This window comes from Microbacterium bandirmense (assembly GCF_037204185.1).
GTDB classification, from domain to species: Bacteria; Actinomycetota; Actinomycetes; order Actinomycetales; family Microbacteriaceae; genus Microbacterium; species Microbacterium bandirmense.
In genome coordinates, this window is sequence record NZ_JBBDGM010000019.1 from 1 (window position 1) to 56,719 (window position 56,719).

Annotated in this window: 52 protein-coding genes; 34 read left to right on the forward strand and 18 right to left on the reverse strand. The window is 69.9% G+C overall.

Going from position 1 to position 56,719, the window contains the following annotated elements; genetic code table 11:
• Positions 1-101 precede the first annotated feature (101 nt).
• Both WDU99_RS16040 and WDU99_RS16045 read right to left on the reverse strand, forming a co-directional pair.
• Positions 102-701 (reverse strand): TetR/AcrR family transcriptional regulator, encoded by a 600-nt coding sequence (locus WDU99_RS16040; RefSeq protein WP_337333473.1) that lies wholly within the window; start codon positions 699-701, stop codon positions 102-104.
• A gap of 14 nt (positions 702-715) precedes the next feature.
• The gene (locus WDU99_RS16045; protein WP_337333474.1) at positions 716-1,639 is read right to left on the reverse strand and encodes an SDR family NAD(P)-dependent oxidoreductase; all 924 of its coding nucleotides are present in this window, start codon (positions 1,637-1,639) and stop codon (positions 716-718) included.
• A gap of 84 nt (positions 1,640-1,723) precedes the next feature.
• Between WDU99_RS16045 and WDU99_RS16050 the strand changes: the two genes are divergently transcribed.
• Together WDU99_RS16050 and WDU99_RS16055 are read left to right on the forward strand one after the other, a co-directional pair.
• Entirely contained in the window at positions 1,724-2,134 is a 411-nt protein-coding gene (locus WDU99_RS16050; RefSeq protein WP_337333475.1) for an acyl-CoA thioesterase, read from the forward strand.
• Positions 2,131-3,183 carry an MBL fold metallo-hydrolase gene (locus WDU99_RS16055; RefSeq protein WP_337333476.1) on the forward strand — a complete coding sequence of 351 codons (1,053 nt, stop codon included), beginning with the start codon at positions 2,131-2,133 and terminating at the stop codon, positions 3,181-3,183. Before WDU99_RS16050 ends, WDU99_RS16055 begins: the two co-directional genes overlap by 4 nt.
• A gap of 4 nt (positions 3,184-3,187) precedes the next feature.
• Here the strand turns inward: WDU99_RS16055 and WDU99_RS16060 are convergent, their stop codons facing one another.
• Positions 3,188-4,234 (reverse strand): phosphotransferase family protein, encoded by a 1,047-nt coding sequence (locus WDU99_RS16060; RefSeq protein WP_337333477.1) that lies wholly within the window; start codon positions 4,232-4,234, stop codon positions 3,188-3,190.
• Positions 4,231-4,842, reverse strand: a complete 612-nt coding sequence (locus WDU99_RS16065) for a TetR/AcrR family transcriptional regulator (protein WP_337333478.1) — start codon at positions 4,840-4,842, stop codon at positions 4,231-4,233. Before WDU99_RS16065 ends, WDU99_RS16060 begins: the two co-directional genes overlap by 4 nt.
• Positions 4,843-4,982: 140 nt before the next feature.
• Between WDU99_RS16065 and WDU99_RS16070 the strand changes: the two genes are divergently transcribed.
• From WDU99_RS16070 to WDU99_RS16110, 9 genes are read left to right on the forward strand one after another with little or no spacing between them, the layout of a single operon-like run.
• Positions 4,983-5,822 (forward strand): CoA transferase subunit A, encoded by an 840-nt coding sequence (locus WDU99_RS16070; RefSeq protein WP_337333479.1) that lies wholly within the window; start codon positions 4,983-4,985, stop codon positions 5,820-5,822.
• Positions 5,819-6,577 carry a CoA-transferase subunit beta gene (locus WDU99_RS16075; RefSeq protein WP_337333480.1) on the forward strand — a complete coding sequence of 253 codons (759 nt, stop codon included), beginning with the start codon at positions 5,819-5,821 and terminating at the stop codon, positions 6,575-6,577. Before WDU99_RS16070 ends, WDU99_RS16075 begins: the two co-directional genes overlap by 4 nt.
• Positions 6,574-7,659 carry an NAD(P)H-dependent flavin oxidoreductase gene (locus tag WDU99_RS16080; RefSeq protein WP_337333481.1) on the forward strand — a complete coding sequence of 362 codons (1,086 nt, stop codon included), beginning with the start codon at positions 6,574-6,576 and terminating at the stop codon, positions 7,657-7,659. The genes WDU99_RS16075 and WDU99_RS16080 overlap by 4 nt, the downstream gene beginning before the upstream one ends.
• Before the next feature lie 37 nt (positions 7,660-7,696).
• Positions 7,697-8,575: an SDR family oxidoreductase gene (locus WDU99_RS16085; protein WP_337333482.1), complete on the forward strand. Its 879-nt coding sequence runs from the start codon at positions 7,697-7,699 to the stop codon at positions 8,573-8,575.
• Positions 8,568-9,353: an SDR family oxidoreductase gene (locus tag WDU99_RS16090; RefSeq protein ID WP_337333483.1), complete on the forward strand. Its 786-nt coding sequence runs from the start codon at positions 8,568-8,570 to the stop codon at positions 9,351-9,353. Before WDU99_RS16085 ends, WDU99_RS16090 begins: the two co-directional genes overlap by 8 nt.
• Positions 9,354-9,367: 14 nt before the next feature.
• Positions 9,368-9,817 (forward strand): FAS1-like dehydratase domain-containing protein, encoded by a 450-nt coding sequence (locus WDU99_RS16095; protein WP_337333484.1) that lies wholly within the window; start codon positions 9,368-9,370, stop codon positions 9,815-9,817.
• Positions 9,814-10,218 carry a MaoC/PaaZ C-terminal domain-containing protein gene (locus WDU99_RS16100; RefSeq protein ID WP_337333485.1) on the forward strand — a complete coding sequence of 135 codons (405 nt, stop codon included), beginning with the start codon at positions 9,814-9,816 and terminating at the stop codon, positions 10,216-10,218. The genes WDU99_RS16095 and WDU99_RS16100 overlap by 4 nt, the downstream gene beginning before the upstream one ends.
• A gap of 1 nt (position 10,219) precedes the next feature.
• Positions 10,220-11,230 carry an NADPH:quinone oxidoreductase family protein gene (locus WDU99_RS16105; protein WP_337333486.1) on the forward strand — a complete coding sequence of 337 codons (1,011 nt, stop codon included), beginning with the start codon at positions 10,220-10,222 and terminating at the stop codon, positions 11,228-11,230.
• Entirely contained in the window at positions 11,230-12,429 is a 1,200-nt protein-coding gene (locus WDU99_RS16110) for an acyl-CoA dehydrogenase family protein (protein ID WP_337333487.1), read from the forward strand. The genes WDU99_RS16105 and WDU99_RS16110 overlap by 1 nt, the downstream gene beginning before the upstream one ends.
• 49 nt (positions 12,430-12,478) lie before the next feature.
• On the opposite strand, the gene coaE is transcribed toward WDU99_RS16110, so the two are convergent.
• Positions 12,479-13,087, reverse strand: a complete 609-nt coding sequence (gene coaE, locus WDU99_RS16115) for a dephospho-CoA kinase (RefSeq protein WP_337333488.1) — start codon at positions 13,085-13,087, stop codon at positions 12,479-12,481.
• Between the two features lie 165 nt (positions 13,088-13,252).
• Here coaE and WDU99_RS16120 point away from each other — a divergent pair, with 165 nt between their 5' ends.
• Together WDU99_RS16120 and pntB are read left to right on the forward strand one after the other, a co-directional pair.
• Positions 13,253-14,794: a Re/Si-specific NAD(P)(+) transhydrogenase subunit alpha gene (locus WDU99_RS16120; RefSeq protein ID WP_337333489.1), complete on the forward strand. Its 1,542-nt coding sequence runs from the start codon at positions 13,253-13,255 to the stop codon at positions 14,792-14,794.
• Entirely contained in the window at positions 14,791-16,191 is a 1,401-nt protein-coding gene (gene pntB / locus WDU99_RS16125) for a Re/Si-specific NAD(P)(+) transhydrogenase subunit beta (protein ID WP_337333490.1), read from the forward strand. Before WDU99_RS16120 ends, pntB begins: the two co-directional genes overlap by 4 nt.
• A 73-nt stretch (positions 16,192-16,264) precedes the next feature.
• Here pntB and WDU99_RS16130 read toward each other — a convergent pair whose 3' ends face one another.
• On the reverse strand, positions 16,265-16,771 hold the full coding sequence (locus tag WDU99_RS16130; RefSeq protein WP_337333491.1) for a GNAT family N-acetyltransferase: 507 nt from the start codon (positions 16,769-16,771) through the stop codon (positions 16,265-16,267).
• A 119-nt stretch (positions 16,772-16,890) separates the two neighbouring features.
• On the opposite strand from WDU99_RS16130, the gene WDU99_RS16135 reads away from it, so the two are divergent.
• From WDU99_RS16135 to rocD, 7 genes are all read left to right on the forward strand, one after another.
• Complete coding sequence (locus WDU99_RS16135) at positions 16,891-17,451, forward strand: acyl-CoA thioesterase (protein WP_337333492.1); 561 nt, start codon at positions 16,891-16,893, stop codon at positions 17,449-17,451.
• Between the two features lie 53 nt (positions 17,452-17,504).
• Positions 17,505-21,191, forward strand: coding sequence for a proline dehydrogenase family protein (locus WDU99_RS16140; protein ID WP_337333493.1), 3,687 nt, complete (start codon positions 17,505-17,507; stop codon positions 21,189-21,191).
• Positions 21,192-21,369: 178 nt separating this feature from the next.
• The gene (locus tag WDU99_RS16145; protein ID WP_337333494.1) at positions 21,370-21,804 is read left to right on the forward strand and encodes a hypothetical protein; all 435 of its coding nucleotides are present in this window, start codon (positions 21,370-21,372) and stop codon (positions 21,802-21,804) included.
• Complete coding sequence (locus WDU99_RS16150) at positions 21,804-22,019, forward strand: helix-turn-helix transcriptional regulator (protein ID WP_337333495.1); 216 nt, start codon at positions 21,804-21,806, stop codon at positions 22,017-22,019. The genes WDU99_RS16145 and WDU99_RS16150 overlap by 1 nt, the downstream gene beginning before the upstream one ends.
• 1 nt (position 22,020) lies before the next feature.
• On the forward strand, positions 22,021-23,016 hold the full coding sequence (locus WDU99_RS16155) for an NAD(P)-dependent alcohol dehydrogenase (RefSeq protein WP_337333496.1): 996 nt from the start codon (positions 22,021-22,023) through the stop codon (positions 23,014-23,016).
• 185 nt (positions 23,017-23,201) lie between these two features.
• Positions 23,202-24,119 carry a dimethylargininase gene (gene ddaH / locus WDU99_RS16160; RefSeq protein ID WP_337333497.1) on the forward strand — a complete coding sequence of 306 codons (918 nt, stop codon included), beginning with the start codon at positions 23,202-23,204 and terminating at the stop codon, positions 24,117-24,119.
• Entirely contained in the window at positions 24,119-25,300 is a 1,182-nt protein-coding gene (gene rocD / locus WDU99_RS16165; protein WP_420064022.1) for an ornithine--oxo-acid transaminase, read from the forward strand. The genes ddaH and rocD overlap by 1 nt, the downstream gene beginning before the upstream one ends.
• A 29-nt stretch (positions 25,301-25,329) precedes the next feature.
• Here the strand turns inward: rocD and WDU99_RS16170 are convergent, their stop codons facing one another.
• From WDU99_RS16170 to WDU99_RS16210, 9 genes are all read right to left on the reverse strand, one after another.
• Positions 25,330-27,183: a BCCT family transporter gene (locus tag WDU99_RS16170; RefSeq protein ID WP_337333498.1), complete on the reverse strand. Its 1,854-nt coding sequence runs from the start codon at positions 27,181-27,183 to the stop codon at positions 25,330-25,332.
• Positions 27,184-27,278: 95 nt separating this feature from the next.
• Positions 27,279-27,596 (reverse strand): hypothetical protein, encoded by a 318-nt coding sequence (locus tag WDU99_RS16175; RefSeq protein ID WP_337333499.1) that lies wholly within the window; start codon positions 27,594-27,596, stop codon positions 27,279-27,281.
• Positions 27,597-27,660: 64 nt separating this feature from the next.
• Positions 27,661-28,185, reverse strand: a complete 525-nt coding sequence (locus tag WDU99_RS16180) for a GbsR/MarR family transcriptional regulator (protein ID WP_337333500.1) — start codon at positions 28,183-28,185, stop codon at positions 27,661-27,663.
• Positions 28,186-28,197: 12 nt separating this feature from the next.
• Positions 28,198-29,847 (reverse strand): ABC transporter permease, encoded by a 1,650-nt coding sequence (locus tag WDU99_RS16185; RefSeq protein ID WP_337333501.1) that lies wholly within the window; start codon positions 29,845-29,847, stop codon positions 28,198-28,200.
• Complete coding sequence (locus WDU99_RS16190; RefSeq protein ID WP_337333502.1) at positions 29,844-30,836, reverse strand: ABC transporter ATP-binding protein; 993 nt, start codon at positions 30,834-30,836, stop codon at positions 29,844-29,846. Before WDU99_RS16190 ends, WDU99_RS16185 begins: the two co-directional genes overlap by 4 nt.
• 50 nt (positions 30,837-30,886) lie before the next feature.
• Positions 30,887-32,458: a molybdopterin-dependent oxidoreductase gene (locus WDU99_RS16195; RefSeq protein WP_337333503.1), complete on the reverse strand. Its 1,572-nt coding sequence runs from the start codon at positions 32,456-32,458 to the stop codon at positions 30,887-30,889.
• 9 nt (positions 32,459-32,467) lie between these two features.
• A complete protein-coding gene (locus WDU99_RS16200) occupies positions 32,468-33,694 on the reverse strand; it encodes a multidrug effflux MFS transporter (RefSeq protein WP_337333504.1) in 1,227 nt (408 codons plus the stop codon).
• A gap of 3 nt (positions 33,695-33,697) precedes the next feature.
• Entirely contained in the window at positions 33,698-35,035 is a 1,338-nt protein-coding gene (locus tag WDU99_RS16205) for an MFS transporter (protein WP_337333524.1), read from the reverse strand.
• 97 nt (positions 35,036-35,132) lie between these two features.
• The gene (locus tag WDU99_RS16210; RefSeq protein ID WP_337333505.1) at positions 35,133-35,564 is read right to left on the reverse strand and encodes a MarR family winged helix-turn-helix transcriptional regulator; all 432 of its coding nucleotides are present in this window, start codon (positions 35,562-35,564) and stop codon (positions 35,133-35,135) included.
• Positions 35,565-35,666: 102 nt separating this feature from the next.
• Here WDU99_RS16210 and WDU99_RS16215 point away from each other — a divergent pair, with 102 nt between their 5' ends.
• The 8 genes from WDU99_RS16215 to fgd all read left to right on the forward strand — a co-directional run bounded on the left by WDU99_RS16215 (position 35,667) and on the right by fgd (position 43,388).
• Positions 35,667-36,407: a copper homeostasis protein CutC gene (locus WDU99_RS16215; protein ID WP_337333506.1), complete on the forward strand. Its 741-nt coding sequence runs from the start codon at positions 35,667-35,669 to the stop codon at positions 36,405-36,407.
• Positions 36,408-36,451: 44 nt separating this feature from the next.
• Positions 36,452-37,318 (forward strand): alpha/beta fold hydrolase, encoded by an 867-nt coding sequence (locus WDU99_RS16220; protein WP_420064023.1) that lies wholly within the window; start codon positions 36,452-36,454, stop codon positions 37,316-37,318.
• A gap of 142 nt (positions 37,319-37,460) precedes the next feature.
• The gene (locus tag WDU99_RS16225) at positions 37,461-38,510 is read left to right on the forward strand and encodes a lipoate-protein ligase LplAB (protein ID WP_337333508.1); all 1,050 of its coding nucleotides are present in this window, start codon (positions 37,461-37,463) and stop codon (positions 38,508-38,510) included.
• The gene (locus WDU99_RS16230) at positions 38,489-39,484 is read left to right on the forward strand and encodes a DNA-methyltransferase (RefSeq protein WP_337333509.1); all 996 of its coding nucleotides are present in this window, start codon (positions 38,489-38,491) and stop codon (positions 39,482-39,484) included. Before WDU99_RS16225 ends, WDU99_RS16230 begins: the two co-directional genes overlap by 22 nt.
• A gap of 138 nt (positions 39,485-39,622) precedes the next feature.
• Positions 39,623-40,516, forward strand: a complete 894-nt coding sequence (locus WDU99_RS16235) for a LysR family transcriptional regulator (protein WP_337333510.1) — start codon at positions 39,623-39,625, stop codon at positions 40,514-40,516.
• A 69-nt stretch (positions 40,517-40,585) separates the two neighbouring features.
• Positions 40,586-41,584, forward strand: a complete 999-nt coding sequence (locus tag WDU99_RS16240; protein WP_337333511.1) for an LLM class flavin-dependent oxidoreductase — start codon at positions 40,586-40,588, stop codon at positions 41,582-41,584.
• Positions 41,581-42,360, forward strand: coding sequence for a coenzyme F420-0:L-glutamate ligase (gene cofE, locus WDU99_RS16245; protein ID WP_337333512.1), 780 nt, complete (start codon positions 41,581-41,583; stop codon positions 42,358-42,360). The genes WDU99_RS16240 and cofE overlap by 4 nt, the downstream gene beginning before the upstream one ends.
• Complete coding sequence (gene fgd / locus WDU99_RS16250) at positions 42,360-43,388, forward strand: glucose-6-phosphate dehydrogenase (coenzyme-F420) (protein ID WP_337333513.1); 1,029 nt, start codon at positions 42,360-42,362, stop codon at positions 43,386-43,388. Before cofE ends, fgd begins: the two co-directional genes overlap by 1 nt.
• 107 nt (positions 43,389-43,495) lie before the next feature.
• On the opposite strand, the gene WDU99_RS16255 is transcribed toward fgd, so the two are convergent.
• Entirely contained in the window at positions 43,496-44,395 is a 900-nt protein-coding gene (locus tag WDU99_RS16255) for an LLM class flavin-dependent oxidoreductase (RefSeq protein WP_337333514.1), read from the reverse strand.
• 122 nt (positions 44,396-44,517) lie between these two features.
• Between WDU99_RS16255 and WDU99_RS16260 the strand changes: the two genes are divergently transcribed.
• From WDU99_RS16260 to WDU99_RS16275, 4 genes are all read left to right on the forward strand, one after another.
• Positions 44,518-47,958: a bifunctional proline dehydrogenase/L-glutamate gamma-semialdehyde dehydrogenase gene (locus tag WDU99_RS16260; protein WP_337333515.1), complete on the forward strand. Its 3,441-nt coding sequence runs from the start codon at positions 44,518-44,520 to the stop codon at positions 47,956-47,958.
• 189 nt (positions 47,959-48,147) lie between these two features.
• The gene (locus tag WDU99_RS16265; protein ID WP_337333516.1) at positions 48,148-49,269 is read left to right on the forward strand and encodes an ROK family protein; all 1,122 of its coding nucleotides are present in this window, start codon (positions 48,148-48,150) and stop codon (positions 49,267-49,269) included.
• A 1-nt stretch (position 49,270) separates the two neighbouring features.
• Positions 49,271-50,236, forward strand: a complete 966-nt coding sequence (locus WDU99_RS16270) for a polysaccharide deacetylase family protein (RefSeq protein ID WP_337333517.1) — start codon at positions 49,271-49,273, stop codon at positions 50,234-50,236.
• Entirely contained in the window at positions 50,233-51,549 is a 1,317-nt protein-coding gene (locus tag WDU99_RS16275) for an MFS transporter (protein ID WP_337333518.1), read from the forward strand. Before WDU99_RS16270 ends, WDU99_RS16275 begins: the two co-directional genes overlap by 4 nt.
• 113 nt (positions 51,550-51,662) lie before the next feature.
• Here WDU99_RS16275 and WDU99_RS16280 read toward each other — a convergent pair whose 3' ends face one another.
• Together WDU99_RS16280 and WDU99_RS16285 are read right to left on the reverse strand one after the other, a co-directional pair.
• On the reverse strand, positions 51,663-53,048 hold the full coding sequence (locus WDU99_RS16280) for an aspartate aminotransferase family protein (RefSeq protein ID WP_337333519.1): 1,386 nt from the start codon (positions 53,046-53,048) through the stop codon (positions 51,663-51,665).
• Between the two features lie 25 nt (positions 53,049-53,073).
• Positions 53,074-54,558: a CoA-acylating methylmalonate-semialdehyde dehydrogenase gene (locus WDU99_RS16285; RefSeq protein ID WP_337333520.1), complete on the reverse strand. Its 1,485-nt coding sequence runs from the start codon at positions 54,556-54,558 to the stop codon at positions 53,074-53,076.
• An 88-nt stretch (positions 54,559-54,646) separates the two neighbouring features.
• Between WDU99_RS16285 and WDU99_RS16290 the strand changes: the two genes are divergently transcribed.
• Together WDU99_RS16290 and WDU99_RS16295 are read left to right on the forward strand one after the other, a co-directional pair.
• Positions 54,647-56,212 carry a PucR family transcriptional regulator gene (locus tag WDU99_RS16290; protein WP_337333521.1) on the forward strand — a complete coding sequence of 522 codons (1,566 nt, stop codon included), beginning with the start codon at positions 54,647-54,649 and terminating at the stop codon, positions 56,210-56,212.
• A gap of 237 nt (positions 56,213-56,449) precedes the next feature.
• The coding region (locus WDU99_RS16295; protein WP_337333522.1) for a hypothetical protein at positions 56,450-56,719 on the forward strand (270 nt) is incomplete at its 3' end.

A 56,719-nucleotide genomic window follows, 5' to 3' on the forward strand; every position in this document is an offset into this window, starting at 1 on the left:
GTTTGGGGGGGGGGGGGGGGGGCCCCCCCCCCCCCGCCCCCCCCCCCGGGGGGGGGCGCCGCCCCCCCCCCCCCCCCCCCCCCCTCTCTGCGTCTGCGTCGTCAGTCCGCGTCGAGCCCGCTGTGGACAAGCGCGAGGAACTGCGTGGACATGCTCTCGACCGTGTGGCGGCCACCGGGACGGTACCATCGCACCGTCGACCAGACAGCGTCGCGGATGAAGCGATAGGTCACCGCCGGATCACCCTCGGGACGGAAGACTCCGGCCGACTGACCTGCACGCAGCTGCCCGATCCAGATCGTCTCGATGCGTTCGCTCTCGGCCACCAGGAACTCGAAGCCCGGCTGGGTCGCGAGGAACGCCGCCTCGTTCTGGTAGAGCCCGACGGCTGACGGCTCGCGTCCGATCGTCTCGAAAGCGCATTCGATGAGTGCGTCGATGCCCGCGCGCGGGTCGGTCGCATTGGCGGCGATCTCGTCGTACCGAGTGAGCAGGCGGTCCATGAAGCCGTGCAGGATCTCCTGGATCATCGCCTCCTTCGAGGCGAAATGGTGGTAGAGGCTGCCGGAGAGGATCCCCGCCTCTTCGGCGATGTCGCGCACGGTGGTCGCGGAGTAGCCCCGCTGTGCGATGAGCCTTGCCGCGATCCCGAGGATCTCCTCGCGTCTTTCGGAGCTCTGCTCCTGTTTTGTCTTCGTCACCGTGGACATCCCGGTCAACCACTCCACTCTGCGCCCAAGCGTTTGCTTGAGTCTGCGGTTCTCAGGTGTAGCACATCCGTGGCGTCTGCACCACCTCGGCGCGTCGCTCCCGGGAGCGACGAGCCGATTTCATCCCTGAGAGGGCCAGCCATCGCGGCGGCGATGGCGGTGGCATCCCAGTCCGGAGCGCTGACCTCCTGCGCGATGCGCGGCGGACGGAACACGGCGAGGTGCTCGCCGTCGAAGCGCAGCACGTGGCCCTGCAGTGCTCGGGAGTCGTCGGCCAGCAGATAGACCACTGCGGGTGCCACGCGTTCGGCGGGGCCGCCCTTGTCCTCGCCGGCTGCGCCCATCTGCTCGGACATCCCGGTGCGCGCGCGTGGTGCGAGTCCGTTGATGCGTACCCCCGTGTCAGCCAGTTCGAGTGCGAGTCCGTAGACCAGGCCGAGCGCTGCCGCCTTGGTGGTGCCGTAGAGCGCGAGCCCATCGGCGCCGAGCATCGAGCCCGACACGATGACGACGATACTGCCGCCGTCGTCCATCGCGCGCGCCGCAGCGGTCACCGTGGAGATCGTCCCCTCGACATTCACGCCGATCGTCCGGTGCACGGTCTCCGGTGACTGATCGAGCAGCGGGCCGGGGCTGAGGATGCCGGCATTCGCGACCAGTCCGTCGAGTCGGCCGAAGTGGGTACGCGCGGCACTCACGATGAGCTCGCCGGCTCCGGGTCTGGAGATGTCGACCTCGACTGCCGCGGCTCCGCGGCCTCGCGCGATGATCTGGTCGGCGACGGACTGTGCAGACGGCAGGTCGACGTCGGCCACGATGACGCTCGCGCCGGCGGCAGCGGCGGCGTGGGCATACGCGCGCCCCAAGCCGTTGCCGGCTCCGGTGATCGCGACCACGCGGTCGGAGAGGGGCCCTGTGCTCGGTTCCATCGGCACGCTCCTTGTGTCGTCAGCCCGCTGTACACTCTTTACCATACAAGCGTTTGCTTGGCAGTCAACGTCGACAGGAGCACGATGCTGCACTCCGATACTCGCCGTCTGAGCTACAACGACACGGACCCGGCCGGCATCCTCTACTACGCCAGCTGGTTCCCCAAGATGGAGGCGCTGCTGAGCGACTTCATGTATCGCAACGGCTACCGGCAGGATCAGTCGCTGGATGCTCGCGGATGGACGACCGTGACGCGCGCGACGGAGTGCGAATACCTCGCCGCGGCGCGTCTGTTCGACGAGATCCGCCTCGAACTCGCGATCGGCGCCATCGGCGCCACGTCGTTCCAGTTCGCCTATCGCATGGTGCGGACCGACGACGACGTGCTCGTGTCGCGGGCGAAGACCACGATCGTCATCGTCGACAGCGAGCAGCGAGCGATCCGCATCCCCGCCGACTTCCGCCGCCAGCTCGAAGACTGGGCTGCGGCATGACGGGCGGTGGACGCCTCACCCCGTTGAGCGAGGCGCAGCTCGCCGCGTGGGATGCCCGAATCCAGCCCGCGCCCGAGCAGATTGCGCCCGATGTCTGGGCGCTGCCCGTCCCGATCCCGGCCGGCACCATCCCGCACACGCTCTGCTACGCGCTGATCGGAGGCGACGGCGTGCATCTCATCGACCCGGGGTGGGACGCCGCAGAGAGCAGGGCGGCGCTCGAATCGGGGCTCGAAGCCATCGGCCGCACCACTGCTGACGTCCGAAGCGTCATCGCGACGCACTTCCACCCGGACCACCTCGGCGCCGCGCAGGCGCTGCGCGAAGAGGTCGGTGCCCAGGTCGTCTTCTCCGATGTCGAGGACTCGGTGCTGCAGCAGGAGACGGCACCCGCGGCATCCGACCTGGCCTCGTATCGGGAGCAGCTGCGGACCTGGGGCGTTCCGAAAGCGCGATGGGATGAGCTGCTCGGTTCGTTCGATCGGGCGGCTCACACCTCCACGGGCACGCCCGACGTGGCGGTCGTCGACGGAAGCGTGCTCGTGCTCGGGGGCCACCGGCTGCAGGTCATCGCCACACCTGGCCACACCGACGGACACATCTGCCTCGTCGACGACGAGCGTCGGCTCGTGTACACGGGCGACCACGTGCTGCCGCGGATCTACCCGGGAATCGGCATCGGCGCACTTCCCGGCTCAGACCCCCTCGCCGACTACTTCGACTCGCTGGACCGCCTCTCGCCCTATGACGAGTACGCGGTGCTGCCGGGCCACGAATACGCCTTCCATGGCCTCGGTGCGAGGTGCGCGCAGCTCGTGAAGCACCACCTGCGGCGCACGACCGAGCTCGTCGGACTGCTCGGCGAGAACCCTGACCGCACCATCTGGGAGTACGCCCGCCGGCTGACCTGGACCGCCGGATGGGAGGGGATGACCGGATTCTGGCTGCACTCCGCACTGCGACAGACCGCACTGCACCTCGACTACGCGACGAGCCCGCGTTCGCGTGATCGGCTCGCCGCCCACCGCGCAGAGCCCGCGCGGCACTGACGGCTCAGAGCTCTCGCGCGAACCGCCACGCCTGCGCGGCGATCCGCTCCGCCTGCGCGGCGAACGACTCGGGCGTGCGATCGCTCGCGCCCATCGCCCCCCGTGCCATGCGCGTGTAGACGTTCTCCACGATGCACGCGACCTTCCACCAGTTGTAGGCGATCGCGAACTGCAGGTTCGACACGTCGGCATCCGGCGAGGCCTGCACGTACATCTCGACCAACTCGTCGCGGGTGGGGAAGCCCGGCGCCAGTGTGGGCGGGTTCTCGAGGGCGCGGACGTCGTCGCCGGGCTCCGTCCAGTACGTGAGCAGCTGGCCGAGGTCGGCCAGCGGGTCGCCGACGGTGGTCAGCTCCCAGTCGAGCACAGCGCGGATGCTGTCATCCGGACCGTACACGCAGTTGTCGATCCGGTAGTCGCCGTGGACGACTCCCGGTGCGCCCTGCCGTGGCATCCGCTCGCGCAGGCGGTCGCCCGCGCGCCCGATGTCGTCGAGAACCCGCACCCGGTCGGCGGCCCAGTTCGTCGACCAGCGGTTGAGCTGTCGGGAGAAGTAGTCATCGCGCTCGGCGAGTGCGGCCCAGCCGACGTCGCGAGGGTCGACCGAGTGCAGCTCGGCGAGCGTGGTCATCAGCGACCGCGCGAATGCCGGACGTTCGGCGACGGGAACAGATGCCTCGACGGCTGCGGGGTCACGCAGGATGATCCCGTCGACGAACTCCATGACGTAGAAGGGCGCGCCCGTGATGCGCGCGTCGTCGGTGCGGCCGAGTACCGCAGGCACGCGGACGCCCGTCGGGGCGAGGCGCGTCAGCACGTCGGCCTCCCGCAGCACGTCGTGCGAGCGGGACGTGCCCATGCCCAGCGGCGCACGACGCAGGACCCAGGTCGTGCCGCGCTCGTCGCGGCAGCGGTAGGTGAGGTTGGAGCGGCCACCCGCGATGCGCTCGAAGGCGACGGGACCGCTGACTCCGGGGATGTTGTCGGCGAACCAAGCCGAGACGGCGTGCTCGCGCATGCCGGGGTCGGCGGCGTTCTCGATCTCGGTCATCGGGTGTGCCTCTCGTCGGGGGTGGCGGGCCGTGCTGTGATGCCGTCGAGGAAGATCGAGACGATCGCTTCGGCGATGTCGTCGCCGCCGTCGTCCTGTGTGTGCATCACCGAGTGCGGAGTCAGCCAGACGGCGTCGCGGATCAGCACGTAAAGCAGCGGCACGGGGAGGTCGTCGCGGAACGCTCCGGTCGAGGCGCCGTTCGCGAGCACGCTCTCCCAGGTCTCGCGGATCGTGCGCGCGTCGGCGCGGATCGACTCGTGCGAGGGAAGCTGGCGCAGATACCCGGTCTCGCGCTGGTAGATCGCCGATGCGTGGGCGTGGGTCCGGCTCACCCGGATGGAGGCCCCGACGAGCAGCGAGAGCGCGGTGCGCGCGTCGTGGCGCTCGGCGAGTATCTCGCGGTAGCGCGTGATCAGCTCGTCGAGATAGCTCGTCACGATCGCGTCGGCGATCGCATCCTTCGACGGGAAGTAGTGGTACAGGCTGCCCGACAGCAGGCCTGCACGGCCGGCGATGTCGCGCACCGTCGTGCCCGCGATGCCCTTCTCCGCGAACAGGGCCGAGGCGTGCTCGAGGATGAGCTCGTTGCGATCATGCCGTTCCATTCGCACTGCCGTTCCGGGGTTTCGGGGCCATCCTGCGGCCGTGTCCTGATCCCGACTATACAACCAATCAAGCGTTTGCTACGCTCGCAATTAAACAAGCACTTGCTAGGCCTCTGGGCGAATGGATCGGTGAGGATCACGTGTCAGACAAGACAATGACGGAAGCAGAGGTGGTCAGCCGGCTGCGGTCGGGCATGACCATCGGAATCGGCGGGTGGGGTTCACGGCGCAAGCCGATGTCCCTCGTCAAGGAGATCGTGAAGTCGGACCTCCGCGATCTGACGATCGTGTCGTACGGCGGACCCGACGTGGGCCTGCTGTGCGCGGCGGGCAAGGTGAAGAAGGTCGTGTTCGGCTTCGTGTCGCTCGACTCGATCCCGCTCGACCCGCACTTCCGTGCTGCGCGCCAGAACGGCGAGATCGAGGTCGAGGAGTACGACGAGGGGATGCTGCAGTGGGGGCTTCAGGCCGCCGGCATCCGCCTGCCCTACCTGCCGACGCGAGCCGGTCTCGGCTCCGATGTGATGACGGTCAACCCGCACCTCAAGACGATCGTCGACCCGTACCAGGGTGAGACGCTGGTCGCGATGCCGGCGATCCCGCTCGATGCCGCGCTGGTGCACATGAACCGTGCCGACATCCACGGCAACGCGCAGTACCTGGGACCGGACCTCTACTTCGACGACCTCTTCTGCCTGGCAGCCGAGAACGCATACGTGTCGGCCGAGCGCATCGTGCCGACCTCCGAGCTCGCCGCGAACGCCCACCCCGCGACCATCCGCATCCCGCGGCTGCTCGTGTCGGGCGTCGTCGAGGCGCCGGGCGGCGCGCACTTCACGTCGTGCGTGCCCGACTACGACCGCGACGAGCAGTTCCAGCGCGAGTACGTCGCGGCAGCCAAGGATCCGCAGCAGTGGCAGGAGTTCCTGAACCGTTACCTGTCGGAGCCCGCCCCCACCGCGAACGGAGTCCAGTCATGACCGACATCACCCGTGCCGAGGTCTGCGCAGTCGCCTGCGCCGACGCCTACCGCGACAACGGCGAGGTCATCGCGAGCGCCTTCGGGATCGTCCCCGCGATCGGCGTGCGCCTCGCCCGCCACACGTTCTCGCCCGACCTGGTGATCTCCGACGGAGAGGCGACCGCCGTGCGCGGCACCTGGGCCGTCGGCGGACCCGCCGAGGGCGACGTCGAGGCGTGGCTGCCGTTCAACCAGATCTTCACGCTGGTGTGGAACGGCAAGCGCCACATCACGATGATCCCGACGCAGCTCGACCCGTTCGGCAACGCGAACATCTCGGCGATCGGCGACCACGCCAAGCCCAAGGTGCAGCTGCTGGGCGTGCGCGGCGCGCCGGGCAACTCGGTGTACCACCCGACGAGCTACTGGGTGCCCTCGCACAGCACCAGGGTGTTCGTGCCGAAGGTCGACATGGTCTCGGGCGTCGGCAATGACAACGCCCGCGCGGCCGGCCCGTCGGTCACGAAGCACCACGACCTGCGCTACGTCGTCACCGACCTCGCCGTGCTCGACTACGAGCCCGAGAGCGGCCGTCTGCGTCTGAAGTCGGTTCACCCTGGCGTCTCGGTCGATGACGTCGTCGCCGCCACCGGCTTCGAGCTCATCGTCCCCGACGAGGTGCCCGAGACCCGCACGCCGACCGCCGAGGAGCTCGAGCTCATCCGCACCGTCATCGACCCGCGCAACCTGCGCGACCACGAGGTGAAGGCATGACAGGATCCCCGGTGCTCCGCACCCGGGCCACCGAGCTCTTCGGTGTGGAGCACCCCATCGTGCAGACGGGCATGGGCTACGTGTCCGATGCCCGTCTCACGGCGGCGACGGCTCGCGCCGGCGGCCTCGGCATCATCGCCGGAGGGATGCTGTCGTACGAGGAGCTCGCTGCGGCGATCGACTACGTGCAGGACCACACCGACAAGAACTTCGGCGTGAACATCCGGGCCAATCAGGAGGACGTCGACAAGCGCGTCGACCTGCTGATCAGCGCCGGGGTCAAGGTCGCGTCGTTCGCCCTCGCTCCCAAGCGCGAGCTGATCGACAAGCTCAAGGATGCGGGTCTGGTGGTGATGCCGTCGATCGGCGCGCGTCGCCACGCGGAGAAGGTCGCGGCCTGGGGCGTGGACGCGGTCATCGTGCAGGGCGGTGAGGGCGGCGGGCACACCGGCGCCGTGCCGACCAGTCTGCTGCTGCCGCAGGTCGTCGACGCCGTCGACATCCCGGTGATCGCGGCGGGCGGCTACTTCGACGGACGGGGTCTCGTCTCAGCGCTGGCCTACGGCGCCGAGGGCATCGCGATGGGAACGCGGTTCATGATGACGACGGACTCGCCCGTCGCGCAGGCCGTGAAGGACGTGTATCTGTCGAAGACGGTCAACGACACGGTCGTGACGCTCGAGATCGACGGTGTGCCGCAGCGCGTGCTGCGCGCGGGCACGATCGACAAGCTCGAGAACACGCACGGACTCCAGCGCATGGTGCGCGCCGCGCGCAACGCCATCGCATTCCAGCGCATCTCGCGGACCCCGTGGAGCCACATGATCCGCGAGGGGCTCGCGATGCGCAAGGACGAGGGGCTCAAGTGGAGCCAGGTGATCATGGCGGCCAACGCGCCCATGCTCTACCGCTCGGCTCTGCTCGAGGGCAACGCCGACCTCGGCGTGATGGCCACCGGTCAGGTGGTCGGACTGATCGATGACGTTCCCAGCGTCGCTGAGCTGATCGACCGCATCGTCGCGGAGGCCGAGACGGTCCTCGCGCGACTCAACGCCCCGATGGGCACGAGAACACAGGCATAGCCGGAAGCTCCGGCGGAAACTCGACGAGGAGACCAAGATGACGAATCAACTGGACGGCCGCGTGGTCGTCGTGACGGGTGCAGGACGAGGGATCGGCCGCGAGCACGCGCTGCTGGCCGCGGCCGAAGGCGCGAAGGTCGTGGTGAACGACACGGGCGCCGCGGCCGACGGCAGCGGGCGCGATGACTCCATCGCCGCAGCCGTTGCGGCGGAGATCGTCGCCGCCGGCGGCACGGCGATCGCGAGCACCGACGATGTGACGACGATCGAGGGCGCCGAGCGACTGCTCGCCGCAGCCCTCGACGCCTACGGCGAGGTGCACGGTCTGGTGAACAACGCCGGGATCCTTCGCGACCGCATGTTCGTGAACATGAGCGAGGCCGAGTGGGATGACGTGATCACGGGTCAGCTGCGTGGGACCTTCGCCCCCTGCCGGGTCTTCGGGGCGCACTGGCGCGACCGCTCCAAGGCAGGCGAGGATGTCAAGGCCTCGATCGTGAACGTGTCGAGCACCTCCGGGCTCAACGGAGCCGTCGGCCAGAGCAACTACGGCGCCGCGAAGGCGGGGATCGCCTCGCTCACGCAGATCATCGCGCAGGAGCTGTCTCGGTACGGCGTGCGGGCCAACGCGATCACCCCGGTGGCGCGTACCCGCATGACCGAGAACGTCCCCGGCATCAAGGAGATGGTCGCCGTTCCCGAGGACCCCGAGGCGTTCGACGTGTACCACCCGGGCAACGTCTCGCCCGTCGTGGCATACCTGCTCACCGAGGCCTGCCCGGCGACCGGCAAGGTCTTCTACGCGAAGGGCGGCGAGATCCGTCAGTTCCAGCCGTGGAGCTACGGGAAGATCATCGACAAGGGCGCCCGCTGGACGGTCGAGGAGCTGCAGCAGGAGATGGCCGACCTTGTCTGAGCAGATCGCCCCCGTTCCCGGGCCTGGAAACGCCCTCACGCACGATCGCGCCGTCGTGATCACGGCGGCCGCCGGCACGGGCATCGGCTTCGCCGCTGCTCAGCGGTTCGCGATCAACGGCGCGAAGCTCACCATCAGCGACCGTCATGAGCGGCGCCTCGAAGAGGCAGCCGACCGTCTCGAGGCCGAGTTCGGCGTTCGTCCGCACACCGTCGCCTGCGACGTGACGGATCAGGCGCAGATCGACCACCTCATGGACAGCGCCGCCGAGCGGCACGGTCGCATCGACGTGCTGGTCAACAACGCGGGCCTCGGCGGCACGGCGAGCGTCATGGAGATGACCGATGACCAGTGGTCGTCGGTGCTCGATGTCACGCTGACGAGCACCTTCCGCGCAACGCGTTCGGTGCTCCGCCACATGATCCCGCAGGGCTCGGGGGCGATCGTCAACAACGCCTCGGTCGTCGGATGGCGCGCGCAGGCGGGGCAGGCGCACTACGCGGCCGCCAAGGCCGGTGTCATGGCGCTCACCCGTGCCTCCGCGATGGATGTCGCGCCGCACGGCATCCGCATCAATGCGGTCTCGCCGAGCATCGCGATGCACGCCCACCTCGCCAAGGTGACGAGCGATGACCTGCTCGCGCAGCTCAGCGCGCAGGAGGCATTCGGGCGCGCAGCCGAGCCGTGGGAGATCGCGAACGTCATGGTGTTCCTCGCCAGCGACTACGCCTCGTACATGACGGGCGAGGTCGTCTCGGTCAGCAGTCAGCACGCCTGAGATCGGAGCAGGAGATGGCCAATCTGAACGCAGTGGGCACGGTGGGCGAGACCTTCGTGCTCGACGTGGAGCGCGGCAAGGTCCGCGAGTTCGCACGCGCGACCCGGTCGGAGAACCCGGACTACCTCGAGCGAGAGGTGCCCGTCTCCCCGCCGACGTTCCTCACGGTGACGAACTTCTGGCAGCCGCCGGCGGGCAATCCGTGGCCGGCGGCGGAGCTCGACGGCAAGCGCGTGCTCCACGCCGAGCAGCAGTACGAGTTCTTCGGGCCGCCGCCTGCGGCCGGAACGCGCCTGAGCTGCACGTCGCGCATCGAGGACATGTACGTGAAGGAGGGGCGCCGAGGGGGTGCGCTCACCTTCGTCGTGATGGTGACGGACTTCGTCGACGAGAGCGGCGTGCTCGTCGCGCGCTCCACGATGACCGGAGTCGAGACGGCGCGAGCCGCGAAGGAGGACGCATGAGCGAGCGCACCGCACCGGCACCCTGGACGCTGCCGCCGCAGACGCGGACGGACTTCGTCCGCTACCAGGGCGCGTCGGGCGACATGAACCCGATCCACCACGATCAGACCTACGCCGAGGCCGCCGGATACCCGTCGCCCTTCTCGGTCGGGATGCTGCAGGCCGGCCTGCTCGGCACGTACGCGACCGACTGGCTGGGGGCCGACAACATCCGCTCGTTCCGCACCCGCTTCAAGGAGCAGGTCTGGCCGGACGATGTGCTCACCTGCACCGGTCGTGTCATCGAGGAGTACGAGAAGGACGGCCTGTCCATGATCGATGTCGAGATCGACTGCACCAGGCAGACCGGCGGCGTCGCCGCGACCGCGTGGGCGACCTTCGTCGTCCCAGAGGAGGTCTGAGATGCGGGCACACGTCGTACACGAGCTCGGTGGTCCCGAGATGCTCCGCTGGGACGAGGTCGATGACCTCATCCCAGGCCCCGGCCAGGTGCTGATCGAGACCCGGGCCGCGGGAGTGAACTTCCCCGACGGCCTCATCGTCGCGGGCACCTATCAGACCAAGCCCGCACTGCCCTTCACCCCCGGCTCCGAGATCGCGGGCGTCGTGGCGGCCGTCGGCGACGGTGTCGCCGACCTCGCGGTCGGGGACCGCGTGCTCGCGTTCACGGGCATGGGGGGCTACGCCGAACAGGTCGTGGTCGCCGCTGACATGGTCTTCGTCATCCCCGATGTGATGACCTTCACGGACGCGGCCGGCTTCCCCGTGACCTACGGCACATCGTTCCACGCCCTCGCGGATCGCGCCGAGCTGCAGTCGGGGGAGACGCTGCTCGTGCTGGGGGCGTCGGGAGGCGTGGGGCTTACTGCCGTCGAGATCGGCAAGGCGCTCGGCGCCCGCGTCATCGCGGCGGCCTCGAGCCCCGAGAAGCGTCAGCTCTGCCTCGACCGCGGCGCCGACGAGGTGATCGACTACTCGGAGGGCGACCTGCAGCAGACGCTGAAGGAGATCGCCCCTGGGGGCGTCGACGTCGTCTACGATCCCGTCGGCGGTGAGCACGCCCAGTCCGCGATCCGCGCGCTCGCGTGGGGCGGTCGCTACCTCACGATCGGCTACGCCTCGGGTGACATCCCGAAGGTGGGTATGAACCGACTCCTCGTCTGCGCCGGTTCGCTCATCGGCGTGCTCTGGGGAGCGTGGGCGCGCCGCAACCCGGCTCGCAACGCGCAGAACATGCAGCGGCTGTTCGGCTGGTACGCCGACGGACTGCTGCGCCCGCACGTCAACGAGACCCACCCCCTGTCCGAGGCGCCCACGGCGCTGGAGGTCGTCATGGGTCGTCGTGCGCTCGGCAAGGTCATCCTGACCGCCGATGCGCTGGACGACGCACGAATCGAGAGGAACGAGAACTGATGCAGCTGTCACCGAGCCCCCAGGCGCAAGAGGTCATCGAGCGTCTCAAGCGCTTCATGGACGAGCACGTCTACCCGGCTGAGCCCGTGTACCAGGCCCAGCTCGCGGCGAACGGCCCGCACAGCCACGTGGTGCCGCAGATCATCGAGGACCTCAAGGTCGAGGCGCGCGCCCAGGGGCTGTGGAACCTCTTCCTGCCCGACTGGTCGGGCCTGACGCACCTCGACTACGCCCACATCGCCGAGATCACCGGTCGCTCGCCGTACATCGCGCCGGAGGCACTGAACTGCTCGGCGCCGTCGACCGGGAACATGGAGATCCTGCACATGTTCGGCACGCCCGAGCAGCAGGAGCGCTGGCTCGAGCCGATGAAGGACGGGCGCATGCGCTCGGGCTTCTCGATGACGGAGCCGCAGGTCGCCTCCTCCGACGCGCGCAACATCTCGACCTCCATCGTCCGCGACGGAGACGAGTACGTCATCAACGGGCGCAAGTGGTGGACCACCGGTGCCGCCGACCCGCGCTGCGAGATCCTCATCCTGATGGGCAAGACCGACCCGGAGGCCGCTCCGCATGAGCAGCAGTCGATGATCCTCGTCCCGATCGACACCCCGGGTGTCGAGGTCATCCGCTCGCTGCCCATCTTCGGCTATCACGACCAGCAGGGGCACGCCGAGATCCTGTTCACCGACGTGCGTGTGCCGGTCGGCAACATGCTCGCGGGTGAGGGCAAGGGCTTCGCGATCGCTCAGGCGCGTCTGGGCCCCGGCCGCATCCACCACGCGATGCGCTGCATCGGCATGGCGGAGCGTGGGCTCGAGCTGATGGTGCGTCGCGTCGCCGAGCGGGAGGTCTTCGGCGGCAGGCTCTCGGATCAGGGCGTCGTGCAGAACTGGATCGCCGAGTCCCGTCTCGAGATCGAGCAGGCGCGCCTGCTCGTGCTCAAAGCGGCGTGGATGATCGACGAGGTCGGCGCGAAGGGCGCGGCGATCGAGATCGCCGCGGTCAAGATCGTGGGACCGCGCGCCGCGCGCTCGGTGCTCAACCGCGCCATCCAGGCGTTCGGCGGCATGGGGGTCACCGACGACACCCCCATCGCACGCATGTGGGCCAGCGCTCGCATCCTCGGCATCGCCGACGGTCCCGACGAGGTGCACCTGCGCTCCGTCGCGCGTCAGGAGATGCGCAAGTACCGCTGAATCCGATCGCGGCGGCGCTCCGCCGCCGCGAATCGGCCCGACTGACGGCTCACCCGCTCACCCGCCGCCACAGGTCTTCGACCTGGCGGTCGGTCTCAACGAGTGAGCCGTCAGTGCGTATGACGACGTCGGCGATCGCGACCCGCCGCTCCTCGTCGCCCTGGGCAGACACCCGTGCAGCGGCCTCCTCCGCGGAGTGCCCGCGGTGCTCCTGCAGTCGGCGTCGCCGTTCTTCCGGATCCGCCTCGACCGTGACGATCAGGTCGTAGGTCCAGGGCAGCGGTGGGGAGTCCGCCGTGAGCAGCGGTATCTCGTGCACCACGACGGCATCGTCACCGCGCAGCGCGTCGATCGCCTCCGCGGTCGCGGTCATGATCGCCGGGTGGATGATGGTGTTGTAGCGCCTGCGGAGTGCATCGTCCCCGAAGACCAGCGCCGCCACACGCGCTCGATCGAGCGTGCCGTCCGTGCGCAGTGCGGTGGGCCCCAGCAGTCCTGCGATCTCCGTGAGCACCCGTCGGCCCAGAGGGGAGGCTGGATCGACGACCTCGCGAGCGGTCTGATCTGCATCGATGATGCGTGCCCCGCGGTCGCGGAGTCCCCGGGAGACGGTGCTCTTGCCGGCGCCGATGCCGCCGGTCACTGCGATGAGCTTCACACCATCACCCTAACGCCCGCTCGGTTTACTGCATCGGTAAGAATCTGAACATTTCAGGCGTCACATCCCAAGAACCGCCCCGTTTCTTCACCACCGCTCAGTAGTCTGAGCGAAACTGTCAGAACAGAATTGAAGCCGACACAGCAGTCGGACAGGAGGATCGCAGTGACGCAGATCGGAATCGTGCGGGAAGGGCCGGAGGAGGCGCGGGTCGCCGCGACGCCGGCCACCGTGCAGTCCCTGAGGAAGCTCGGCTACGAGGTGGCCGTGGAGACCGGGGCGGGTGAGCGCTCGTCGTACCCCGACGACGAGTACCGGCAGGCCGGGGCGGAGATCGTCGGGCAGGCCGAGGCGTGGTCGCGCCCGGTGGTGCTCAAGATCAACCCGCCGTCGGATGCTGAGATCGCCGCCCTCGCAGACAACGCGACCCTCATCGCGCTGCTCTCGCCGGCGCTGAAGCCCGAGCTGGTCGAGAAGCTCGCGCAGCGCGGCATCACCGCCCTTGCGCTCGACGCCGTGCCGCGCATCTCGCGGGCGCAGTCGATGGACGTGCTCAGCTCGATGGCGAACATCTCGGGTTACCGGGCCGTCGTCGAGGCAGCACACGAGTTCGGCCGCTTCTTCACCGGACAGGTGACGGCAGCGGGCAAGGTCCCGCCGGCCAAGGTGCTCGTCGCCGGTGCCGGCGTCGCGGGCCTCGCGGCCATCGGCGCAGCATCCAGCCTCGGCGCCATCGTGCGCGCCACCGACCCGCGACCCGAGGTCGCCGACCAGGTCTCGTCGATCGGCGGCACCTACATCCCGGTCGACGTCGAGGTGGAGAAGTCCACCGACGGCTACGCCAAGGCCACCAGCGCGGACTACGACCGCCGCGCCGCCGAGATCTACACCGAGCAGGCCGCCGACGTCGACATCATCGTCACGACTGCACAGATCCCGGGGCGCGCAGCGCCCCGCCTGATCACAGCATCCGACGTCGCACTGATGAAGCCCGGCAGCGTCATCGTCGACATGGCCGCCGCGCAGGGCGGCAACGTCGAGGGCTCGGTCGCGGGGGAGCGCGTCGTCACCGACAACGGCGTGATCATCCTCGGCTACACCGACCTCGCGTCGCGCCTGTCGACCCAGGCATCCCAGCTGTACGGCACCAACGTCGCCAACCTCGTCGAGCTGCTCACGCCGAACAAGGACGGCGCGCTGACGATCGACTTTGACGACGTCGTGCAGCGCTCCGTCACCGTCGTGCGCGACGGCGAGGTCACCTGGCCGCCGCCGCCCGTGCAGGTCGCCGCAGCGCCCTCGCCGGCCGCTCCGGCGGCGGAGCCCGCCGTGGCCGCTGAGAAGAAGACGATGAGCGCGGGCAAGAAGGTCGGCCTGATCGTCGCCGGCATCGCCGCGCTGTTCCTGGTGAACCTCTTCGCCCCCGCCCCGCTGCCGCAGCACTTCACCGTGCTGATGCTGTCGGTCGTGATCGGTTTCTACGTGATCGGCAAGGTGCACCACGCGCTGCACACCCCGCTGATGTCGGTCACCAACGCCATCTCCGGTGTGATCATCGTCGGCGCCATGCTGCAGATCACCGACGGCAACCCGGTCGTGCAGGTCATCGCCGCTGTCGCGGTGCTGCTCGCCAGCATCAACATCTTCGGCGGTTTCGCCGTCACCCGCCGAATGCTCAGCATGTTCACGAAGGGCGGCCAGAAGTGACCGTCGACGCACTCGCCGGGGCGGCCTACATCGTCGCCGCCCTGCTGTTCATCCTGAGCCTGGCCGGGCTCAGCCGCCACGAATCCGCTCGTGCGGGCGTGGTCTACGGCATCGTGGGCATGGCCATCGCGCTGCTCGCGACCCTCGCCCTCACGATCGCCGACGCCTGGGGCGGCTCCGGCGCGATGCTCGGGCTCACTCTGCTCGGCGTCGGCGTGCTCGTGGGTGCCGCAATCGGCCTCTGGCGAGCCAAGGTCGTGAAGATGACCGAGATGCCCGAGCTGATCGCATTGCTGCACAGCTTCGTCGGTCTCGCGGCTGTGATGGTCGGCTGGAACGGCTATCTCGCCCACGCGCCGATCGCGCCGGAGCTGGTCGGCATCCACAACGCCGAGGTCTTCATCGGCATCTTCATCGGCGGTGTCACGTTCACCGGCTCGATCGTCGCCTACCTGAAGCTGTCGGCGAAGATGTCGTCGCGTCCGCTGATGCTGCCGGGCAAGAACGTGCTCAACGTCGGCGCACTGGTCGCCTTCGTCGCGCTGACGGCGTGGTTCGTCGTCGACCAGCAGCTCTGGCTGCTGATCGCCGTGACGCTGCTGTCGTTCGCGCTCGGCTGGCACCTGGTCGCCTCGATCGGCGGCGGCGATATGCCGGTGGTCGTGTCGATGCTGAACAGTTACTCGGGATGGGCGGCCGCCGCGGCCGGCTTCCTGCTGAACAACGACCTGCTGATCGTCACCGGCGCCCTGGTGGGATCGTCGGGTGCCTACCTGTCGTACATCATGTGCAAGGCGATGAACCGGTCGTTCATCTCGGTCATCGCCGGAGGCTTCGGCATCGTGGCATCCACATCCTCCGACGAGGACTACGGCGAGCACCGCGAGACGAACGCCGAGGGCGCGGCCGCGCTGCTCACCGCGGCGAAGTCGGTCGTGATCACGCCCGGCTACGGCATGGCCGTCGCCCAGGCGCAGTACCCGGTCGCCGACCTCGTCGCGCGGCTGCGCGAGCGCGGCGTGGAGGTGCGCTTCGGCATCCACCCGGTCGCCGGTCGCCTGCCCGGGCACATGAACGTGCTGCTGGCCGAGGCCAAGGTGCCGTACGACATCGTGCTGGGCATGGATGAGATCAACGACGACCTGGCGTCGACGAGCGTCGTGCTGGTCATCGGCGCGAACGACACGGTCAACCCCGCCGCCGCCGAGGACCCGGGCAGCCCCATCGCCGGGATGCCCGTGCTGCGGGTCTGGGAGGCCGAGAACGTCATCGTGTTCAAGCGCTCGATGGCCGCCGGCTACGCCGGCGTGCAGAACCCGCTGTTCTTCCGTGAGAACACGCAGATGCTCTTCGGTGACGCCAAGGAGCGCGTGGAGGACATCATCCGGGCTCTCTGAGTCGGCATCCCGCCCTTCACATGAGAACGGCCCTCCTGCGCGATGCGCGGGAGGGCCGTTCTGCGGTAGAGGATCAGCGGACGAAGCGCACCTCGGTGAGGGTCTCGCCGAGGAAGGGCTCGGTGTGCGTGGCGCCGTCGAGGGTGAAGCCGTTGCGCACGTAGAAGCGGTGCGCACGGGGGTTGTCGTCGGCGACCCACAGGTACAGCGGCTCGTCCTTCTCGACGGCGGCGTCGAACAGGGCCTGGCCGAGCCCGGTGCCGTGGTGCGCCTCGAGCAGGTAGATGAAGTACAGTTCCCGCATCGCGGGGGCGTCCTTGTCACGGGCGGGGCCCGATCCGACGAAGCCGACGATCTCGCCGTCGACGAGCGCTGCGCTCATCTTGAAGTCGTCGCCCTGGCGGGCCCAGTTGGTCCACAGCTCGGCCATGCGGCGCGGTGAGATCCGCTCCAGCGCAGCCTTGCTGATCAGGTGGTCGTATGTCTCGTGCCACGTCTGGGCGTGCACGCGACCGAGGGCTTCCGCATCCACATCGCGGACCGGACGGACGATGATCTCGGGCTGGGCTTCGGCGCTCATGCCGTGACTCTACGCGCGAGCGCGCAAGAGATGAAATCGATGGGTAACACCCCGGGGTGTCTGTAGCAACCGACCAATGAAGTTGGGGCAGCCGTCGTGGATCACTACCATCGCCCCTTGTGAATGTGATCTGGCGCACCCTGCTCGCGATCGCCCGGGCGCGACGGCGTGTCCGCCGTGGCGGCCGGCTGGGGCCGACGGACATCGGCACGATCCGCCTGACGACGCTGCCGACCGACCTCGACATCCTGCGGCACATGAACAACGGCCGCTACCTGTCGCTGTTCGACCTCGGCCGCTGGGACCTGCTGATCCGCACCGGGCTGTTCGACACGATGAAGGAGCGCGGCTGGTATGCGGTCGTCTCCAGTGAGACGGTCACCTTCCGCAAGTCGCTCGAACTGTGGCAGCGCTTCGACGTCGAGTCGCGCCTGATCGGACACGACGACAAGGCGGTGTTCCTCGAGCACCGCGCCGTCGTCGACGGCGAGGTGTACGCACGCGTCATCGTCAGAGCTCGGATGCTGCGCCGCAGCGGCGGCACGGTCAGCCACGATGAGCTGTTCGCCGCCGTGGGACGCCCCGAGGGCATCCCCGACATCGAGGACTGGATCCACGACTGGGCCGCGGCGACGGCGCTGCCCCCGACCAAGGCGCCCGCGCCCAGCACCTGGCACTGACCGCACCCGTGGATCACCCGCCCAGAGCCGCACCCCGCGCCTAGTGTGGAGGCATGGCAGAGCAGTCGTCGTCTCCCAACGGAACAGGCCTGGCGGAAGCGGCCGTGGAACTCGCCGGCCGGTGGGTGCTCGAAGCCGCCCGCGAAGACGTCGATCCCGCGGCCGAGCGGCTCGCCGGAGTGCTGCAGGACCCGAAGGGGCTTCCGTTCACGCTCGGCTTCGTCGACGGGGTCATGCGTCCTGAGAGCGCGGTGGCGGCAGCATCCAATCTGCATCGCGTCGCCCCGCTGGCACCCGACTTCCTGCCCTGGTACCTGCGCGGCGTCGTGCGTCTCGGCGGCGGCGTCGCGCCGCTGCTGCCGGTGCCCACCGTGCCCATCGCGCGCCGCGTGCTGCGCGAGATGGTCGGGCATCTCATCGTCGACGCACGGCCCGACAAGCTGGGACCCGCGCTCGAGAAGATCCGCGCGGGCGACACCCGGGTCCGGCTGAACCTCAACCTGCTCGGCGAGGCGGTGCTCGGCGAGACCGAGGCGAAGCGCCGGCTCGACGGCATCCACGATCTGATCCGCCGCGACGACGTCGACTACGTCTCGGTCAAGGTGTCGGCCATCATGAGCCGCATCTCGATGTGGGCCTTCGACGACGTCGTCGACGAGGTGGTCGAGCGGCTGACGCCGCTGTACGTCACCGCGGCCGCGAACGGCACGTTCCTCAACCTCGACATGGAGGAGTACCGCGACCTCGACCTGACCATCGCGGTGTTCACCCGCCTTCTCGAGGATCCGCGGCTGAAGAACTCGCGTGCCGGCATCGTGCTGCAGACCTACCTGCCCGATGCGCTGCCGGCGCTGCGTGAGCTCACCGCCTGGGCGCGCGACCGCGTCGAGCACCGCGGCGCGCCGATCAAGGTGCGGCTGGTGAAGGGCGCGAACCTCGCCATGGAGAAGGTGGATGCCGTCATGCACGGCTGGCCGCAGGCGCCCTACACGACCAAGCTCGACACCGACGCGAACTATCTGCGCTGCCTCGACGAGGCGTTCACCCCTCGCAACGCCGCCGCCGTGCACATCGGCGTCGCCGGACACAACCTGTTCGACATCGCCTACGCCTGGCTGCTCGCGGGAGAGCGCGAGGTGCGCGATCAGGTCGAGTTCGAGATGCTGCTCGGCATGGCCCAGGGGCAGATGGCCGCCGTCGCCCGCGAGGTCGGCGAGGTGCTGCTCTACGTGCCCGTCGTCAACCCCGCCGAGTTCGACGTGGCCATCAGCTACCTGGTGCGCCGGCTCGACGAGAACGCCTCGCAGGCGAACTTCCTCTCGGCGGCGTTCCACCTGGCCGACGATCCTTCGCTGTTCGAGCGCGAGCGGCTGCGGTTCGTCGACTCCCTCGCCCGCACGGACGATCACAGTCTGCACACCGGACCGCGACGCACCCAGAACCGCGCCGCACCGGCGCACGAGTCGGTGCGTCCTGTGCCTCCGCGCATGAGCGACGACGAGGATCTCACCGGTGTCGTGCTCGGCATAGCCCGCGGCGCGAACGGCGACGACGATGATGACGCGCGCGACGACCCGTTCCTGCAGACCGCGGTCTACGCCCGGCAGGAGCTCGACACCGATGCGGCCGGCGCACCCGGCTTCGAGAACACGCCCGACAGCGACCCGGCTCTGCCCGCCAACCGCGAGTGGGCCCGTGGCATCCTCGGTCGCATCGCCGAGCCCGACGCGTGCACCCTCGGACTCGAGACGGTGCGCGCGGGCAGGATCGACGACGAGCGGATGCTGCAGCAGACGATCCTGCGCGTGCAGGCCGCCGGAGTCGGATGGGGTGCACGCCCGGCATCCGAGCGCGCCGAGATCCTGCAGCGCGCGGCGGTCGCCCTGCAGGCCCGCCGTGCCGACCTGATCGAGATCGCCGCGGTCGAGACCGGGAAGGTGTTCTCGGAGGCCGACATCGAGGTCAGCGAGGCGGTCGACTTCGCGAAGTACTACGCCAGCCGCGCGCACGAACTCGACGCCGTCAGCGGCGCGGTGTTCGAGCCCGCCCAGGTGACGGTGGTCACCCCGCCGTGGAACTTCCCCCTCGCCATCCCCGCCGGCGGCGTGCTGGCCGCGCTCGCCGCGGGGTCGGGCGTGGTGTTCAAACCCGCGCATCAGGCCCGCCGCTGCGCGGCCGTGATCGCCGAGGCGCTCTGGCAGGCGGGCGTGCCGCGCGACGTGCTGACCCTGGTCGATCTCGGCGAGCGCGAACTGGGGCAGCAGCTGATCTCGCACCCCGCGGTCGATCGGGTGATCCTCACGGGCGCGTGGGACACCGCGGCGCTGTTCCGCTCGTGGCGTCCCGATCTGCCCCTGCTGGCCGAGACCAGTGGCAAGAACGCGATCATCATCACCCCGACGGCCGACCTCGACCTCGCCGTCGCCGATCTGGCCAAGAGCGCCTTCGGTCATGCCGGGCAGAAGTGCTCGGCCGCATCGCTGGTGATCGTCGTGGGTGCCGTCGGACGCTCCAAGCGCTTCGCCAGGCAGCTCGTCGACGCGGTGCGCTCGATGCATGTCGCGTGGCCGGGTGATGCCAGGGCAGAGATCGGGCCGGTGATCGAGAAGCCGCACGGCAAGCTCGCCTGGGCGCTGAGCGAGCTGGAGCGCGATGAGAAGTGGCTGATCCGGCCGCGGTCGCTGGATGACAGCGGACGGCTGTGGAGTCCCGGCGTGCGCGTGGGGGTGCAGCCGGGGTCGCGCACGCACCTGGAGGAGTTCTTCGGGCCGATGATGGGCGTGATGCACGCGGCGACGCTGTCGGATGCCATCACGCTGCAGAACGCGGTCGCCTACGGGCTGACGGCGGGACTGCACACGCAGGACCCTGCCGACCTCGAACTCTGGCTCGATCAGGTGCAGGCGGGCAACCTGTACGTCAACCGCGGCATCACCGGAGCGATCGTGCAGCGGCAGCCGTTCGGCGGATGGAAGCGGTCATCGGTCGGCCCCGGCGCCAAGGCCGGCGGTCCGAACTACCTGATCGGGCTCGGGCGCTGGCGGTCGCAGCCGCGCGGGAAGGTCTCGAGCACGCTGCATCTGCGGGGGCTCGACACGCGCATCTCGACGCTGATCGAGGCCGCGCAGCCGTCGCTGGGCTTCGAGGACTTCGAGTGGCTGCGCCAGTCGGCGCTGTCGGATGCCGTCGCCTGGGACCGCGAGTTCGGCCAGGTGCGCGACGTGTCGCAGCTCGAGGTGGAGCGCAACCTGTTCCGCTACCGGCCCGTGCCCGTCATCGTGCGTGCGGCGGCCGACGCCGGGCTGCACGAGGTGCTTCGGGTGGTGTTCGCGGGCATCCGTTCGGGGGCGCGGTTCGTGCTCTCGGTGCCGACCGGGCTGCCGGCCGGCGTGCGCGGACAGCTCAGCGACCTCGACGTGCTCGTGGCCGTCGAGACCGACGCCGAGTGGATCGACCGGATGGCGCGACGCGGCGAATCGCGAGCGGAGGGCGAGGACGACGCCGCATCGACGCTGTCGGATGCTGCACGCGTGCGCCTGGTCGGGTCGCGGGAATCCGTCGCGGCGCTGCACGGCGACCTCGCGCGCGCGGTCGGCGGCGATCCCGACCTCGCGGTCTACGACAACGAGGTGACCTCGGCCGGTCGCCTGGAGCTGCTGCCGTTCGTGCACGAGCAGGCGATCTCGATCACCGCGCACCGCTTCGGCGATCCCGACGACTGGAGCGCGGGGGTCATCTGAGGGGCCCGGCCGGTGGCATCCGCTGTTGCGGTCGCAATGGATGCCGCTTTCGCGGCGGAATAGCGGCATCGATTGCGACCTGGGTCAGTCGATGGAGCGGGTTGGTAAAAAATACTTGACATCGGATGCTGGTGAGTCGTAGCCTCCATGTAAATAATCCTTTACATGGAGGTGTGCGATGGTCTATCACGAGCGAGCCGCATGGGCCGGACTCATCGCAGCGATCGGGACGATCACGGCGTACGCGCTGATCATGCTGGGCCGGATCGACGGACGCGACCTCGACACCGTCGACTGGTTCCCGCCGATGCTGTGGGCGATCGGCGGCGGCATCGTGCTCAGCATCCTCATCACGATCGGCTGGGGCATCATCGCCGGCATGCGGGATCGTGACTCGGCCACGACCACCGACATCCGCGACCGCGACATCAGTCGCATGGGCGGGCGGGTCGAGCAGGCCTTCCTGGTGATCGCCGGGCTGGGGGTCATCGCGCTGTGCGCGATCGACGCCCACGTGTTCTGGATCGCCAACACGATGTTCCTCGGGTTCGCCGTCGCGGCCGTCGTCGGCGGGATCGCGCGGGTCATCGCCTACCGCCGGGGTCTCGTGTGATGGTCAAGCCGACCCTCGTCACCAATTCGATCCGCGCCCACCGCGAGAGCGCCGGCCTCACCCAGGCCGAGCTCGCCCGCACCGTCGGCGTCACCCGCCAGACGCTGATCGCCATCGAACAGGGCAAGTACTCGCCGACGCTCGAGCTCGCCTTCCAGCTCGCCCGCGCCTTCGGCGTCGGGCTCGACGATCTCTTCGACTATCCGGAGGAATGACATGACTCTCACCGCCATGACGATGCCCGCCTGGGCGCAGAACGGCTACGGCGCGGCATCCTCGGTCCGGCTCACGGAACGCGGGGTGCCCGCAGCGGGCAAGGGTCAGGTGCTGCTGAAGGCCCGCGCCACCGCACTGAACGCCGGCGACGTGCGCATCATGCTCGGCGACCCGCTGCTGGTGCGACCGGCGTTCGGGTTCGCCGCACCGCGTCAGCCGGTGCGCGGCATGGATGTCGCCGGCACCGTGGTCGCCGTCGGCGCAGGCGTGACGAACGCGGTCATCGGCGACGAGGTCGTCGTGGAACTGCCCGGGGGCGGGGGACTGGCCCCGTATGCTGTCGCGCCCGTGGCTCGGCTGGTGCCCAGACCGCACGCTGTCACACCCGCGGTCGCCGCCACGCTGCCCATCGCCGGGGGTACAGCCTGGCAGGCGCTCGACCTGGCGCGCGTCGGCGAGGGGTCGCGCGTGCTCATCATCGGCGCCTCGGGCGGCGTGGGCACCTTCGCCGTCCAGCTCGCTGCGCTGCGCGGCGCGCGGGTACACGCGTCGTGCGGCACCCACGCCCGTGAGCTGGTCGAGTCGCTCGGCGCCGAGCGCGTGCTCGACCGCGACTTCGCACCGGCCGACCCGCCCGCCGACCGCTACGACGCGGTGATCCAGCTCGCCGGCGGGCAGCCGCTTCGCGCCCTGCAGCGACTGGTCCGCCCCGGTGGCAGGGTGGTGCTCGTGGGCGGTGACGGCGGGCGCGTGCTCGGTCCGATCCCTCGGATGCTGGGAGCCGCCGTGCTGTCCATTGGCTCGCGCCGCAGCATCCGTCCGCTCGCAGCCACAGCGAAACCGCAGATCCTCGCGCAGCTGCTCGAGCTCGTCGCCGCCGGGAGACTCGAACCGGTGATCGAGCGCGAGTACGCGTTCGCCGATGCCGGTGCGGCGCTCGCCCACCTTGAGTCCGGGCACACCGTCGGAAAGGTCGTCGTGCACGCGGCATCCTGAGGCACGCGGCACGGTGAGACATGCGGCTTCAGGAGGCACGCGGGCGGGCGCTGGCGGGCTTCAGGGTCGACGTGAAATAATGGCCACTGGCGTGCCCACGTGCATCTTCCCCGTCAGTGTTGCGGGTCGAACTTCCGCCGGGCCCCTGGACAGCGTCCGCCGCACCTTCTCCGAGGAGCACACCCATGTCCATGCCTGAGACGACCACGGCCATCGCCCCCACCCGCGTCGCGCACCACCGCCGCTACCTGATGTGCCGCCCCGAGCACTTCACGGTGACCTACAAGATCAACCCGTGGATGGATCCGGCGGGGCCCACCGACACCGCCAAGGCCGTCGCGCAGTGGCAGAAGCTGTACGACCTGTACCTCGAGCTCGGGCACGAGGTCGAGCTGATCGAGCCGCTCGCCGGCTACCCCGACATGGTCTACACGGCCAACGGCGGCTTCCTGATCGATGGGCGCGCCTACGTGCCGAAGTTCTACTTCGAGCAGCGTCAGGGCGAGGCGCCCGCCTTCGCCGACTGGTTCCGCGCGAACGGCTTCGACACCGTGGAGCCGTCGGAGGTCAACGAGGGCGAGGGTGACTTCCTGCTCGCCGGAGATGTGATCCTGGCCGGCACCGGATTCCGCTCGGCGGGCGACAGCCATCGCGAGGTGCACGAGGTCTTCGGCCGCGAGGTCGTGACGCTCACGCTCGTCGACCCGCGCTTCTACCACCTCGACACTGCGCTGACCGTGCTCGACCCGGTGCAGGGCGTGCAGAACGGCGGCCCCGAGCACGTGAACATCGCCTATCTCCCCGGAGCCTTCGACGCGGCCAGCCGCGCCATCCTCGAGGAGCGCTTCCCCGATGCGATCCTGGTCTCCGACGAGGACGGCGCCGTGTTCGGACTGAACTCCGCCAGCGACGGGTACAACGTCATCATCTCGCCGCGCGCGAAGGGGTTCGAGAAGCAGCTGCGTGAGCGCGGCTACAACCCGATCACCGTCGACCTGTCCGAACTGCTGCTCGGCGGCGGCGGCATCAAGTGCTGCACGCTCGAGCTGCGGACTCTGCTGAGCGAGCGCAGCGAGACGAAGTGCGGCGCTCAGGCGGAATGATGACCGCGGTGGAGGGGCACGTCGCCGAGAACTACGCGCCGCTGCCTGTCGTCGTCGCCGAGGGCGACGGGGTGTGGGTGACGGATGCTGACGGCAAGCGCTACCTCGACCTGCTGGCCGCCTACTCCGCCGTGAACTTCGGTCACCGGCATCCGAAGATCGTCGAGGCGCTCACCACGCAGCTCGGCCGGGTGACGCTCACCAGCCGGGCGTTCCGGAACGACCAGCTGGAGCCGTTCGCGGCCGCGCTCGCCGAGCTCTGCGGCAAAGACCTGGTGCTGCCGATGAACACCGGCGCCGAGGCCGTCGAGACCGGCATCAAGGTGGCGCGCGCGTGGGGATACCGCGTCAAGGGCATCCCCGAGGGGCGCGCACGCATCGTCGTCGCCGCCGGCAACTTCCACGGGCGCACCACGACGATCATCAGCTTCAGCGACGACGAGCAGGCGCGTGCGGACTTCGGTCCGTACACGCCGGGTTTCGACACGGTGCCGTACGGCGATGCGGATGCCATCGCCGGTGCGATCACCGACGACACCGCCGCCGTTCTGATCGAGCCCATCCAGGGCGAGGCCGGGGTGATCATCCCGCCGGAGGGATATCTGCGTCGTGTGCGCGAGATCTGCGATGAGCGGGGTGTGCTGTTCATCGCCGACGAGATCCAGTCCGGTCTCGGCCGCGTCGGCGAGACGTTCGCGTGCGATCGCGAGGGCGTCGTGCCCGATCTGTACCTGCTCGGCAAGGCGCTCGGCGGCGGCATCCTTCCCGTCTCGGCCGTCGTCGGCGACCGCGACGTGCTCGGGGTGATCCGCCCCGGCGAGCACGGCTCGACCTTCGGCGGCAACCCGCTCGCAGCAGCCGTCGGGTTGCGGGTGGTCGAGATGCTGCAGACCGGGGAGTTCCAGGAGCGCGCACGCCAGCTCGGCGTGCACCTGGCATCCCGCCTGGAGCCGCTGATCGGTCACGGCGTCACCGAGGTGCGCATCGCGGGTCTGTGGGCCGGCGTCGACATCGACCCCGCACTCGGAACCGGGCGTGCGGTCGCCGAGAAGCTCATGGACCGCGGTGTGCTCGTCAAAGACACCCACGGCCAGACGATCCGCATCGCGCCGCCGCTCGTGATCCGCGCCACTGAGCTCGACTGGGCCGTCGAGCAGCTGCGGCTGGTGCTGGGCGACTGACACCCGGGCTCAGTGCATGACGTCGGCGCTCAGTCCTTGAGGAACGGGCCCGCGTCCTGCTCCTGCACGTCGGGGTCGTCGAGGCCCCTCAGATCGTCCTCGTCGACCAGGTCGTCGATGTCGAGCGTCGACGGCGAGGCGTCGACGTGGCTCTCGATCGAGAGCGCCGCGGGGCTGATGCGGATCGGGTCGGTCGGCGCGACCGGCAGGCCGAACCGCCGCTGGAGGCGGCGCATCCAGCGTGGCTGCGAGCCCAGCACCCCGGACTCGTCGTGGGCTTCGACCTCGAGGCCGTAGTACTCGCCGATCCGGTCGATGAATGCCGCACGCTCGGCCTTCGCGTAGGCGCGACGTTCGCGAGTGAACGCGACGACGGTCGACCAGCAGATCAGCAGCATCACCACGCTGAACGGCAGGGCGATCGTGATCGCCGCGGTCTGCAGAGCGGTCAGGCCGCCGGCCAGCAGCAGCGCGATCGCCAGCAGTGCGGTCGCCGCCACGAAGAAGGTGCGGATCCAGCGCTTCGGCTCGGGCTTGCCGCCCGTGGCGATCATGCCCATCACCAGGGCTCCGGAGTCGGCCGAGGTGATGAAGAAGATCGCCAGCAGCAGGATCGCCCCCACGCTCACGATCGCCGAGCCGGGCACATTCGCGAGCATCGCGAACAGCGCGCCCTGCAGATCGACCTCGCCGTTCGGTCCGGTGAGAGTTCCCGGGTTCGCGAGCTCCATCGACAGCGCCGATCCGCCGAGCACGGCGAACCAGAGGATGCCCAGCAGCGTGGGCACCAGGATGACGCCGATCACGAACTCGCGCACGGTGCGGCCCTTCGAGACCCGTGCGATGAAGATGCCGACGAACGGCGCCCACGAGATCCACCAGCCCCAGTAGAACGAGGTCCAGCCGGCCTGCCACTGCTCGCCGGCCTCGCCCTGAAAGGCGCTGACGTTGAACGACAGGCCGACGAAGTTCTGGATGTAGTAGCCGATCGACTGCACGAAGTCGCGTAGCAGGAACTCGGTCGGACCCACCGCCAGCAGGTACAGCACCAGGATCCCGGCGAGCACGAGGTTGATGTTCGACAGCCACTTCATGCCCTTGGTGACGCCGGAGAGCACGGACATCAGCACGAACACCGAGATCACGAGGATCAGGATCACCTGGGTCGTCTCGTCGGGGTCGGCGAATCCCGCGGAATGCAGTCCCGCGCTCATCTGCAGCACGCCGAGGCCCAGAGACGTCGCGACGCCGAAGAGGGTGCCGACCAGGGCGATCACGTCGATCGTGTGGCCCCAGCCGCCCTCGACGCGCTTGCCGAGCAGCGGCTCGAGCGTCCATCGGATCGAGACCGGGCGTCGACGTCGATGGATCGCGTAGGCGAGAGCCAGACCGATGACCACGTAGATCGACCAGGCGTGCACGCCCCAGTGCAGGTATGTCTGTCCGAGTGCGGCCTGAGCGAGCTGCTCCGGCGTGCCGGTGACACCGGGCCGCGGGTTCGCGAAGTGGCTGAGCGGCTCGCTGACGCCGTAGAACACGAGGCCGATGCCCATGCCCGCTGCGAACAGCAGCGAGAACCAGCTCATCAGCGAGAATTCGGGTTCCTCATCGTCGCGACCCAGCTTGATGTCGCCGAAGCGACTGAACCCGAGGAACAGCGAGAACGCCACGAAGAACGCGGCGATCAGCACGTAGTACCAGTTGAACGCGTTGACGATCGTCGTCTGGACGGCCTGGAAGGCCGCCTCGGCGACCTGCGGGAACAGCAGGGTGAACGCGACGAAGGCGATGATGATCGCTGCCGCGGGCCAGAAGACCCAGCGCAGCACCTGCGGTTCACGCTTGCCGGAGTCGGTGGTCGGAACTGCGTCGTGTCCGCTCATGCCCCCAACGTAGCCAGATGAGCCGCCGGGCGACAGAGCGGGCCCGCGAGTCGCCCGAACGTGCGAGCGGCAGCGCGCCCTCACCGTCGCCAGGCTCAGGCGGGGGTGTCGTCCGGGTCGAGGGACTTCAGGGCATCCCTCTCGAGGGCGGTGTCGGCGGTCAACTCGTCTTCGGTGATCTCCGTGCCCCCGAGCGGCGCATCGCCTGCGTCCGGCGGAGAGTCGCCGGTCTCCCGGGCGGATTGGGCTGCATCGTCGGCCGCTTCCTCCGCGTTCTCGGCGGGGTGCATGCCGCGCTCGCGCGGCATTCCGCTGCCGCGCGGGTCCTGCCCCGGCACGTGGGGGAACTGTGCGGTGCCCGCTGCGTCATCCCCGGCTGCGTCATCCCGGGCGTCGTGCTGTCTCTCGCTCATGTCCGGCACGGTACCCGGAGTGCGCACCGGGCCGAACGCCCTTGACAGGCGCCCGGCTGCGGGCTCAGCCAGGCATGCGTCGCCCGGCGCGCAGGGTCTCCCACTCGTCGACCAGCTGCGGCATGCGCCGTGACATGAAGCGGAAGAACTCCGCCATCTCATCCGCGCGCTCCCTCGCCGCGTGGTCGTCGGCGTGTGCGGCCCCGATGCCGTCGATCAGATCGGCCAGCCGGTCGTACAGTGGGGAATTGCCGGCCATCACCGTGTACCAGGCGTCCGAGACGATCTCATAGCGGGCGAGACGGTGGTCGGGTCGGGTGATGCGGCGGATCACGTGCACGGTCTGCAGATAGCGCACCGCTCCCGACACCGCGGCGGCGCTGACGCCCAGTCGCTCGCCCAGTTCGCCGGCCGTGTACCCGTCGGCGGGTGCGGCGATGAGCGCCATCATCACCCGCGCCGGCATGCGGGGGAACCCCACGGCCGACATGGCGGCGGCCGCGCTCTCGGCCGCGTCCACGCCGAGATGCGCGGCGTTCGGCGGCGGTTCCGCGTCGGGCGCGCGGCGCGGGCCGTCGGGGTGCGTCATCCTGTCATCCTCTCAGGCGGTCGGGTGCAGTTCGCGACGGCGCATCAGCACGAGGGATGCCAGGATGCCGGCGGCCGCGGCGGACAGCATCCACCAGCCGCCGTCGACGTCGATCGCGCCGTCGCCCAGCGTGGGCGCCTGCGCGAACGGCGAGAGGCCCGTCAGCCAGTCCGGCATGGAGAACAGCGGTCCGAACAGTCCGACCGTGAGGGCGATGAGCACCAGCATCCACCCGACCACGATCGTCGCCCGGGGAACAAGCACGAACACCAGCGCGGTGACGGCGAGGAACACGCATGCGGCGACCGCCTGCCCGATTCCGGCCACGGCGGCGTGCTTCAGCAGCGATGCATCGCCGCCGAAGGATCCCAGCGCCGATCCCGCGAGCGCAGCGGCGATCACGATCACCACAGCGAGCAGCGCGACCACGATGTGCGCGGCAAGCCAGCGCACGCGGTCGACCGCCGTAGCCAGCACCGGTTCAGCCGTGCCGTGCGCTTCCTCCTGGCGCGCACGGCACACCGTCTGCACGGCCGCGCATGCGGCCAGCACACCGATCATCAGGTAGAAGGTCACCACCATCCCCTCCTCGAGACCGCCCTGCTTCGACAGGGCCTCGAAGACCTGCTGCACCGAGTCGATCCTGGTGCCGAGCTCGTTCACGGCCGACGCGAGGCCCACGGCCAGCAGACCTGAGATCAGCCCGCCGATCGCCCAGCCCAGCGCCGACCCGCGGGCCAGTCTCCATACCAGGCCGACAGGCGAGCCCAGTGATGCTGCGGCCCAGGTGCGGCCGTGCCGCTGCGGCACGACGCCCTCGCCGACGTCGCGCACCGACTGCACGGCGAACGCCACCGCCGTCAGGACGGCGCCGACGACGATTCCCAGCACTGCGGGCCAGACGGCGTCGTCCGCGTACGGACGGGTGTTGCCCGCCCATCCGAACGGTGACAGCCATGCCGGCCAGCTGCTCTCCATGCGGGTCAGATCGTCGCTCGGCGTGCCGAGGGCGTTGCCCAGACCCGCCACGACGTACGTGGCGACGAGCACCCACACCGCGAGCGAGTTCGCTCCGCGCGAGGTGCGCATCAGCTGCGCCGCGAGCAGTCCGATGCCGAGGAAGCACAGACCAACGGATGCGGTGGCCAGTCCGGCCACCCAGGAGCCGGCCGCCGGGTAGCCGGCGCCGATGTACACGAGAGTGACGAGCACGAGGATCGCGAGGTTCGCGATCACGCCGTGCACGACCGTGGCGCTCAGCGGCGCGACCCGGGCTGCGGGTGTGGCCGCGACGAGCTCGCCCCTGCCCGGCTCCTCCTCTGCGCGGGTGTGCCGAACGGCCAGGAACGTGCTCATGAAACCGGCGAGCATCGCCAGGAACGGCAGGATCAGGAACAGCGCCACCTGGGCCTCGCCCGCGCCGGACGGCAGCCCGCGGAACAGCAGGATCACAGGATTGGCCATCACGGTGGCGAGCACGGCCACGCGGTCGGACTCGGTGCCGAACGATTCGGCGACGCCGCCGACCGCCGCTGCCGCCATCGCCGCTGTGCCGAGGATCCACAGCGGCACCTGCACGCGATCGCGACGGATCAGCAGCCGCAGCAGTGGCATGAGCACGCGGGGTCGCGCCGCTGTGGGGACGGCGGCCGCGCTGGTCATCGCCGGTCCTCCTGGCGTCGTCGCTCGCGTCGGGTCGCGGGGCCGCTGACGGCGGCGTCCCCGTCGGCATCCGATCCGTTCTCGAGCGCGGCGAGATCGTCGCCGTAATGCCGCAGGAACAGCTCCTCCAGCGAGGGCGGCTCGATCCGCAGGCCGTCGACGGCGCGCCGGGCGAGCTCGGGCAGCACCGCGGCCACGTGGTCGCTGTCGACCGTGAAGCGGGCGCGTCCCTCGTGCACGATGCCGTCGTGGGCATCGGGGATGCCCGCCAGTGCGTCTGCGGAGGTCGCGTCGAACGAGATCTCGGTGCGGGTGAGATGCCGCAGATCGGCCAGAGTGCCGCTCTCGACGATGCGGCCCTCGCGGATGATCGAGACGCGGTCGCAGAGCTGCTCGACCTCGCTCATGATGTGACTCGAGAGCAGCACGGTCGCACCGGCTGCGCGCACGCGGGTGATCTCGCGACGGAACATCACCTCCATCAGCGGGTCGAGTCCGCTGGTGGGCTCATCGAGGATGTAGAGCTCTGCGGGAACGGCCAGGGCGGCGACGAGAGCGACCTTCTGCCGGTTGCCCTTCGAGTAGGAGCGCCCTCGCTTCTGCGGATCGAGTTGGAATGCCTCGAGAAGCCGCAGCTTCTCGGCGCGATATGCCGGATCATGGGTGCGTGCGCCGCGCAGGCGGGCGAGCAGGTCGATGACCTCGCCACCCGACAGATTCGGCCACACGCTGACATCGCCGGGCACATAGGCGATGCGGCGGTGCAGGCGGGCGGCGTCGTACCAGGGGTCCGCACCGAAGACGGTCGCCTCGCCGCCCGAGCGGCGGGCGAGGCCGAGCAGCACGCGGATGGCGGTGGACTTGCCGGCGCCGTTCGGCCCGAGGAAGCCGTGCACCTGACCGGACCGCACTTCGAGATCGAGCCCGGCGAGGGCGCGCACGCGACCGTAGGTCTTGGTCAGCCCCTGCGTGCGGATGATGGTGTCCATGCAGCGGAAGATACACCCAATTCATGAATTTGTGAATAGCGTGCAGCGAGTCAGTCGACCGTGACCGTGACCTCGTGCCACCCGGTCGCGCCGTCCGGCGCAGGAGCGGCGGATGCCCCGGTCTGGGCGTTGCCGTCCGCATCGATGGCCCGGCAGCGCAGCACGTGTTCTCCGGGGTCGGCGCGCCAGGGCATCCGCCATTGCACCCATGTGTCATCGGAGATCGCGGAGGCGAGCTCGGCACGCTGCCACGGCCCGCCGTCGACCTGCACCTCGACGCCCGTGATCGCCGTGCGCGGCTGCCACGCGACCCCCGCGATCACGGCGTCGCCTGCGGCGACGCGTGCGCCGGAGCGGGGCACGTCGATGCGCGACTGCAGCTTGATCGGTCCGCGCGCCGACCAGCCGCGATCGGTCCAGTACGCGCGGGCCTGATCGAATCGCGTGACCTCGAGATCGGTCACCCACTTGGTCGCCGACACGTAGCCGTACAGTCCGGGCACGACCATCCGCACCGGGAAGCCGTGCGCGAAGGGCAGCGGCTCGCCGTTCATGCCGATGGCCAGCAGGGCATCGCGGTCGTCGGTCAGCGCCTCGAGCGGGGTTCCCGCGGTGAAGCCGTCGACCGAGGTCGACAGCACCATGTCGGCGTCGGGATCGGGCTGTGCCCTGGCCAGCAGCTCGCGGATCGGGTAGCCGAGCCACACTGCGTTGCCGACGAGTCCGCCGCCGACCGGGTTCGATACGCACGAGAGCGTGACGGTCGTCTCGATCAGCGGCAGGGCGAGCAGCTCGTCCCAGGTCAACTCCACTTCTTCGGCCACCATGCCGTGCACCCGGAGCCGCCATTGGCTGGGGTCGACGGTCGGCACGATCAGTGCCGTGTCGATGCGGTAGAAGTCCCGGTTCGGGGTGATCAGCGGGGTGAGCCCCGGCACGTCGAGCGCGGCACCGGCGGGGATCGCCGGCGCCGATTGAGCGGGTCGCGGCAGTCGGATGGCCTCGCGCACGATCGTCACCGCGGTGGATCCGGCGCGGGCCAGCGATCCGCCCACGGCCATCGCGACGCCGATGGCGGCGCTGCCGGCGGCCCACGCGAGGAAGCGCCGCCGTGACGGCGCGGTCGCCGCAGCGGTGTCGTCGTCGACGATGCCCGGTGCGACAGCATCCGATGTCTTGGCGATGTTCAGCAGCGTGCGCAGGGTGAGCGCGGCGAGGGCACCGGCGAGCACCGAGGGCAGCCACGACAGCAGCCCGGCCCCGGGCCGGGTGAGGGAGAGGATTCCGACGCCTGCACCCAGCACCGCGAAGACGACGACCCCGGTGTACCCCCGACGCGCCTCGGCGATGCCGGCAAGCGCCGCGAGCGCCAGCAGGACGATGCCGATGCCGATCAGCAGGGCCTGCTTGTCGGCGGTGCCGAACCAGGCGATCGCAGTGTCCTTCGCCCAGGTGGGCGCGATGTCGATCAGCGCGCCGCCGATCACGGCGAACGGGCTCGACGACGGCGCCATCAAGGCTGCGACGAGCTCTCCGGCGCCGGCTCCCAGCAACGCGGCGGCCACACCGGACACCGCCGCGGTCGCGTTCGACGCGACGGCCTCCCTGCCGTGACGGGTCATGCTTCCAGGCTACGAGCCTCGCCCGCCCGGCGCGCGCCCTGTTCGCGAAGCGCTCGGCCCGCCATGCCCGCGCGCTGACCCGATCAGCAGCAGCACCAGGGAGACGGCGAACGCCCCCACCATGGTGGCGCCGAGCACCGTGGCCGAGACCCCGAACATCGACACCAGCGGCGGCACCAGCGCGCCCAGCAGCATCGAGAACGTGCCGAGCACGGCCGAGGCGGAGCCAGCGCCGCGGGTGATGCGTCCCAGCCCGATCGCGGTCAGTGAGGGATTGTTGATCCCGTGCGTCGACATGGCCACGAACAGGGGCGCCAGCAGCCAGGGCAGCGGCGATTCCAGCATCCCCGCTAGCAGCACTGCGACCGATGCGGCGGTCGCGAGCGACAGCGACCAGCGCAGCACCACCCGGCCGGGTGTCCGTCGTGCGAGTCGCCGGTTGAGGTTGGCAGCGGCCATGATGCCGATCGAGTTCACCGCGAACACCAGGGCGAAGCCCTGCGCACTCAACCCGTATTGCTGCTGCAGCACGAACGGCGACATCTGCAGGTATGAGAACAGGGCCACCGACGCGAGGCCGAGGGTCACCGCCGTGAGCATGAACGACCCGTTCGACAGCGCGGCGCCGATCCCCCCGAAGTCGTTGCCGATGCCGCCGGTCGTGCGCTCCTGTGCCTCGAGCGTCTCGGGCACGCCGAACACCGCGACGGCGAGCAGCAGCAGCCCGATCACCGCGAGGGTGATGAAGACGCCCCGCCAGTCCGAGAACGTCGCCACCGCGCCGCCGACGAGCGGTGCGAGCACGGGGGCGGCGCCCATCACGGCCGCGAGGGTCGAGTAGGCGGCCACGGCCTCGGCCCCCGAGAACAGGTCGTGCACCACCGCGCGGGCGATCACCATGCCGGCCGCACCGCAGAGTCCCTGCACGATGCGGACGCCGATGAGCACTTCGATCGTCGGGGCGACCGCGCACAGCACAGATGTGATCGCGAAGCCCGCGATCGCCAGGATCAGCGGCATCCGACGTCCGTACCGGTCGCTGATCGGCCCCCACAGTAGCTGCCCGAAGGCGAGCCCGATCATGCAGGCGCTCATCGTGAACTGAGTGAGCGACTCGGATGCCCCGAGATCGGCGCCCAGCTGCGGCAGCGACGGCAGGTAGACGTCGAGCGAGATGGGGCCGAACGCCGTCAGGGCGCCGAGCGCCAGGATCAGCGACCGCGGATGCCGGCGCACCGATCAGCGTCCGCTCTTGCCGGTCCCCGGCAGGCGGATCGGCGAGGTCGCGGCGACCTTCTCGTCGAAGGCCTCCGGATCCATCGCCCGCACCACCGAGACCGGACGGGTCTCGTCGAGCGTGAGCCGGAACCGGGCGCCCTCGCTGCGGTGCAGTCGACCCGACCACAGCATCCACGCGGCTCCGATCCCGAACGCGACGATGCCGGCGATGCCGCCGACCACGATCGCGGTGCGCGCCGAGAACGCGTCGACGATCCATCCGGCGATCGGGGCGCCGATCGGGGTCGAGCCCATGATCACGGCCATGTACAGCGCGAGGACCCGGCCGCGCAGCGCGGGATCGGTCGTCGTCTGCACGTACCCGTTCGCGGTGGTGAGCATCGAGACGGTCGAGAAGCCCACGAACACCAGCACGATCGCATAGGTCACGTACGTGGGCATCGACGCGGAGACGACGGATGCCACCCCGAACCCGCCCGCGGCGAGCACGAGCACCCGCACGCGCGCGCGGTCGCGCCGGGCGGCCAGCAGCGCGCCGGCGAGCGAGCCGATCGCGAGCACCGAACTGAGCAGGCCGTAGCCGTCAGCGTCCTTGCCGAACTCCAGCGCCATCGTCGACGCGAAGATCGGGAAGTTCATGCCGAAGGCGCCGATCAGGAACACCATGACGAACACCACGACGAGATCGGGGCGTCCCCACACGTAGCGGAACCCCTCGGCGAGCCCTCCGGTGCTGCGGTCCTTCGGCCGGGACCTGAGTTCGTGCATCCGCATCAGCAGCAGTGCGACGATCATCGCCAGGAAGGTCACGGCGTTGGCGACGAACACCCAGCCCGTGCCGATCAGCACGATCAGGAAACCGCCGACGGCCGGTCCCACCAGGCGCGCCATGTTGAAGGACGCCGAGTTGAGGGCGACCGCATTCGACATCTCCTCGAGACTGACCATGTCGGAGACGAAGGCCTGCCGGGCAGGGGCGTCGAAGGCGTTGGCGACGCCGAAGGCGGCCGCGAAGCAGAACATCAGCGGCAGGGTCATGACGCCGGTCAGCAGCAGGGCGGCCACGCCCAGAGCCAGCATCATCAGCACGCTCTGGGTGACGAGCAGCACCCTGCGGCGATCGAACCGGTCGGCGACCCACCCGGTGAGGCTGACGAGAAGCAGCGGCGGGCCGAACTGCAGTGCCATCGTGACGCCCATGGCGGTGGCGTCGTTGTCGGTGAGCTCGGTGAGCACCACCCAGTCCTGGGCGGTCGCCTGCATCCAGCCGCCGACATTCGAGATGATGCCGCCGAGGAACCAGGTGCGGTAGTTGAAGTTGCGGAACGACCGGAACATGGCGCTCATGCGTCGGCCGACCTCTCCTGCTGGGCAGGGGCCACGCGCCCCGAGGCTCGGCGCGACGCGCCAGCGGCGCGGTGAGAGGGCGTGGGGATCATGCGTCGGCCATCCGCTTCAGCAGCGCGGCGGCCTCGCGCAGCACCGACAGCTCGTGCGCATCGAGGTCGGCCTCGGTCATCATGTCGGCCAGCCGCTCCTCGCGGCCGCGGATGGTCTCGGCGACGACGTTCTCGCCCTGCGGAGTGATCTCGACGTGCACCCGGCGGCGATCGTCCTCGTCGGGGATGCGCACCACGAGACCCAGTTCGGCGAGGCCGTTGACCGTGGCGGTCATGGTCGGTGCCGTGACGCGCTCGTGCTCGGCGAGGCGGGAGAGGGTTCGCCGGCCGTGCACGCGCAGTGCGCCCAGCGCGGCGAGCTGCGCGTCGCTCAGCGTGTCGACCGCGCGGATGCCGCGCAGGCGTCGGGTCAGCCGGAAGACGGCGTAGCGGAGCTCGGAAGCAGTGGCGAGGAGATCTTCGGTCATTACTTAGATAGTCTAACTAAGCTTTTCGCTGATGGGGTGACGGCGGATGAAAATAAAGCCCACATCTTGACGGCAGAGGCGAACGTCCTGAAAATCGTTTTCATGCCCCTTGCGCTCGAGCTCGCCGTCCAGGACCCCGCAGGAATGCGCATCGCGCGAGAGGCGGGCGCGGCGCGCGTCGAGCTGACGCAGGCCCTCTCACTGGGCGGACTCACGCCCTCGCAGGCGACGATCGAACTCACCCGCGAAGCGGCGGGGGAGTCGGGGCCGCAGGTTCACGCGCTGGTGCGCTCACGTGCGGGCGACTTCCACTACGACGACGACGAGATCGCGCTGATGGTGCGCGACGTGCGCCTTGCGCTCGCCGCCGGTGCGCATGGGGTGGTCGTCGGATGCCAGGACGCGGACGGCACGCTGAACCGAGACGGTCTCGCCCGGCTGGTGGATGCTGCCGCCGGCGCCCCGGTCACCCTGCACCGCGTGATGGACACCACCCCCGACCCCGTCGCTTCGCTGCGGATCGCTCGGGATCTCGGCATCGGCCGGGTGCTCACCTCGGGCGGCGCCTCGCGCGCGATCGACGGACTCGACGTGCTGCGCGCGCTCGTGGCCGAGGCCGCCGGCGACATCGATGTCATGGCCGGCAGCGGCATCACAGCATCCGACGTCGCCGCCATCGCCGCCACCGGCGTCGATGCGGTGCACTTCTCGGCCAAGCGCTCCGTCGTCTCCCGCGGCACAGTGCGCATGGGCTCCGCCAGCGATGGCGTCGGCGGCTACGAGGTCACCGACCGCGACGCCGCGCTCGCCGTCGTGGCGGCGCTGGCTCCGATATCGGCCTGACCACGCACGGCTGCCGACCCTCGTAGACTCGGGCCATGGTCGCCATGAGAACAGCGGAGTTCGTCGACGCCTACGGGATCTCGATCGTGTACGACGTGTACGAGGCCGAGGGCGTACCGCGCGGCGTGGTGCAGCTGCTGCACGGGGTCGGCGAGCACGCCGGCCGGTACGGAGCCGTCATCGAAACGCTCACTCGGGACGGCTTCCACGTCTACGCCGACGACCACCGCGGACACGGGCGCACGGGCATAAGGCAGCACGGCGGACCGGACAAGCTCGGTCGACTGGGGCGCGGCGGTCTGCACGCGGCCGTGGAGGCCTGCTGGCAGCTCACTGAGCTCATCCGTGCCGAGCGTCCCGACCTTCCGCTGGTGCTGATCGGCCATTCGTGGGGATCGTTCCTGTCGCAGAAGCTGCTCAATCGGCATCCCGAGGCCTACGACGCCGTCGTGCTCACCGGGTCGGCGTACCTGACTCCTGCGCACCTCAACGCGGCTCCGCTGAACGCGCGCTGGAAAGGACCCGACGCGCACGGACTCGAGTGGCTCACGCGCGACCCGGCCGTCTGGCAGGCGTTCCGTGACGACCCCCTGACCACAGAGGTTCCGCTGCTGAAGCTGTTCGGGCCGATCGAGGCGGCGAAGCTCTACGGACGGCCCGCGAAGGACCTGAGCGCGAAGGGCGGGCACAGTGTGCCGGTGCTCCTCATGGTCGGTCGCGACGACCCGGTCGGCGGCCCGCGCAGCGTGCACAAGCTCGCCGACGCCTACCGCAACCGCTCGGGGCTCACCGACGTGACGACGCTCGTGTACCCGGATGCCCGGCACGAGCTCTTCCACGAGCTGCAGGCCGACGCCGTGCGCTCCGACCTACTGGCGTGGCTGGACGCCCGCATCCCTGCGCGGACCTGAGGCGCGCGGCTCGGGCACTGTCGTCGCCGCCCCTGCTTGTCGCCGCCGCCCCTACTCAATTGCGTGAACCAACGGGGGCGGGACCGCTCAGCGGGGGCGAGGATGCGGGAGCCGTCTCGCCTGCGCGGCTTAAGCTGGTCACGTGCATGGTGAGTACAAGGTTCCCGGTGGAAAGCTCGTCGTCGTCGACCTCGAGGTGCGAGACGGGCTGATTCGCGACTTCCGGCTCGCGGGCGACTTCTTCCTCGAGCCCGACACGGCGCTCGAGGCGATCAACGCCGCCGTCGAGGGGATGCCCGTCGAGACCGACGCGACCACGATCGCTGCGGCCGTGCGCGCGGCACTGCCCGAGGGCGCCCAGCTGCTCGGCTTCTCGCCCGACGCGGTCGGCACGGTCGTGCGCCGGGCGCTCGTGACCGCTCCCGGCTGGCGCGACTTCGACTGGGAGATCGTGCACGAGAAGGCCGTCTCGCCGCGACTGAACCTGGCGCTCGACGAGGTGCTCACCGCCCGCGTCGGCGAGGGGCGGCGCCGTCCCACCCTGCGCATCTGGGAGTGGGATGAGTCGGCCGTCGTGATCGGCTCGTTCCAGTCGTACCGCAACGAGGTCGACCCCGAGGGGGCGGCGAAGCACGGCTTCGACGTCGTGCGCCGCATCTCGGGCGGCGGCGCGATGATGATGGCCGCCGGGCAGATCATCACCTACTCGCTGTACGTGCCGGCATCCCTCGTGCAGGGCATGACCTTCGCCGACTCGTACGCCTTCCTCGACGACTGGGTGCTGCAGGCCCTGCGCTCGATCGGCATCGACGCCACCTACCAGCCGCTCAACGACATCGCCTCGCCCACCGGCAAGATCGGCGGCGCCGCGCAGAAGCGCCTCGCCAACGGCGGAGTGCTGCACCACGCGACCATCTCGTACGACATCGACGGGCAGACGATGACCGAGGTGCTGCGCATCGGCCGCGAGAAGCTCAGCGACAAGGGCACCACCTCCGCCGCCAAGCGCGTGGACCCGCTGCGCACGCAGACCGGCATGGAGCGCGCCGAGATCATCGAGCGGTTCAAGGACACCTTCCGCTCGCTCACCGGCGCCGAAGACGGCGCGATCACCGACGACGAGTATGCGGAGGCCGAGGCGTTGGTGGACTCGAAGTTCGCCACCGAGGCATGGCTGCACCGCGTTCCGTGAGCCAGCCCCTTCCGGCTCCTCAGCCCGCGCAGCGAGACGAAGGACGCGTCACGATCATCGAGGGCGACAACCTCGCGGCCGCGGCGACACTGGCATCCGGTTCCTTCACCCTGATCTACCTCGACCCGCCCTTCAACACCGGACGCGCTCGGGAGCGGCAGGTGCTCACCACCCGCCGGCTGTCCGAAACTCCGGAGAAACCTGCCGATCCAGCCCTCGAACTCCCCGTTTCGGGCGATTCGGCCACAGATCTCCGGAGTTCTGCACCGGATGCCGAACCGGAACCCGGTCCGGAGATCCGCCGCGGATTCCACGGACACACGTACGAGCGGGTGCGTGGCGTGCTCAGCACCTACGACGACCGCTTCGACGACTATGGCGACTTCCTCATGCCGCGGCTGGAAGAGGCCTGGCGGCTGCTCGCCCACGACGGCACGCTCTACCTGCATCTCGACTACCGCGAGGCGCACTACGCGAAGGTCATGCTCGATGCGGTCTTCGGCCGGGACTGCTTCCTGAACGAGCTGATCTGGGCGTACGACTACGGCGCCAAATCGCGCAGTCGGTGGCCCACCAAGCACGACACGATCCTGGTGTACGTGAAGACGCCCGGCGGGCACGTGTTCAACTCCGAGGCGATCGACCGCGAGCCGTACATGGCGCCGGGGCTCGTCACGCCCGAGAAGGCCGCGCGCGGCAAGCTGCCGACCGACGTCTGGTGGCACACGATCGTGCCGACGACCGGCCGCGAGAAGACCGGGTACCCGACGCAGAAGCCCGAGGGCGTTCTGCGTCGCATCGTGCAGGCATCCAGCCGTCCCGGCGACAGAGTGCTCGACCTGTTCGCCGGCTCGGGCACGACGGGCGCCGTGGCATCCGCGCTCGGCCGCGACGCCGTGCTCGTCGACGACAATCCCGAGGCGGTGCGGGTGATGCGGGAGCGGATGCCGCACGCCGAGGTCCGCGCGCTCTGAGCGTCGCGACCCGGGAACGAATGCAGGGAGTTTGAACGCTTGTGCCGTGATTCGTCGGTGTGTCGCCCTGCAAGTGTTCAGATGACCTGCATCCGTTCCGGGATGGGGCAGGTGACCCCGCCGAACTAGGCTGGGCTCGTGTTCGAGCTGCGACGTCTGCGCCTGCTGCATGAGCTGTCGCTGCGCGGCACCATCGCCGGGGTGGCGGCGTCGCTGTCGTACAGCCCGTCGACGGTGTCGCAGCAGCTCGCACTGCTGGAGCGCGAGGCGGGCGTCGCCCTGCTCGAGCCCGACGGGCGCCGGGTGCGGCTGACGCCGGAGGGGCGGATGCTGGCAGAGCACGCAGCCCGTGCGCTCGAGCTCGACGAGGCCGCGCGAGCCGCGCTCGCCGCTCCGGGCGCTCTCGAGCCGGTGCGGCTGGCGGCCATGCCGACCGCGGCCGAGACGATCGTGCCCGCAGCCCTCACGCTGCTCGCGGAGCGCGTACCGCAGCTGCGGGTGGAGCTCGATGAGCTCCCGCCCGAGGAGAGCCTGTTCGAGCTGTCGGCCCGGCGCTTCGACCTGGTGATCGCCGAGCAGTACCCGGGCCATACGCGCGAGGTGCATCCCGGCGTCGAGCACCGTCTTCTCGGCGAGGATCCGATCCGCATCGTGCTCTCACCCGACGAGCAGCCCGCGCCGCTGGCGTCGCTGCACGACCGCGCCTGGGTGATGGAGCACGCGGGCACGGCGGCCCGTCAGTGGGCCGTGCAGCAGTGCCGTGCGGCCGGGTTCGAGCCGGACGTGCGGTTCGAGGCATCCGATCTCACCGCGCACATCCGGCTGATCACCGCCGGACACGCGGTCGGGATGCTGCCGGACCTGATCTGGGGCGACGAGCCCAGCGGCATGAGCCTGGCGCAGCTTCCCGGCACGCCGGTGCGCGAGGTGTTCACCGCGGTGCGCACGGCGGCACGGGCATCCGAGAGCGTCACCCTGGTGCGCGCCGCGCTCGCCGAGGCGTTCGCCTCGCACCGCCGCGTCGCGCCGTAGCACGGCAGCGCGGTCGCACGGCAGCGCGGTAGCGTGAGCGGAGATCGGATCCGAAGAGGAGGGCAGCACGTGGAGGTGCATTTCGTCGCGGCGCTGGAGCGGCTCGAACCATCGGATGCCGTCCGTCTGGCGGCCCTCGCCGACGAGGCCGGCTTCGCGGGAACGGTGCTCGCCGACAGGTTCCAGCCGTGGCTGCCCCAGCAGGGCAACGCCTCGTTCGTGTGGGCGATCGCGGGTGCCGTCGGCCAGCGGACGACGGGCGCGGTGACGGTGTCGGCGGTGCCGGGGTATCGGCAGCATCCGGCTTCCGTCGCCCAGGCCTCGGCCACGCTCGCCGCGCTCTGCGCGACCGATGAGAACCCCGACCGGCATCGCCTGCTGCTCTCGGCCGGCGACGCGATCGACGAGCACGTCGTCGGCGGATACTGGCCCGAGGCGCACGAGCGGGCCGCGCGCCTGTTCGAGTCGGCCGAGATCATCCGCAAGCTGTTCAGCGGCTCGGCGAAAGGCAACGATGTGCGGCACGCCGGTGCGCACCACCGGCTGGAGACCTCGCGGCTGTGGACGATGCCGCCCCGCCCGCCCGGGGTGCAGGTGTGGGCCGGCGGGCCGATGACTGCACGCCGTGCCGGACGCGAGGGCTTCGGCATCGTCGTCCAGACCGCTCCGCGCGAGCGGCTGCAGGCCCTGCTGCGCGCCTTCCGCGATGGTGCCCGCGAGGGCGGTCACAGGCCCGGCCGCACCACCGCGCACGTCCAGCTGTCGTGGGCGCCGACCGATGATCAGGCGCTCGAGAACGCCCTGACCGACTGGCCGATGGCCGGCCTGCGCTTCCCGCGTGGTGACATCCGCTCGCCCTTCGACGTGGTGCAGCTCGCCCGTGCGGTCACCGCTGATGACATCCGCGCGCGTATCCCGGTGAGCGCCGATCCCGCCGTGCACGCGGCGCACCTGCGCTCACTCGCCGCCCTCGGCTTCGACACCGCGCACGTGCACAACGTGGGTCGCGCTCAGGATGCTTGGCTCGAGGCCTATGCGCAGACGATCGCCCCCGAGGTGGGCGCATGATCTCCGTCTGGGCGCTGCCGGGCATCCCCGAGGTGCAGTCGGGCGACGATCTCGCCGCGCTGATCCTCGCCGCACTCGACGAGACCCCGCTCGAGGACGGCGACGTGCTGGTGGTCACCTCGAAGATCGTCTCCAAGGCCGAGGGGCGCATCGTGCAGGCCGAAGATCGCGAGGCCGCGATCACCGCCGAGACCGTGCGCGTCGTCGCGACGCGTCCCCGCGCGGACGGCGGCATGACGCGGATCGTGCAGAACCGGCTCGGCATCGTGGGTGCGGCTGCCGGGGTGGATGCCTCGAACACGGCATTCGGCACGGTGCTGCTGCTGCCGCTGGATCCGGATGCCAGTGCGCGCCACCTGGCCCGCGCACTGCGCGCCGCGACCGGCGCCGAGATCGGCGTGATCGTCAGCGACACCCTGGGCCGTCCGTGGCGGGACGGTCAGACCGACATCGCGATCGGCGCGGCGGGCGTGCACGTGTTCGATCGGCTCAGCGGCGAGGTCGACAGTGCGGGTCGCCCGCTGGTCGTGACGCTGCCGTGCATCGCCGATGAGCTCGCCGCTGCCGGCGACCTCGTCAAGGGCAAGCTCAGCGGATGCCCGGTCGCCGTCGTCCGCGGAATGGGCCGCATCGTGGGCAGGTTGGAGCTGCCGGGGGCGGCGAGCATCGTGCGCGATGCGGCCAAGGACATGTTCCGGCTCGGGGCCGACGAAGCGTACCGGATGGGTATCGAGGTCGGTCGCGCACAGGCACGCACCGATGAGGAGGAGATCTGATGCTGAAGCTGGGTTACAAGGCGTCTGCGGAGCAGTTCGGTCCACGGGAGCTGGTGGAGATCGCTGTCGCGGCGGAGGGCCATGGGTTCGAGTCGGTCGCGGTGAGCGATCACTTCCAGCCGTGGCGGTTCACGGGTGGGCACGCGCCGTTCTCGATCGCGTGGGCGGCGGCCGTGGGGGAGCGGACGTCGCGGATCCTGATCGGGACGAGTGTGATGACGCCGACGTTCCGGTACAACCCGGCGGTGATCGCGCAGGCGTTCGCGACGCTGGGGGTGCTGAACCCCGACCGGGTGTTCCTCGGCGTCGGCACGGGTGAGGCGCTGAATGAGATCGCGACGGGGTTCCGCGGTGCGGGGGAGCAGGAGTGGCCGGAGTTTCGTGAGCGGTTCGCCCGGTTGCGGGAGGCGGTGCGCCTCATGCGGGCGCTGTGGAAGGGCGACCGCGTCTCGTTCGAGGGCGACTACTACTCCACGCACGACGCATCGATCTATGACGTGCCCGATGGCGGTGTGCCGGTGTACATCGCGGCGGGCGGTCCGCTGGTGGCGAAGTACGCCGGGCGTGCGGGGGATGGGTTCATCTGCACCTCGGGCAAGGGCCGTGAGCTGTATGAGGACAAGCTGGTGCCGGCGGTGAAGGAGGGCCTTGCGGCGTCGGGGCGGGAGTTCTCGCAGATCGATCGGATGATCGAGATCAAGATCTCGTACGAGGAGACGGCGGATGCTGCGCTGCAGAACACGAAGTTCTGGGCGCCGCTGTCGCTGAGCAAAGAGCAGAAGCACGACATCACCGACCCGATCGAGATGGAGCAGGCCGCCGATGCGCTGCCGATCGAGGAGGTCGCCAAGCGGTGGATCGTCGGCACGGACCCCGACCAGGTGGTCGCGCAGGTGAAGGACTACGTCGACTGGGGCTTCAACCACCTCGTCTTCCATGCCCCCGGCGATGATCAGGAGCGCTTCATGACCCTCTTCGAGCGGGATCTCGCACCGAGGCTGCGAGCGCTCGAGGCGCCCGGGGCCTGACGTTCGCCCTCACTTCCCCTCGCCGACACCCCCACCTCTCGTCGACACCCCCAGGTGCGGGCGCCGATACGCAGGGGTGTGGGCGAGTACTGGGGGTGTCGGCGAGCTCAGGCGCCGCGCTCGGCGGTAACCAACGCACGGGTGGCCGGAGCGACCTCCTGCCCGAACAGCGCGATCGCGTTCGGGTCGTCTCCGGCGAGGATGAACGTGCTCATGCCGTACTCCAGCGCGAGCACGGCCAGCTGCTCGGCCCACTGTGCGGGCGGGCCCACCAGCAGCTGCTGGCTCGGCTCGGCGGCGAAGCGCCCATTGACGTTGACCAGCCGACGGATATCCCGCGGGTCGCGTCCGGCACCCACGGCGGCATCGTCGATCCGCGCGTTCGAGTCGGTGAGCTGGTCGAGGCCCTTCATATAGCCGAGCGAGGGCAGCCAGCCGTCCGCCTTGCGGCCGATCAGGCGCAGCATCCGCGGTTTGAGCGCACCCAGCCAGATCTCGATGTCGTGCGCCGGCGCCGGTCCGCGCTTGGCGCCGACGACCTGATGGTGCTTGCCGTCGACCACCAGGCGCTCGGGGTTCCCGGCATCCCAGATGCCGCGGATGATGTCTATGCCCTCCTCGAGCGCCGTCACCGACTCGCCCGGAGCGAGCCGATCGCCGCCCATCGCGACGATCGGGTCCCAGAACCCGCCGGCGCCGAGCCCGAGCTCGATGCGTCCGCCACTGAGCAGATCGAGACTCGCTGCGGCGCGCGCGAGCACCGCGGGACCGCGCAGCGGAAGGTTGATGACATTGCCCGAGAGTCGGATGCTGCTCGTCTGCGCGGCCACGTAGCTCAACAGTGTCCAGGTGTCGAGAAAGCCCGGCTGGTAGGGGTGGTCCTGGAAGGTCGCGAGGTCGAGACCGGCCGCTTCGGACGCCTGTGCCAACTGCACCGCGTGCTGCGGAACCTGGTTGGTGGGAGTGATGAAGGTTCCGAAGAGGAGCTCGTGGCCGTAGTCCGTCATAGTGGCTCGTAACGCCCGGATGACGTGGAAGCTTCCCGCTCGCCGAAGCATCGATGACTTCGAATGGTAACCATCGTTAATGATCGCTTTTCTTTATGAGTCGCAGGTCGCATCCTGAGAGCATGACCACCCCCGTGCTTCCCGCCTCCGACACCCACGCCGAGCTGGCCGCGCTCGCCGACGATGCCGTCGCGCTTGTGCGCCAGTGGCTGATCGAAAGCCGCGAAGTGCCCGTGGATGCTGCCGCGCAGCGTCTCGCGGGCGTGCTGCGCGATGAGAACGGCCTCGACTTCACCGTCGGCTTCGTCGATGGGGTCGTGCGCCCCGAGGATACCAAGGTCGCCGCGCGCAAGCTGCGCGAGCTCGTGCCGCTCACCCCAAAGTTCCTGCCGGCACCGCTGCGCGGGGCGATCGCGCTCGGTGGCGCATTCGCGCCGATCCTGCCGGGCATCGTCGTGCCGATCAGCCGGCGCGTGCTGCGCGGCATGGTGCGCCACCTGATCGTCGACGCCCGTGATGCCCAGCTGAAGTCGGCCATCCGCCGCATCCGGTCGGCGGAGAACGTGCGCCTGAACGTCAACCTGCTCGGCGAGGCCATCCTCGGCAAGGAGGAGGCGAAGCGTCGCCTCGCCGGCACGCGTCGCCTGCTCGAGCGCGACGACGTCGACTACGTCTCGATCAAGGTGTCGTCCACCGTCGCCCCGCACAGCCCGTGGGCGTTCGACGAGGCCGTGACCGATGCCATCGAGGCGCTGCGCCCCCTGTACGAGGTCGCCAAGAAGAACGGCACCTTCATCAACCTCGACATGGAGGAGTACAAGGACCTCGATCTCACCATCGCGGTCTTCACGGGCATCCTCGATCGTCCCGAGTTCACGAACGTCGAAGCCGGCATCGTGCTGCAGGCCTACCTGCCTGATGCCCTCGGCGCGATGATCCGTCTGCAGGAGTGGGCGGCCACCCGCGTCGCCGCCGGCGGCGCGCCGATCAAGGTGCGCGTCGTCAAGGGCGCGAACCTGCCCATGGAGACCGTCGACGCCGAAGCCCACGGCTGGGAGCTGGCGACCTGGTCGTCCAAGCAGGAGTCGGATGCCTCGTACAAGGCCGTGCTCGACTACTCGCTCACCGCGGAGCGCGTCAAGAACGTGCGCATCGGCGTCGCCGGGCACAACCTCTTCGACATCGCCCTCGCCTGGCTGCTCGCCGAGAAGCGCGGCGCCACCCCCGGCATCGAATTCGAGATGCTGCTGGGCATGGCGTCGGCGCAGGCCGAGGTCATCAAGCGCACCGTCGGCTCGCTGCTGCTGTACACGCCGGTCGTGCACCCCGACGAGTTCGACGTCGCGATCGCCTACCTGATCCGCCGTCTCGAAGAGGGCGCGAGCCACGAGAACTTCATGTCGGCGGTCTTCGACCTCGACTCCGACCCGAAGCTGTTCGAGCGTGAGAAGCAGCGCTTCCTGGCATCCATCGCCACGATCCCCACCGAGGTGCCGGGCCCGAACCGCACCCAGGACCGCTCGGCCCCCGCCGAGGCGGCGCCCCGTGACGGCTTCCTCAACACCCCCGACACCGACCCGTCGCTGGCCGCGAACCGCGCCTGGGCCGACGGCATCCGCGCCCGCATGCAGAGCTCGACCCTCGGCGATGACACCGTCGCGGCCAATACGCTCAGCACCGCCGAGCAGGTCGACGAGCGCATCGCGACCGCCGTCGCGGCCGGTGAGGCCTGGCGTGCGCTGGGCGCTGCCGGTCGTGCCGAGATCCTGCACCGCGCCGGCGACATCCTCGAGGCGCGTCGCGCCGACCTGCTCGAGGTGATGGGATCCGAGGCCGGCAAGGTCGTCGAGCAGGGCGATCCCGAGGTCTCCGAGGCGATCGATTTCGCGCACTACTACGCCGAGAGCGCGAAGAAGCTCCAGGGCGTCGACGGCGCGACCATGCAGCCGGTCGGCCTCACCGTGGTCACCCCGCCGTGGAACTTCCCCGTCGCGATCCCCGCCGGCTCGACCCTGTCGGCGCTCGCGACCGGCTCGCCGGTGATCATCAAGCCCGCCCGTCAGGCCCGCCGCTCGGGGGCTGTCATGATCGAGGCGCTGTGGGAGGCCGGCGTGCCGCGCGACGTGCTGCAGTACGTGCAGCTCGACGGCCGCGAGCTCGGCACCCAGCTGGTCAGCGACCCGGCCGTCGGCCGCGTCATCCTCACCGGCGGCTTCGAGACCGCCGAGCTGTTCCGCGGCTTCCGTCAGGACCTGCCGCTGCTGGCCGAGACCAGCGGCAAGAACGCGCTGATCGTCACGCCGTCCGCCGACCTCGACCTCGCCGCCAAGGACGCCGTGTACTCGGCGTTCGGCCACGCCGGACAGAAGTGCTCGGCGGCATCCCTCGTGGTGCTCGTCGGCTCGGTCGCGAAGTCCGAGCGCTTCCGCCGCCAGCTGCTCGACGCCGTCAGCGCCTACGAGGTCGGCGACCCGAGCGTCGGCTCCACCCGTATCGGTCCGCTGATCGGACCGGCCGAGGGCAAGCTGCTCGGCGCCCTGACCGAGCTGCACCCCGGGCAGTCGTGGATGCTCGAGCCGAAGAAGCTCGACACCGACGGTCAGCTGTGGCGTCCTGGCATCCGCGAGGGCGTGAAGCCCGGCAGCGAGTTCCACCTGGTCGAGTACTTCGGACCGGTGCTCGGCGTGATGACCGCCGAGACCCTCGACGAGGCCATCGACATCGTCAACGCCATCGAGTACGGCCTCACCTCGGGCCTGCACTCGCTCGACGAGGCGGAGATCCAGCTGTGGCTCTCGCGCATCGAAGCCGGCAACGTGTACGTCAACCGCGGCACCACCGGAGCGATCGTGCAGCGCCAGCCGTTCGGCGGCTGGAAGAAGGCCGCCGTCGGCGCAGGCTCCAAGGCCGGTGGCCCGAACTACCTCGTCGGCCTGTCGGAGTGGTCGGATGCCCCTGTCTCGACCACCCGTCCGCTGGATGAGCTGGGTCTGTCGGCCGTGAAGCTGGTCGACGGTGACGACGCTGCGTGGCTGCGCGGCGCGATCGCCACCGACATCGACGCCTGGGCGGACGAGTTCGGCATCGTGCGCGACGCCACCGGCCTGGTCACCGAGCACAACGCGCTGCGCTATCAGGCGATCCCCGCCGCGATCCGCTTCGAGGGCCACCGCGTCGCCGAGCTGATCCGCGTGGCCGCTGCCGGTGTGCGCGCCGGCTCCCGCGTCACGGTGAGCACGGCATCCGCACTGCCGACCCCTGTGGTCACCTGGCTGGGTGCGCATGACGTCGTCGTCGTCACCGAGGATGCCGAGGCCTGGGCCGTGCACGCACGCCGCCTGGCCGCGTCCGGTGGGCGGGTGCGCATCGTCGGAGCGGATGCCGGTGCGACAGCATCCGCCGTCGACGGCTCGCCGAGCCTGGCGATCTACGCGAACCCGGTCGTCGCGGCCGGCCGCGTGGAGCTGCTGACGTTCCTGCGCGAGCAGGCCGTCTCGGTCACCGCGCACCGCTTCGGCACCCCGCACCGCTACGAGATCCCGCTGCTCGACCCGGTGCGCTGAGCCGCGCTGCGCCGCCCGTCTGCCGAGATCAGGTCGTCGGCCCGAGAACAGGCGAATTTCAGTCGGAATCCACCTGATGCAATGCTGATCGCCTGATACGGGCCGGGGAACACATTTCCCCGGCCCGTCTGTCTCTCGACCGCCGAGCGCCTCGTGGGATACTGAACGCCGACGAAGGCGAGGATGCACGTGGCGAGACCCCCGGCCCGCGCGCAGATCACTGCGCGCGCCGCGAACGCGAGGGCGATCCTCGATGTACTGGCGCTACGAGGTCCCCGCACCCGGGCCGAGCTCATCCGCGACACCGAGCTTCCGAGGACTTCGGTGAGCAATGCGCTGCGACAACTCGACAGCCGGGCGGTGACCGTGGCCGATCGCGAGACGCGAGGATCGGCGACCGCACGGGTGGCATTGAACCCGCGGCTGGGTTTCGCGGCCGCCGTGCACATCGAGCACCATGATGCGCACGTCGCGCTGGTCGACGCGGGAGGGGTGGTGCGCGCCGAGGCGCATGCCCCGCTGTCGGTCGCATACGACCGCGTCGACGTCGTCTCGGCACTGATCGAGGAGTGCACGGCCGGGGTCGCGCCGGTGCACACGGCCGTCGTCGGCATGCCCGGGATCGTCACCAGGGACGGCGCGATCCGCGATGACACCGGTCCCGACGGGGGCGTCTTCCGTGCGGCGCTGGCCGAGCGACTCGGATGCCCGGTGCGTCTCGAGAACGATGTGAACCTCGCGGCGCTCGCCGAACTCGGTGGTCCGCTGGGTGCCGATCACACCAGCTTCGCGCTGCTGCAGCTCGACTCAGGGCTGGGAGCGGGCCTGGTGCTCGACGGCGTCCTGCATCGCGGGGCCTCCGGCGTGGCCGGTGAGGTGCAGTACGTGCCGCAGACGCCACTCCCGCTGGGGGCGCCGGTCGTCGGTGACGTGGTCACCTCCGATCTGGCGCGGGATGCCGGCCTGGACCCCGACCTGTCGCTGCTCGCACACCTCGAAGAGGCGGGCCGCGGAGACGAGGCCGCGCACGGCGTCGTCCGTGAGATCGCACGCCGCATCACGGTAGTCGCGGGCACGCTGACCCTCGTCATCGACCCAGGTGTGTTCGTGCTCGGTGGTCTGGCCGCGCACCCCGTGATGGTCGCCGCGATCCTGGAGGCAGCCCAGATGTACGAGAACCTCCTGGTGCTGAGATTCGAACCCTCGGCATTCGGCCGCGAGGCGTCGCTCGTCGGCGCCGCCGCTGAAGCCGCCGCCGAGCTGCGTGCCGGCCTGGCGTCCGGAACCACACCCCACGAGCGGAGGCCCTGACGTGCCCGCATCTCTGATCGAGCGTCTGGGGCATGCCGCAGACACTCGGGCCATCATCCTCAACGCCGATGACTACGGCATGTGCCGTGCGGCGAACACCGCCATCTCGCAGCTGCTCGACGCCGGACATCTCGACTCGGCGACGATCATGATGCCGTGCTCCTGGGCGGCTGACGCCGCAGCCTTCGCCGCACGCCGTCACGATCTCGACGTCGGCGTGCACCTGGTGCTCACCAGCGAGTGGGACCGGTACCGGTGGCGGCCGCTCACGGGCATCCTCTCGTCGCTCGTCGACGCCGAGGGGTACTTCCCGCGCACCGTGCGCGAGGTGGAGCAGCAGGCGGCCGACGACGACGTCGCCGCCGAACTCGACCTGCAGGTCGAGGCAGCACTGTCCGCCGGTGTCGACGTGACCCACCTCGACAACCACATGGGGTCGGTGTACGGGCTCGAGACCGGGCGCAACTTCCTCGGCTCGGTGCTCGAACTCGCGGCACGCCACGGGCTGCCGTTCCGGCTGCCGCGCTACGCCGCCGGATACGGCATCGACGAGGCGCTGCAACCGGTGCTCGACCAGGCGGTGACGGCAGCGGATGCCGCGGGTGTGGTCATCCCCGACCGCCTCTGGACCCACCCGTTCGAACTGGCCGGCGAGGCGACGGCCCAGCAGGAGACCTACGAGCACGTGCGCGACGGGTTCATCGACCTGCTGCGCACGGTGCCGGCCGGCGTGACCGAGGTGTACCTGCACCCGATGATCGACGGACCCGAGCTGCGAGGCACCGTCGACTACGCAGCCATCAAGCGCGGCTACGAGCTGAGACTGCTCACCGACCCGCTGGTCGCACAGGCGATCACCGCTGAGGGCCTGGTGCGGATCGGCTGGCGGGCCCTGCGCGATCTGCAGCGCGCCCCGGCCGGATCGCGCGACGGGACGCCGGCGGACTCGAGCGGCGAGACGCGATGAGCCTGCTCACGGGCATCCGCGACCGTCGCCTCGACGCGGCACCCACCCGCTCGCAGACCGTCGCGTTCGGGGCATCCGGCTTCCCGATCCAGCTGATGACGCAGACGTTCTCCGCGTTCGTCGTCTACTTCTACGTCGCGCACCTCGCCGTGCCCGCGGAGTGGGTCGCCGCGGCGATGATCGCGCACGGCATCCTGAACGCGGTGCTGAACCCGGTCGTCGGCGCGGTGTCCGACCGGCTGCGCACGCCGTGGGGGCGGCGCATCCCGTGGATCGGTCTCGGCATCGTGCCGCTGGTCGTCGCCTTCGCGCTGGTGTGGATGCCGCCCGAGCTGCCCGCCGGCGGGCTGATCGCCTGGTTCCTCGTAGTGGTCGCGGTGTACGACGTCGCGTTCGTCGTGGTCGTGCTGAACATCTCGGCGCTGTTCCCCGAGATCTTCCGGACGACGCAGGAGCGGGCGCGCGGCAACGTGCCCCGGCAGATCTTCGGCATCCTCGGGATGGTGCTCGGCACCGCTCTCGCGCCGATGCTGTACGGAGCACTCGGCTGGCCGGCGATGGCGCTGATCCTGGGGGCGGTGAGCCTCGGGATGCTGCTGTGGTCGTTCCGCTTGGGCATGATCGAGCGTCGCGGTGCCGTCGTGGCCGAAGCGCCGATGCCGTGGCGGGCTCAACTGCGCCACACCTTCACCAACCGGGCGTTCGTGCCGTACGTGCTCGGCTCGCTGATGGTGCAGACCTCGATCGCGATCATCATCGCCGCGATCCCGTTCTACGTGCGGTACTCGCTGCATGCGGCGGAAGGCGAGGCGAGCGTGCTGCTCGGCGCGATCTTCGCCTCGGCGATCCCGTCGATCATCGGCTGGGGCGCCTTCGTGCGTCGCACCAGCCCGCGCACCGCGCTGTTGGTGGCGGTCGCGGTGTTCGGCGTCGCCGTGCTGTGCTTCCTCTGGCCGGGGAGCGTGCTCGGTGCGGCGCTGGTCGGCCTCGGCGTCGGTGTCGGCGTTGGCGGGCTGCTGCAGCTGCTCGAGATCGTGCTGTCGCAGATCATCGACGACGACGCCGACCGCACGGGGCATCGCCGCGAGGGGATGTACTTCGGTGTGAACGGCTTCGTCGTGCGCGGCGCGGTGGTGCTGCAGGCGATCGTCGCCGCGTGGGTGCTGAACGCGGCGGGGTTCGATGCGACGCTCGGCGATGCGCAGCCGAATGCCGTCGACGGGGGCATCCGCATCATGCTCGCCGTCGTGCCGCTGGGCTTCACCGCTCTGGCATGGCTGTGCTTCTGGCTGTACCCGATCCGCCGCCGCTGACCTGACCTCTCGGTCGCTCGGTCGCCGAGACCCCCAGGTGTCACCGAGACCCTCACGTATGGGCGTCCATACGTGAGGGTCTCGACGGAAGGTGGGGGTGTCGGCGAAGGGGATCAGGTTACGTAGCCGTCGGCGACCGAGAGGGCGTCGTCGAGCACTGCGAGGCCCCGCACCAGATCGGTCTCGCTGATCACCAGCGGCGGGGCGACGTGCATGCGGTTGAAGTGGGTGAACGGCCACACGCCGCCCTCCTTGGCCGCGGCCGTGAAGGCGCCCATCGGGGCAGCATCCGCGCCGCTCGCGTTGAACGGCACCAGCGGCTCGCGCGTCTCGCGATCGCGCACCAGCTCAACGGCCCAGAACAGACCGCGCCCGCGCACCTCACCGACGCTCGGGTGCTTGTCGACCCACCCGCGCAGCGTCGGCTCGACGACGCGCTCGCCGAGATCGCGCACGCGCTCGAGGATGCCGTCGCGCCGGAACACTTCGAACGTCGCCACACCGGCGGCGCACGCCAGCGGATGCCCGGAGTACGTGAGCCCACCGGGGAACGGCGTCTTGTCGAAGCGCCCGGCGATGGCATCCGAGATGACCACGCCACCCAGCGGCACGTAGCCGGAGTTGATGCCCTTCGCAAAGGTGATCAGGTCGGGCCGCCCGTCGTAGGCGTCGATGCCGAACCACTCGCCGAGCCGCCCGAAGCCGACCATGACCTCGTCGGCGATGTACACGATGCCGTGCCGGTCGCACAGCTCGCGCACGCCCTGCAGGTAGCCCGGCGGCGGCACCAGCACGCCGTTCGTGCCGACCACCGTCTCGATGATGATCGCGGCGATCGTCGCGGGGCCCTCGAGCAGGATGGTCTGCTCGAGGTGCTCGAGGGCGCGCTGCGATTCCTCGGCGAGCGTCGTGGAGTGGAACGGCGAGCGGTACAGGTACGGTCCGAAGAAGCGCACCGCGCCCGCGTCGCTGACCTCGTTGGCCCAGCGCCGGGGGTCGCCGGTCAGCGAGATCGCTGTGGAGGTCGAGCCGTGATAGCTGCGGTACATCGACAGCACCTTGCGCCGGCCGGTCACCTGGCGGGCCATGCGCACCGCGTACTCGTTGGCCTCGGCGCCGCCGTTGGTGAAGAACACCTTCTCGAGTCCGTCGGGTGCGACCTCGCTGATCAGACGCGCGAGCTCGCCGCGCACGTCGTTCGCGACGGCCGGCTGGATCGTCGCGAGGCGTCCGGCCTGCTGCTGGATGGCCGCGATGAGATCCGGATGCTGGTGCCCGAGGTTCAGGTTGACCAGCTGGCTCGAGAAGTCGAGGTAGGCGTTGCCGTCGTAGTCCCAGAACGTCGAGCCCTCGCCCGCGGCGACGGGCAGCGGATCGATGAGCGCCTGCGCGCTCCATGAGTGGAACACGTGCGCGCGGTCGTCCCCGCGCACCTGCGCGGCGGCATCGGGGGCCGGGAGCGGATGCTGCGTGCCGTGCCGATCGGTGAACTGTGCCATGTCTCTTCCCTTCCGACTCGGCTGCTCAGTGGTTGCTCGGGAAGCCGAGGTCGACCTGGGCGGGGGTGTGGTCGGGCCAGCGGGTGGTGACGACCTTGGAGCGGGTGTAGAAGGCGATCGATTCGGGGCCGTAGATGTGCGCGTCGCCGAACAGCGAGTTCTTCCAGCCGCCGAACGAGAAGGCGCCGACCGGCACGGGGATCGGCACGTTGACGCCGACCATGCCGACCTCGATGTCGAACTCGAACTGTCGGGCGGTGCCGCCGTCGCGGGTGAAGATCGCGGTGCCGTTGCCGTACGGGTTGGCGTTTATGAGCTCGACGGCGTCGGAATAGCTGTCGACGCGGACGACCGAGAGCACCGGCCCGAAGATCTCGTCCTCGTAGACCTTCATTCCGGGGCGCACGTTGTCGAGCAGGCTGACGCCGGTGAAGAACCCGTCGCCATCGAACGACTTCTGCGTGCCGTCGACGACGACCGTGGCGCCTTCCGCCGCGGCGCCGGTGACGTACGAGGCGACCTTGTCGCGGTGCTCGCGCGTGATCAGCGGACCCATCTCGCTGGACGAGTCAGTGCCCGCGCCGATGCGCAGCTCGCCGATGCGAGAGCGGATGCCCTCGATCAGATCGTCTGCGATATCGCCGACGGCGACCAGCACCGACACGGCCATGCAGCGCTCGCCGGCCGAGCCGTAGGCTGCCGACACCGCGGCCGCCGCGGCACCGTCGAGATCGGCGTCGGGCATCACGACCATGTGGTTCTTCGCGCCGCCCAGCGCCTGCACGCGCTTGCCGTTCGCGGCCGCGCGCTCATAGATCGACTTCGCGATCGGGGTGGAGCCGACGAAGCTGACCGCGCCGATGTCCTTCGAGTCGAGCAGGGTGTCGACGGCCTCCTTGTCGCCGTTGACGATGTTGAGCACGCCGTCGGGAAGACCCGCCTCCTGGAACGCCTTCGCCATCCAGATCGCGGCCGAGGGGTCCTTCTCGCTGGGCTTGAGCACGACGGTGTTGCCGCACGCGATGGCCGAGGCGACCATCCACAGCGGCACCATCACCGGGAAGTTGAACGGCGTGATGCACGCCACCACACCGACCGGCTGCTTGACCGAGTGCACATCGACGCCGCGCGAGACCTGCTCGGCGCGCTCGCCCTTGAGGTGGTGCAGCAGGCCGGCCGCGAACTCGACGTTCTCGATGCCGCGGGAGACCTCGCCGGCAGCATCCGAGAGCACCTTGCCGTGCTCGCTGGTGACGATCGCGGCGAGCTCGTCCGTGCGCTCGGCGAGGATCTGCCGCAGGCGGAAGAACACGTCGGCGCGCTTGATGAGGGTGGACGAGCGCCACCCGGGGGCAGCGGCCTTCGCTGTGGCGATGGCCTGCTCGACCTCTTCGGCCGAGGCCGCGGCGACCTGGCGGTGCGCCTCGCCGGTGGCGGGGTTGTAGACGGGCAGGGTGCGGGTGGTCTCGCCGGCGTCTGCGCCGCCGATGAAGTGACGGATCGTGGTCACGGGATGCTCCTCATCGAGTTTCGGGGGATGTCCGCACATATTGACCGGGCGGCTTGATTCCCATGCTGACAGTCGGGAAGATGAGGTGGTGCCCGCAGAACGTCAGGATATTGCCGCCGACCGGACAGAACGTCCGGATGCCGTCGCGCTGCCCACGGTGCGGGATGCGCTCGAGGGCGAGGCGCTGCGCCGCGGAGAGCCGGAGGTGCTCGTCGGCGACGCGGCACTGGACGCGCCCGTGCGCTGGGTGCACGTGTCGGACAGCGACCAGGTCGCGGGACTGCTCGACGGCGGTGAACTGCTGCTGACGACCGCGGCGGGCTGGTCGGGGTCGGATCCCGCGCTGCGCACGATCGCGAACAGTCTCGCCGACGTCGGCGTCGCCGGGGTGATCATCGAGCTGGGCGCTCGCTTCAGAGTCGTGCCACCCGCGCTGATCGCCGCATGCCGAGTCCGGGGGCTCGCGCTGGTAGCGCTGGAGCGCACGGTCAAGTTCGTCGCCGTGACAGAGGCCGTGCACCGCAGGATCATCGCCGGCCAGTTGGAGGCCCTGCAGCAGCGGCAGCGATTGCATGAGCTGTTCACCGAGCTGAGCCTGCGCGGGGCGCCCGCCGACACCGTGGTGCACGAGACCGCACGGGTGCTCGGCGCACCGGTCGTGCTCGAGACCCTGGGGCATGAGGTCGTCACCGCCGATGTGCGCGACGCGGTGGCATCCGACGTGCTGTCCGGCTGGGGCGCACGCTCGCGGTCCGGCGCCGAGCTGCTCACCGTGCCGGTGCAGGCACGTGGGGTGCGGTGGGGCACACTGGTCGCCCTGCCCGGTGCGGCGCACCCGGCCGGTGCGCTGACCGTGCTCGAACTGGCCGCCACCGCGCTGGCTCTGACCCGGCTCGCCGACGGGCCGGCAGGCTGGGCGGCGCTGCCCGCGCGCGACCTCGTCGAGGCGGTGGCGGGCGACCGGCACACCGGTGCCGACGATGTGGCGGCGCGGATGGAATCGGCGGGGCTCCCATTGCGCGGGCGGAGCCTGTGCGTGCTGGTGGCTCCGCGCGCGGACGCGGGACAGGTCGCGCGGCTCGTCGATGGCGTCGGCGCGCTCGGCACGGGTGCGGACGAGTCGGATGCTGACGTGCGGGTGCTCGGTGCGGTTCACGACGGCGACGGCGTGCTGCTCGTCTCGGCGGCGCGCGAGGTGACGGCGGCGGAGCTCTCCCGCGTGGCCGCCGGTGTCTCCGCACGACTCGCCGTCGGGACGCCGGCTGCCACGGTGGCTGCACTTCTGGCATCCGTCCGTCCGACCCGGTTGCTCGCGGCGCGACTCGGTGCGGGGGAGGTGCGCCGCGTCGACGACCGCCCGCTCACCCGCCTGGTCACCGAACTCGGCGAGGACCACCGGCTGCAGGAGCACAGCGAGCGGATGCTGGCGCCGCTGATCCGGTATGACGAGCAGCACGGCGGCGACCTGCTGCGGGTGCTGCGAGCCGTCGTCGCGCACCCGGGCAGTCGCACCGCGGCGGCCGCGTCATCGCACCTGTCGCGGTCGGTGTTCTACCAGCGGCTGGCGCTCATCGCCGACCTGCTGGACGCCGACCTCGACGACGGCGAGACCCTCGCCGCCCTGCACCTGGCGCTGCTGGCGCTGCCCGGGTGATGCCGGTTCGGAGGCTCTGCGTAGGGGGCGCCACCCGATACGATCTCCTCTGGGACGGAAGAGATCGCAAAGCATGCCGCGGGGGACGTAGGACCGCAGGAGGAGCGACGGAGCAGGACGATGACGATAAGGTTTCGGTTCGAGAGCATCACATCCACCCTTGGGGACCGCGTTCCACTCATTACCGCGGGGGTTACGTGCGTCGTCGGGGCTAACAATGCAGGTAAGTCGCAACTGTTGCGCGACCTCGTGCTGAACGCTCAGAACGGCAAGCAGGCGAACACGGTCGTGCTCAAAGAAGCAGAATCCGAGCTCGTTATCTCCAATGCGCAAGAAGCGGGCGATTGGCTGGAACGGCATGCTGTTCCATCGGAACACGCCAGCGTCCCTCCGAACTTCATGTTTTTGCCGAGCCAGAACCAGGTGACGAAGGATGCGTTCTTCGAACACCTTGTTCAAAGCAACCAGCACGGCTGGGGTCTTGGGCACTTGGACGAGGGGTTTGTT

What these genes read in the sequence shown, in the direction of transcription:
- WDU99_RS16045 (WP_337333474.1), bottom strand. Translation starts at nt 1,639, where the DNA reads ATGGAACCGAGCACAGGGCCCCTCTCCGACCGCGTGGTCGCGATCACC.
- WDU99_RS16050 (WP_337333475.1), top strand. Translation starts at nt 1,724, where the DNA reads ATGCTGCACTCCGATACTCGCCGTCTGAGCTACAACGACACGGACCCG.
- WDU99_RS16055 (WP_337333476.1), top strand. Translation starts at nt 2,131, where the DNA reads ATGACGGGCGGTGGACGCCTCACCCCGTTGAGCGAGGCGCAGCTCGCC.
- WDU99_RS16060 (WP_337333477.1), bottom strand. Translation starts at nt 4,234, where the DNA reads ATGACCGAGATCGAGAACGCCGCCGACCCCGGCATGCGCGAGCACGCC.
- WDU99_RS16065 (WP_337333478.1), bottom strand. Translation starts at nt 4,842, where the DNA reads ATGGAACGGCATGATCGCAACGAGCTCATCCTCGAGCACGCCTCGGCC.
- WDU99_RS16075 (WP_337333480.1), top strand. Translation starts at nt 5,819, where the DNA reads ATGACCGACATCACCCGTGCCGAGGTCTGCGCAGTCGCCTGCGCCGAC.
- WDU99_RS16080 (WP_337333481.1), top strand. Translation starts at nt 6,574, where the DNA reads ATGACAGGATCCCCGGTGCTCCGCACCCGGGCCACCGAGCTCTTCGGT.
- WDU99_RS16085 (WP_337333482.1), top strand. Translation starts at nt 7,697, where the DNA reads ATGACGAATCAACTGGACGGCCGCGTGGTCGTCGTGACGGGTGCAGGA.
- WDU99_RS16095 (WP_337333484.1), top strand. Translation starts at nt 9,368, where the DNA reads ATGGCCAATCTGAACGCAGTGGGCACGGTGGGCGAGACCTTCGTGCTC.
- WDU99_RS16100 (WP_337333485.1), top strand. Translation starts at nt 9,814, where the DNA reads ATGAGCGAGCGCACCGCACCGGCACCCTGGACGCTGCCGCCGCAGACG.
- WDU99_RS16105 (WP_337333486.1), top strand. Translation starts at nt 10,220, where the DNA reads ATGCGGGCACACGTCGTACACGAGCTCGGTGGTCCCGAGATGCTCCGC.
- WDU99_RS16110 (WP_337333487.1), top strand. Translation starts at nt 11,230, where the DNA reads ATGCAGCTGTCACCGAGCCCCCAGGCGCAAGAGGTCATCGAGCGTCTC.
- WDU99_RS16130 (WP_337333491.1), bottom strand. Translation starts at nt 16,771, where the DNA reads ATGAGCGCCGAAGCCCAGCCCGAGATCATCGTCCGTCCGGTCCGCGAT.
- WDU99_RS16140 (WP_337333493.1), top strand. Translation starts at nt 17,505, where the DNA reads ATGGCAGAGCAGTCGTCGTCTCCCAACGGAACAGGCCTGGCGGAAGCG.
- WDU99_RS16145 (WP_337333494.1), top strand. Translation starts at nt 21,370, where the DNA reads ATGGTCTATCACGAGCGAGCCGCATGGGCCGGACTCATCGCAGCGATC.
- WDU99_RS16150 (WP_337333495.1), top strand. Translation starts at nt 21,804, where the DNA reads ATGGTCAAGCCGACCCTCGTCACCAATTCGATCCGCGCCCACCGCGAG.
- WDU99_RS16155 (WP_337333496.1), top strand. Translation starts at nt 22,021, where the DNA reads ATGACTCTCACCGCCATGACGATGCCCGCCTGGGCGCAGAACGGCTAC.
- ddaH (WP_337333497.1), top strand. Translation starts at nt 23,202, where the DNA reads ATGTCCATGCCTGAGACGACCACGGCCATCGCCCCCACCCGCGTCGCG.
- rocD (WP_420064022.1), top strand. Translation starts at nt 24,119, where the DNA reads ATGACCGCGGTGGAGGGGCACGTCGCCGAGAACTACGCGCCGCTGCCT.
- WDU99_RS16170 (WP_337333498.1), bottom strand. Translation starts at nt 27,183, where the DNA reads ATGAGCGGACACGACGCAGTTCCGACCACCGACTCCGGCAAGCGTGAA.
- WDU99_RS16175 (WP_337333499.1), bottom strand. Translation starts at nt 27,596, where the DNA reads ATGAGCGAGAGACAGCACGACGCCCGGGATGACGCAGCCGGGGATGAC.
- WDU99_RS16180 (WP_337333500.1), bottom strand. Translation starts at nt 28,185, where the DNA reads ATGACGCACCCCGACGGCCCGCGCCGCGCGCCCGACGCGGAACCGCCG.
- WDU99_RS16185 (WP_337333501.1), bottom strand. Translation starts at nt 29,847, where the DNA reads ATGACCAGCGCGGCCGCCGTCCCCACAGCGGCGCGACCCCGCGTGCTC.
- WDU99_RS16190 (WP_337333502.1), bottom strand. Translation starts at nt 30,836, where the DNA reads ATGGACACCATCATCCGCACGCAGGGGCTGACCAAGACCTACGGTCGC.
- WDU99_RS16195 (WP_337333503.1), bottom strand. Translation starts at nt 32,458, where the DNA reads ATGACCCGTCACGGCAGGGAGGCCGTCGCGTCGAACGCGACCGCGGCG.
- WDU99_RS16205 (WP_337333524.1), bottom strand. Translation starts at nt 35,035, where the DNA reads ATGTTCCGGTCGTTCCGCAACTTCAACTACCGCACCTGGTTCCTCGGC.
- WDU99_RS16210 (WP_337333505.1), bottom strand. Translation starts at nt 35,564, where the DNA reads ATGACCGAAGATCTCCTCGCCACTGCTTCCGAGCTCCGCTACGCCGTC.
- WDU99_RS16215 (WP_337333506.1), top strand. Translation starts at nt 35,667, where the DNA reads ATGCCCCTTGCGCTCGAGCTCGCCGTCCAGGACCCCGCAGGAATGCGC.
- WDU99_RS16220 (WP_420064023.1), top strand. Translation starts at nt 36,452, where the DNA reads ATGAGAACAGCGGAGTTCGTCGACGCCTACGGGATCTCGATCGTGTAC.
- WDU99_RS16230 (WP_337333509.1), top strand. Translation starts at nt 38,489, where the DNA reads ATGGCTGCACCGCGTTCCGTGAGCCAGCCCCTTCCGGCTCCTCAGCCC.
- cofE (WP_337333512.1), top strand. Translation starts at nt 41,581, where the DNA reads ATGATCTCCGTCTGGGCGCTGCCGGGCATCCCCGAGGTGCAGTCGGGC.
- fgd (WP_337333513.1), top strand. Translation starts at nt 42,360, where the DNA reads ATGCTGAAGCTGGGTTACAAGGCGTCTGCGGAGCAGTTCGGTCCACGG.
- WDU99_RS16255 (WP_337333514.1), bottom strand. Translation starts at nt 44,395, where the DNA reads ATGACGGACTACGGCCACGAGCTCCTCTTCGGAACCTTCATCACTCCC.
- WDU99_RS16260 (WP_337333515.1), top strand. Translation starts at nt 44,518, where the DNA reads ATGACCACCCCCGTGCTTCCCGCCTCCGACACCCACGCCGAGCTGGCC.
- WDU99_RS16275 (WP_337333518.1), top strand. Translation starts at nt 50,233, where the DNA reads ATGAGCCTGCTCACGGGCATCCGCGACCGTCGCCTCGACGCGGCACCC.
- WDU99_RS16280 (WP_337333519.1), bottom strand. Translation starts at nt 53,048, where the DNA reads ATGGCACAGTTCACCGATCGGCACGGCACGCAGCATCCGCTCCCGGCC.